Here is a 56,544-nt window from a genome sequence, read left to right on the forward strand (position 1 = left end):
CTCGAGAAGCTGGTCTTTTTGTGCCAATTCCATCTGTCGCGTGTGAGCTGCAAGGTTCGCGCGCTAAAACTGATGGGCATTGGCAATGAGAACGATCAAGTGTCTTAAGGGCAATTGGTGGATGCCTTGGCATGCACAGGCGATGAAGGACGTGATACGCTGCGATAAGCTACGGGGAGGTGCGAATACCCTTTGATCCGTAGATTTCCGAATGGGGAAACCCACCTAAGGTACTTGGAAAATCAGAGTAGCAGAGCGATCTGCTGCTGTGGTTTCCAAGTATCGATAATAGGTAACTTACCCTGAATACATAGGGGTAAAGTGGCGAACGCGGGGAACTGAAACATCTAAGTACCCGTAGGAAAGGACATCAACCGAGACTCCGCAAGTAGTGGCGAGCGAACGCGGACCAGGCCAGTGGCTTTTGTGAGATAAGTGGAACCTTCTGGAAAGTAGGGCCATAGTGGGTGATAGCCCCGTACACGTAATGCGAACAAAAGTCCTTGAGTAAGGCGGGACACGTGAAATCCTGTCTGAACATGGGGAGACCACTCTCCAAGCCTAAGTACTCGTGCATGACCGATAGCGAACTAGTACCGTGAGGGAAAGGTGAAAAGCACCCCGACAAGGGGAGTGAAAGAGTACCTGAAACCGATTGCCTACAAACAGATGGAGCCCGCAAGGGTGACATCGTACCTTTTGTATAATGGGTCAGCGACTTAGTGTGTCGAGCAAGCTTAAGCCGGTAGGTGTAGGCGCAGCGAAAGCGAGTCTGAACAGGGCGTTCAGTTCGACGCATTAGACCCGAAACCGAGTGATCTAGCCATGAGCAGGTTGAAGGTAGGGTAACACCTACTGGAGGACCGAACCCATAACTGTTGCAATAGTTCGGGATGACTTGTGGCTAGGGGTGAAAGGCCAATCAAACTCGGAAATAGCTGGTTCTCCGCGAAATCTATTTAGGTAGAGCGTCGACCGAATACCCTGGGGGGTAAAGCACTGCATGGGCTAGGGGTCCTCACCGGATTACCAAACCTAAGCAAACTCTGAATACCCAGGAGTACTAGTCGGCAGACACACGGCGGGTGCTAACGTCCGTCGTGAAAAGGGAAACAACCCTGACCTACAGCTAAGGTCCCCAAGTTATGGCTAAGTGGGAAAGGATGTGAGGATCCCAAAACAACCAGGATGTTGGCTTAGAAGCAGCCATCATTTAAAGAAAGCGTAACAGCTCACTGGTCTAAATAAGGGTCTTTGCGCCGAAAATGTAACGGGGCTAAAGCCATACACCGAAGCTTAGGGTTCGCAGTAATGCGAGCGGTAGCGGAGCGTTCTGTAAGCCAGTGAAGCCGTACCCGTGAGGGACGGTGGAGGTATCAGAAGTGCGAATGCTGACATGAGTAACGTAAGGGGAGTGAGAGACTCCCCCGCCGAAAGACCAAGGGTTCCTGCTTAAAGTTAATCTGAGCAGGGTTAGCCGGCCCCTAAGACGAGGCGGAAACGCGTAGTCGATGGGAACCACGTTAATATTCGTGGGCCTGTGGGTAGTGACGGATTGCACAAGTTGTCCAACCTTATCGGATTGGAAGGGCAGCGGAGCGGTTCCAGGAAATAGCTCCCACTTATAGACCGTACCCGAAACCGACACTGGTGGTCAGGTAGAGTATACCAAGGCGCTTGAGAGAACTATGCTGAAGGAACTCGGCAAATTGCACGCGTAACTTCGGAAGAAGCGTGACCCTTCTATGCGCAAGCATGGGAGGGTGGCACAGACCAGGGGGTAGCGACTGTTTATCAAAAACACAGGGCTCTGCGAAGCCGCAAGGCGACGTATAGGGTCTGACGCCTGCCCGGTGCTGGAAGGTTAAGAGGAGGGGTGCAAGCTCTGAATCGAAGCCCCAGTAAACGGCGGCCGTAACTATAACGGTCCTAAGGTAGCGAAATTCCTTGTCGGGTAAGTTCCGACCTGCACGAATGGCGTAACGACTTCCCCGCTGTCTCCAGCATAGACTCAGTGAAATTGAATTCCCCGTGAAGATGCGGGGTTCCTGCGGTTAGACGGAAAGACCCCGTGCACCTTTACTATAGCTTTACATTGGCATTCGTAGTGACATGTGTAGGATAGGTGGTAGGCTTTGAAGCCGAGGCGCCAGCCTTGGTGGAGCCACCCTTGAAATACCACCCTTATTACTATGGATGTCTAACCGCGGCCCGTTATCCGGGTCCGGGACAATGTATGGTGGGTAGTTTGACTGGGGCGGTCGCCTCCTAAAGAGTAACGGAGGCGCGCGATGGTGGGCTCAGAACGGTCGGAAATCGTTCGCTGAGTGCAATGGCATAAGCCTGCCTGACTGCGAGACTGACAAGTCGAGCAGAGACGAAAGTCGGTCATAGTGATCCGGTGGTCCCGTGTGGAAGGGCCATCGCTCAACGGATAAAAGGTACGCCGGGGATAACAGGCTGATGACCCCCAAGAGTCCATATCGACGGGGTTGTTTGGCACCTCGATGTCGACTCATCGCATCCTGGGGCTGGAGCAGGTCCCAAGGGTATGGCTGTTCGCCATTTAAAGCGGTACGTGAGTTGGGTTCAGAACGTCGTGAGACAGTTCGGTCCCTATCTGCCGTGGGTGTAGGAATATTGAAAGGATCTGTCCCTAGTACGAGAGGACCGGGATGGACGTATCTCTGGTGGACCTGTTGTGGCGCCAGCCGCATAGCAGGGTAGCTATATACGGACGGGATAACCGCTGAAGGCATCTAAGCGGGAAACCCACCTTGAAACGAGTATTCCCTGAGAACCGTGGAAGACGACCACGTTGATAGGCCGGGTGTGGAAGAGCGGCAACGCTTGAAGCTTACCGGTACTAATAGTTCGATCGGCTTGATCGTTCTCATTCCTTATGCTCATCAAAAGCGCTCACGCTTGAGCGGCCCTAACGGGCCCAAGCTCCGCGAGGGCGCCGGATGAACCGGCGACGCGCAGTCGCGCTTGCGGGCAATAGCCCGTAACAAAACTGCAAGCGCCAATGGCACAAATACAGCTTCTCGATTACGTGCGTTTTGCCGACCTGGTGGTTATGGCGGAGCGGCTGCACCCGATCCCATTCCGAACTCGGCCGTGAAACGCTCCAGCGCCAATGGTACTTCGTCTCAAGACGCGGGAGAGTAGGTCGCTGCCAGGTCTGCTAAACGCACGTAAAAATTCTCTTTTGATGTTTAAAGCCCCGCCAAACGGGACTTCGGGGCCGCGAAAGCGGCCTTTTCATTTGGCGAGGTGGAATTTTGGTAAGCGAAAGCTTATCTTTATATGGTTGACGCGGGATGGAGCAGCCCGGTAGCTCGTCAGGCTCATAACCTGAAGGTCGTAGGTTCAAATCCTACTCCCGCAACCAAATCAAAACGGCCCGTCGCAAGACGGGCCGTTTGTGTTTTGGGGATGCCGCAAAGGGGCAGATCGGATTTCTATGCCCGCGGGACGAAAGCAATCCAATTTATGCTGATCACGCTTTCAGCGGCGCCGGGGCTGGGGTTGCCGCCCTTAACCAAGCAAAAAACGAGGGCTAAAGGCCTTCCACGATGCGTTGAAGCGCGAGCTGACCCGGATCGGCAAGGCCGATGCTCCTGTCGGCGAACATGCGCGCGCGACCGAGTTTGTTCGGCTGGGTCTTGAAGGTCTCAACGGTCTCGCGTGCCGCTTCGACCGCCTTGTCGATCATCGTGTCGTAAGCCGCGCCGTCGGTCGCCCTGGCAATCGCATCGAGGCTGTCGAGCACGGTCTTGTCGCCGAGCGCGCCCTTGCCACGTGCCATCATGGCGTCGCGTGCAGCAGCGACCAGGGCCGGTATTTCTCCGGGCTCTATCTTTGTCCTGTCTTTGGTCGCCTTGGCCGCGGCCATGAAGCCGGTTGCCACCAGCGTGCCGTAGGATGACGAGGAAACGCGCTGGAACGCCTTGGCGACCTCAAGCAGCGCCAGGCCAAAATCTTCTGGCAACGCGGCATTCGCGGCTTCGGCAAAACCTTCCGAAACGGTGATGCCGAGGTCGCCATCGCCAAGCGCGCCATCGGCTGCACAGAGTTCGGCCGATGCGGCAGCAGCTGCTGTTGAAACGCGTTGCAGAGCCGAGCTCAGCATCTTGGTGTCTATCATCGCGAATTCCTCCCTAAGCGGCTCGTAGCTGGCTGGTGCCAGGGCAATTCGGGCAAGCGGCAGCGGTTTTGCGTATAAACAAAGGTCGGGGCGTTTCCAAAAGCGAAAATGCTCTACACGCGCCAGAAGGCGCAGTCAGCCGGCGCCCTGAGCAGGCGTTCGAGCTCCTCGTCCAGCTTGATGATGGTGATCGTGGCGCCCGTCATCTCCATCGAAGTGGCGTAGCGGCCGACCAGCGGCATAACGATCTCGACACCGAGTGCATCAAGACGCTTCCTGGCGTGGCGATAGAGGATATAGAGCTCTTCCGCAGGCGTCGCACCGAGCGAGTTCACGAGGATCGAAATTCGATCTCCAGGAGCAAGCGGCTGGTCGTCAACCAGGCGTTCGATCATCTCGTCGGCAATGGTATCAGCGGGCCTGATCGCGGCACGCCAGATGCCAGGTTCGCCATGGATACCCATTCCCATTTCCATTTCGCCGTCGCCGATCTCGAAGGTCGGCTTGCCAACCTGCGGAATGGTGCAGGGTGTCAACGCCATGCCGATCGAACGACAGGCATCGGCGGCCTTCTGCGCGACACGGGTGACCTCATCGAGGTCCGCGCCGGTCTCTGCGTATGCGCCAGCCACCTTGAATGCATAGATCATGCCGGCGACGCCCCGACGCTTGGCCGCCTCGTCCTTCGGCGCGGAGACAACATCGTCGGCCAGAACCACGGTGGTCGAGCGGATGTCGTGCTCCAGCTCCACCGTTTCGCCGGCCATATCGAAATTCATCACGTCGCCGCCATAGTTGCCATAGAGGCGGAGTACCCCGGCACCACCATCGGCCAACCGGATGGCTTCGGCCATCTGCTCGGCCGAAGGGCTGGCGAAGACGTTGCCGATCGCACACGCATCGAGCAGGCCCTTGCCGACATAGCCGGTAAAGACCGGCAGATGACCGGAGCCGCCGCCGGTGACGATGCCAACCTTGCCTGTTGTCGTTCCGCCCGCGCGGGCGATCACCCGGCGGGCGGGCTGCGCATAATATTCCGGATGGGCCGCCACCAGACCTTCCAGCATTTCATCGACGTAGTCGGCGGGATTGTTGAGGATTTTCTTCATCGCTGTTTCCTTCGGGATCATGCGCTGAGGGACCGCGAGATGCGCTCGCGATGGCGGGACAGGCGTTCGATGACGATCGGCAGGCCGGTGCCGACAATGATCAGGCCGCCGATGACCACCTTCTGCCAGTAGGATGGGACGCCGGCCATCAGCAGCGTGGTGTTGATCATGGTGATGACGAAGACGCCGAGCAGGGTGCCGGTCACCGTGCCGTAACCACCGGTGATGCGGGCGCCGCCGAGCACCACGGCAGCGATCACGTTGAGTTCCATGCCGACGAGATCGAAGGGATTGGCCATGCGCGACAGCGTCACATGGGTCATGCCGGCCAGGCCCGCTATCGCGCCGGCAAGGACATAGATCATCACCTTGACGTTCCTGACCCTGATGCCGATGCGTTCTGCCGCTTCCTCGGAGCCGCCGATCGCATAGATCTTGCGTCCGAACAAAGTGAGGTTGATGAGCACGGCGACGACCGCCGCGACCCCAACCAGCACCAGGAACGAATAGGGCAGCGAGACCATCTGTCCGGCTGCATTCTCCATTCGAACCAGGACCTTTCGCGAGAAAGCGATGATCTCGCGCGGCACGGTTGTGATGTAGGTGGTGCCGAGGAAGGTGAGCAGCACGCCACGGTAGAGGCTGAGCGTGCCGAGGGTCACGATCAGCGTCGGCAGGCCGAGGATGCCGATGAGCAATCCGTTGAACAGGCCAAGCATGGCGCCGATCAACGCACTGAGGGCGAAGAAAGCGAAGATCGGCAGATCGACGTCCACACCGAGCACGATCTTCATCGTGGCATACATGGCGAAGGCACCTATCGCCGTGCACGAGACATCGATGCCGCCGGATGCCAGCACCATCATCACGCCGAGCGCGAAAATGCCGGTCACCAGCGAGTTGCGCAGCAGGTCGATCAAGGTTGCGACCGAAAAGAAGGCGGGATTGATGATGCCGAGCACCAGCGCGAAAACCAGTACCGTGATGAGCACTACGCCCTGCGGCGTTGCCAGAATCCGGGAAAGAGGCTTGCTCATGCCCGGCCCTCCTTGATGACTTCGTTGTAGAGCCGGTCCTCATCTACGTCGTTGGCGTCGAAACGACCGGTGATTTTCCCGCGCACCATGACAAGGATCGTGTCGGACAGCGCGATCGCCTCGCTGATGTCGTCGGTCACGACCATCACGGCCGTGCCGGATCGGCTGAGCGCGACCAGCAACTCGTGGATCTCGCGTTTCGAGCCGACATCGACGCCGACCGTCGGACCGTTGAGGATCATCAGCTTCGGACTGCGCTCCATCCAGCGTGCCAGCACCACGCGCTGCTGGTTGCCACCGGACAGCGTGGCGACGGAAGGCATCACGTCCGGGGTCTTGATGCGGAGTGCCTTGACCGCGTCACGGGCACGCTGAACCATAGCGCGTGCATCGATAAATCCCGCGCGCAGGTTCTTCTCCAGGCTCGAGACGACGATGTTGTCGCGAATGGTCTGGTTGAGGAACAGGCCTTCGGTCAGGCGATCCTCGGGAACATAAGCAATGCCGTGATCGATGGCGTCGCTTTCGCTGGCGAAAACAACCGGTCGCCCCTCGATCTCGATGCGTCCTTCATCCGCCGCCAGGGTGCCGAACAGCGTGAGCGCCAGCTCGGTACGACCCGAACCGAGCAGGCCGACGACGGAGACGATCTCGCCGGGCCTGAGGTCGATGTCGACATCGGCATACTCACCGCGCCGCCCAAGTTTCCGGATGGAAAGGAACGGTGACGCCGGCTCGGCCTGGGTTCGCGGCAAGCGCTGACTGTCGATCGAACGCCCGGTCATGGCCTCGACGAGGCTTGCGGCATCGAAGTCCTGGATTGGCCCTTCGACCACCACACGACCGTCACGCAGCACGGTGATGGTGTCGCAGATCGCGAAGACTTCCTCGATCTTGTGGCTGACGAACAGGAAGGCGACGCCTTCATCGCGCAGGGCGCCGACGATCTCCAGCAGGCGCGCAACCTCGCTGCGGGTAAGCGCCGTCGTCGGTTCGTCCATCACGATGATGCGTGCGTTGTTGGCAAGCGCGCGGGCGATCGCCACCAGCTGCTTGGAGGCGACCGGCAGCCGCTCGACCGGTGTGTCCGGGTCGATCTCGACGCGCATGCGCTTCAGCGTTTCGGCCGCAAGCGCGCGCCGCGCGCCGCGGCGATGCAATGTATCGCCAGCCGTCACGGCGGCGAGAAATCCGATGTTTTCCCAGACCGTAAGGTTCGGGAACAGGGAGAAATCCTGATAGATCACCGAAAGGCCGACTGAGATCGCGGCCTTGGCGTCATTGCCCTGCAGCCTGCCTGCAATGGTCACCGTGCCCGCATCGGCGCTGACGACGCCCGACAGGATCTTGATCAGTGTCGATTTGCCGGAGCCGTTCTCCCCGGCGAGGCAGCGAACCTCGCCCTCCGCGAGGGAAAGGCTTACATCCGCCAGGACGCGTACCGGACCATACGCCTTGCGTATGGCCCGCATCTCAAGCATGGCCGGTTTGTCTTTTGCTTCTGGTGTCATGGGGCCTCCGCCACGACCGCCGGGCGCAAGGCCCGGCGGCAACTGGCGTCACAGGGAGCCGAGGGTCAGAACTTGTATTCGCCCATATTGTCCTTGGTCACGTCGACCCAGGCCTGGCCATAGATCACCTTGCCGTTGAGACGCACCTTGTTGTAGCCCTCGACGCCGAGATCCATGCCATCGGTGACCTCCTTGCCCTCGATCGCCATCGCAGCGACCTTGTTCATGGCGATGCCTGCCTTGGCCGGATCCCAGAAGGAGATCATGTTGATCTCGCCGCTCTCCAGATATGGCCCGGCGACCGAGACGAGGCTGGTGCCGACGATCGAGACCTTGCCGGTCAGTCCTGCTTCCTCCACCGCGAGGGCGGCGCCGACGACGTCTTCACCGGCCGACCCCTGGATACCCTTCAGGTTCGGATAGGTGCGCAGCAATTCCTTGGTCTTCTGGTAGGCAACCTGCTGCTGCTCGGTGCTTTCGATCTTGTCGGCGACCAGCTTCATCTTGGGGTACTTGGCCTTCTGGTAGGCGATCGCGGCATCCACCCATTCGTTGTGGGTCTTGGCGCTCAGATTGCCGACGAAAACCGCGTACTCGCCTTCACCGCCCATCGCCTTGGCAAGCGCTTCCATGAGATGTTCGCCATAAGCGGCATTGTCGAAGGCTTCGACGTCGTAGGTGACGTTCTTGAGGCTTGATGCCTCGTGGCCAACGACCTTGATGCCTTGACCCAGCGCCTTGGCCAGAACCGGTTCGAGCGCCTCGGGAGAATTCGGCACCACGGTGATGGCGTCGACCTTCTTGGCAATCAGATCCTCGATCATCTGCACCTGAAGTGCGGCATCGGCTGAGGCCGGGCCGACCTGCGAGGCATTTTGCCCCGTGTCCGCGGCATACTGCTTGACGCCTTCTTCCATGCGGTTGAACCAGGCGATGCCGGAGAGCTTCACCACCGTGACGATCGTATGTTTGGCATCCTGGGCATTGGAAGCCACCATGGCTCCTCCGAGCAACACGGCGCCCAACGCCGCTCCCGTTGCCATTTTCCTGAAGTTGAAAGTCATAAGTCCTCCACCACTCTTCTTGTTTGCTCTTTGCAGCCCGCTGTTCGGGACTGTTTTCTACCTGCCGAGCCCCGCCGTCAGATCCTTCGTCCTGGCGTAGAGCTCCCTGTAGGTTCGATAGCCGGATGCGTAGACAGACCGGTTTCGCGCGTCCGGCTCGATTTCGCGCTCAACCGGATTCCAGTTCTGGATATCGCCGCGCCGGGCATCACCCACGGCGACGGCAGCGAGGAAGGCGTTGCCAAGGGCCGCACCGATGGTCTTGACGCATACGGCCTGCTTCCACCCGGTGACGTCGGAGATCGCCTGTGACCAGACACGGTTCTTGGTGCCGCCGCCGACCGCCGCTATGCGCTGCAGTGGCGCGCCGGCATTCCGGTACGTCTCGACAATGTCGTTGACACCGTAGGCGATACCCTCCAGCAGGCCGCGGTAGATGTCGGCACGCCGGTGGGTGAGATTCAGGCCAAACACCATGCCCCTGGCGTGCGGATCGTGGATCGGCGTGCGCTCACCCGAGAAATAGGGAAGGACCAGAACGCCGTTTGCCCCGACCGGGGATGTCTCGGCTTCTTCCGCGAGCTGCCGCAGGGCGGATTGGGGATCAAGCTCGCGGGCGAATTGCTCCTGGAACCAGCGCGTCAGCGTGCCACTGGTCGAGGTGCCGGACATGCACGCATGCTGTCCCTCGAACAGCCATGGCGCGTACCACAGCCTCGGATCCTCGACCCGGCTGTCGGTGACGAGGATGATGAACATGGTCGAACCGTACATCATCATCATCTCGCCAGCGCCGAGAACGCCGACGCTGACAGCTTCGGATGCTGCATCGATGGTTCCAGCGGTAACCGGTGTCCCGACCGCGAGACCCGTCGCTTCTGCGGCAGCCTGGCTTACCGTCCCGGCGATATCGGTCGTCCAGAGCAGGTCCGGGAGGCGCTCCGGCGCGATGATGCGCTCGGCATAACGATCACTCCATTGATGCGTGCGCACGTCATAAAGTGGACTGGAGCTGCCGGCTGAATAGTGATCGATCACGTAGCGACCGGTCAGGCGATGGATGAGAAAGGACGATGAGTTGAGGACCTTGTGGGTGCGCGCATAAAGATCGGGCCGGTTCTTCTTCAGCCACAGGATCTTCGGCCCGACCGACTGAGAGGTGAGTGAATTGCCTCCCGACCGGATCAGCTCTTCAAGACCGATCTCGTTCGTGAGTTCCTCGATCTCGACTGTCGCGCGCGTATCGACACCGTAGAGCACGGCGTTCATCAGCGGTTCGCCGTCGGCATCCACCGGCAGCATGCATGGGCCGATGCCGCTGGTTCCGACCGAGCGGATATCGGCGGGCGCAACGCCGCTCGTTGCGATCAACTCCTTGCTGATCGAGCAGAATTCGAGCCACCAGTCGCGCATCGCGTCGTGCTCGGCCCAACCCGGACGCGGCACGAGCATCTTGTGCGGCCGCGTCGCGGTCGCGGCGATGACACCGTGACCGTCGACGAGGACGCCCTTGGACTCGTAAGTCCCGATATCGATACCAAGATAGTACGGCATCAGGTGTAGAGATCGCGATCGAGGCTGAACTTGGAATCGATCCGGCGGATACCGGCGACAAGCAGCCTGGTCAGCCCTTCGAGATCGCGCAGGTCGCACATTTCGAGCGCCGTATGGGTGTAGCGGCAAGGGAAGCAGAGATCGATGCAGGCGACCCCTTCGCCGACCAGTTGCACATAGGACGAGTCAGTCAGGGCGCCGGTGTGCGCCGTGCGCTGCAGGTTGATGTCCTCGGCTGTCGCCGTTTCGTCGAAAAGACGCGGCAGTGCCGGATGCGGGATCGTTCCGTTCAGCGTGCCGCGGCCGTGGAAGGAATAGAGAGCCATGGCAGGCCCCGCGCCAAGTTCGACCTCGCCGCGATGCGCCATGTCGGGGGTGTCGGAGTTGAGTGCGAGATCGAGCTGGATTGCAATGTCGGGCTTGATCGCCTGGGCCGCGACCATCGCGCCGCGCAGGTTGAATTCCTCCAGGACGGCGAAGACGAAATGGACGGTCGGCCTGACGTCGCTTTTGGCAAGCTGCCGTGCGACCTCCACGACGACGGCACAGCCGGCACGGTCGTCGACGGAGGTTCCGATCAGCCGGTTTTCGTTGAGGTGGATGACGCGCGGATCATAAACCACGGGCGTGCCGATCTCGATACCCAGAGCGCGCACCGCTTCGGCATCCTGCGCGCCGACATCGATGAAGAGGTCGGCATAAGGTGTGACCTTGTACTTCTCCTCGGCCGGCGTGGCATGATGGCTCTTGTTGGCGATGACGCCATGTACGTCCTTGCCCTCGCCAACGCAGAAGAGAACCGCCTGCGCCGGCAAGGCCTTTTCCGGAATGCCACCGAGCCGCTCGATGCGGACCAGGCCGTTGGCTTCAATCTTGCGCACGATGAAGCCGAGCTGGTCGATGTGAGCGAACAGCATCACCGAGGGTGCTGCTTCATCGCCTTCCAGCGTGGCAATCAGATTACCGAGTTTGTCCGTGCGCAGTTTCAGCGGCAGGTCGGCAAGCTCGCGGGCGATCAGGCGGCGCACGCGATCCTCATGGCCCGACAGGCCAGGAGTGAGCATCAGGGATTCGAGCAGGGAGCGGAGACGCGCCTTCATGAGGGCTTGGCCTTTCGTTGGAACAGCGTGGCAAAACCGACCGATCCGGCAACCGCGCGCAGTGACATGACGGCCACCAGAAGGCCGCCGAAGAACAGGTCGCGCGAGAACGCGCTGAAGGAGAGGCTGTTCAGCCCGCTCGAAATGAACTGCAGGCTGATCACCGCCAGCACGACGCCAGCGACGGTGCCGAAACCGCCCGCAGGGCTGACGCCGGCGAGGATGTTGATGAGGATCACCAGCAGGAGGTAGGACGAGCCGTAGTCGGCATTGGCCGAGTTCACGCGCGCCAGCACGACAAGTCCGGCAAGCGCTGCAATGAAACCGGTGATGGCATAGATGCGGATCAGCAGTCCGCGTTCACGGATGCCGGCGAACTTGGCGGCAACCGGATTGGCACCGAAGAGCCGCAGCCTGAGGCCAACCGGAGTTCGTTTCAGCAATACGGAGAGCGCCAGGGCGACGAGGGCGAAGAGCAGCAGGGGCAAGGGCAGGAGTCCGCCAATCGACCAGTTGCCGAAAGCCGTGTACCAATCGGGCAAACCGGTGATCGCCGGCCCGCGGGTGATTGCAATGCCGAAGCCGGCAAAAAGCTGCATCGTGCCAAGGGTCGCAAGGATCGGTGGCAGCCGCAGGTAGGCGATCAGAAAGCCGTTGAAGGCGCCGCATGCCGTTCCCACGGCGAGTGCCGCAGGGACGGCGAGCCAGGCCAGTTCAGGCGCGGCTTTCATGATGACGGCAGCTGTGATGGCGGCAAGGTTCGCGGTGGCCACCACAGAGAGGTCGATGCCGCCTGATACCATCGTCGGCAGCACCGCCAGCGCCAGCAGTCCGAACTCTGGAAACTGGAAGCCCATCGAGTTCAGATTGGTTGCGGTCAGGAAGCTCGGGGAGGTCACGGCCAGCACGACGAAGATCAGCACTGTCAGAACAGCGAGGCTCTTCAGGTAACTGTTCGTCGTGTCTTGTCTGGCGTTCATGTTTCCTCCCACTCGCGCGCCGATCTCAGTGGCTGATCTCAGTGACCCCGCGCGGTCTTCACGATGCGCATGAACTCCTTGGCCCGCTCTGGATCGACAGCCTTCCAGGTGTCGCCGTCGATCTTCAGCGAAGAACCGACGATGCAGCCGTCCGCGATCCTGAGGATGTCGGCGACGGTGTTGTGGCGCACCCCGGTATTGGCGAGCACGGGCGTGGTCGACAGGACCGCCTTTACCGATTCCAGTGCGTTCATTTCCGCCGCCTCGCCAGTGATGGCTCCGGAGACGAGAACGGCGTCGGGGATGGAAGAGAAGACCGCCGAGCGCGCGCGATCGGCGAGCGCGCGGCGGTCAAGGGAGTCGGCGAATTCAGCCGACACGTTATAGAGCATCACCAGATCGGCGCGGTTCAGCCTGTTGCGGTAGCGCATCGCGGCGCCGGCGTTCGGCTCCCACGGGCCCATGTCGGATGCGTAGGTGCCGGTGAAGATTTCACGGACGAAGGACGCACCGGTGGCTGCCGCAAGCGCGACCGTGCTGGTCGGATCCCACAGCACGTTGACGCCGAACGGCTTTTCGATTTCGGAGCGCAACTGGCCGATGACATAGGCCATGGTCGCGGTCGAGGCGACGTCGACCTTGAGCTCGTAAGGGCGGTCATTCTCATTGCCGAACATGACGGCATCGACATCAGCAGCCTGGAGTGCCTTGAGGTCGCGACGCGCCGCTTCCACGATGCCGTCGATACCCGCCTCGGCGTCGTAGAGCGGTGTGCCAGGCAGCGGGTTCAGGTGCACCATGGCGATGATCGGTTTCTTGCCGCCGAACAGCGCGTTGAATTTGCTCATTTCTGGTATTGCCTTTCTAAGTTGCGGGTGACGAGACGTCACACCGTCTGGATGGCGCCAAACCGGCCGCGATAGGGAGCAAGCAGCGGTTCGGCGTCGGTATCGGTGATGAACAGGTCGACGGCCTCCAGCGGACACACCGCCGTGAAGCTCCTCGTATTGAGCTTGCTGTGGTCGGCGACCAGGACCGTGCGCGTCGCCTGGGCGATCGCAATGCGCTTCGTCTGCGCCTCGTCCTGAGTGGAATTGGTGATGCCGGTCTCGTCGATGGCGTCTGCTGCGAGGAAGAACGTGTCGGCACGGATGTCTTTCAGGGCGTCGGCGACCCAGGCACCGACAATGCTGAAGTAGCCGTTGCGGACACGGCCGCCGACCAGATGCACTTCGGTGTCGCCACTCGCTGCCGCTTCCGCCACTTTCAGGTCCATGGTCACGATCGTCAGCGGACGTCCCGCCAAAGCCCGTGCAACGGCCAGCGCGGTGGTGCCGGAATCAAGGATGACCACTTTCTTGTTCTCGACCGTGGCAGCGGCCGCAACGCCGATGCGTTGCTTGAGATTTTGATGGACGCGGAGCTTCTCGAGGAAAAGCGGTTCGGTGATGCTTTCGCCGACGCCACGCGCCACGACGCCGCCATGCGTGCGGGCAACGAGGCCTGCCTGCTCCAGCACCGACAAGTCGCGACGAATGGTGGCGAGCGAAATGCCAAGGCGGGATGCCAGCTCGGTGGTGCCCACGCGCTTCAATTCAACGATGAGGTCCAGCATCTGCTGATGCCGCTCGTGCGGAAACCGCGTTCGAGAGCTTTCCATGTTGTCCTCCTGTTGTGATTGATAGTGATCGTTTTGAATGAGTCAAGCATTGACGATCAAAATTGTCGTTGCGCGATTTTTCGTTCGCGCACGTTGGCGCGTCGTGAAGCGCTCACTCTTGCGAAGGAGAGGGCTGACGGACTTCATCGTCGAGAGGCGTCGACATGGCTGGGAGAGTCTTCCGATCGCGGGCGCGTATCAGGAGGCGGGATAGTCGAAAATCGCCTACGCTCCAGATCCTCGAATGCGGTTCGAAATCGAACGCGAGACGGCCCTCTCTGCACGGCAAGGCGCAGAAAGGGCCGTCTTCGAACTCAGGATGAATAACTCTGTGTCGAGCGGATTGGATCCGTTAGGCAATCAGTCGTGCGTCTCGCCATCATACTGGGTGGCTTGCATGGAAGGACGCTGCAGAAAATCTCTGAACCATTTCGACAGCCGCGGCCTTCCCGTTTCGAAGTCGGGCAGGTTGCGGAAGGCCAGCCAGTCCAGCGCAGTGGCCACAGCGATGTGGCCGACATGCAGCGGCTCATCCAACTCAGTCGCCTGCTCGAGATAATCGTAGGATTCGATGAGCTTCGTCTTCATCCCTTCGGCAAGGGCGGGATAACGGAGGTGTTCCGGACGGCGCGAGGTGTCCCAGCGCAAACCGATGCCGGCTTCGCACATGCCTTGCGCGACCGCCTGCATGCGCAGGGCCGCCCGGCGCCGAGCACCGGCAGGCGGTATCAATACAGCGTGCCTGTTGAGCGTTTCGAGATAGTCGCAGATCACGATGGAATCGAAGATCGCCTCGCCGTCAGCAAGAACGAGAACCGGCACCTTGCCCAGGGGATTGACCGCGAAGACCTGGTCGTTGCGATTGGTTGGGCTGGTTTCATGGTGAATGACACATAGCTGCGCAGCAAGTCCCGCTTCATGCGCGAAGACCAGAACCTTGCGCGCATATGGGGAGTGGGTCTGATAAAGAAGGTCCATTGTCGATCCAGTCTGACGGTTACGCACATGGCACAGATGCACGTTTCACCGTTCGCCAACGGAGACATTGCCTGATCGTGTCGGTCTGTGCTGATGGAACAGTATTGCGTCAGAGGGGATAATAGCGCTGCATTTCTCGTCAAATGACGAGCGAAAATTGCGCGCGGGCCGATGCCGGCATGCATCTTCGCTCGTTGCAGCCAAATAGCCGGTGGCGCGCCTATTCGGCGATCAATTGCGGCGTCATGTGCAGATAGCGTGCTGCCTTGCGCTTGGCGGCGATATCCTTCCAGACAAACTCGACCTGATCGATGGTGAGGCCAACAGCCTGGGCAACTTCCGGGGCAGGCACTGCATGGTCCAACGCGTAAAGGCAAAGATCCATCTTGTCGTAAGGCAGCACGAAGTAGAACTCTTCCTGCGTCTGCGGCAGCGAATAGGTGTCCGTCGTCGGTGGCCGCGCACGAATCTCGGCAGGAACGCCGAGATATTCGGCGAGCTTGTAGACCTGTGTCTTGTAGAGATGCGCGATCGGCTTGATGTCGGCGGCTCCATCACCATTCTTGACGAAGAAGCCCTGGTCGTACTCCAGCCGGTTCGGCGTGCCGAGCACGGCATAATTCAACCGGTCGGCATGATAATATTCCAGCTGCTTGCGGGTGCGCTGCTTCATGTTGGTGGCGGCGACGATGCCAAGATAGGTCTCCACCGGCAGTCGCAGCTTCTTCTCCACTCCGTCCGGCGAACGAACGACCAGCGATGAGAGATTGTAGCCGCCGGTGGTGAGGCCGTTGTCGAAAACGATTTTGGATGCCCAGCCCACGCCGTAGTCCGGTTCGACCTGGCGGATGAAGGCATCGCGGCGCTCATAGCATCCCATGGCGGCCAACATCGGCGCCATGTCCTCGACGGTGCGCTCAATGCCAAACGTATCGGCGACCAATGTCCCGAGTCGCCGGCTTTCGGGATCGGAATCGGCTTCGGGCATCAGCAGTGCAAAGACGTGACCGGGGCCAAGCGCACGCACCGCCAGCCCGGCGCAGACGCTGGAATCGATGCCGCCGGAGAGGCCAAGGACGAGACCGCGTCGTCGCAGATCCTTGCGCAGGCTTTCACGGATCATCCCGGCAATGCGGTCGGTCTCCGCCGCTGGATCGAAATCGAGCGCCGAGGCCGAAAAGCGGATGGTCATACGTCAGGCCCTTTTCTGGTGAGGTGCATTTCAGCCGCCAGCCGGCGGCTGAGCTTGCCGCTGTCGGTTTTGGGCAAAGCGGCGACGAATTCAATCACCTTGGGAACCATGTAGTCCTCCAGGTGGCGCGCGCAGTGGCGCATCACTTCGCGTTCGGTCAACTTCGGATCGGCCAACACCACAAAGGCCTTGATGGACTGTCCGAGCACCGGGTCGGGGACACCAGCCACCAGCGCTTCGGCGACGCCGGGCAACGCATGCAGGACGGTCTCGACTTCTTTCGGCGCCACCTTTTCGCCGCGCGATTTGATGATGTCGTCGCGGCGGGCCACGAAGGTGAGGAAGCCGTCGGCATCGGCGGTGAAAAGGTCGCCGGTATGGAGCTCCAGTGCCCCGGTTTCCGGATGTGTGCGTAGCACCTTGGCGGTTGCCTCCGGCGCTTCCCAATATCCCTTCATCACATTTGGCCCCCTGACCACCAGTTCGCCGACGGTATCGGGCTCTGCCGGTTTGCCGGCTTCGTCCATGACGTAGGCCCGCATTCCCGGGATGGCGATGCCTGCGGAGCCGGGTCGTTTTTCCAACTGTTCGGGCGGCAGATAGGTGGCGCGAATGCATTCGGTCTGGCCGTACATCGAATAGAGACGGGCACCAGGCAGGAAGTTTCCTAGTCGACGAATATGATCGACCGGCAATGGTGCGGCAGCGCTGGTGAGATAGCGCAGGCTGGCGAACAGGGCCGGGTCGAGATCTTTCATCTGCAGCATCATGGCGACCATCGAAGGCACCAAGGGAAAGCCGGTGGCGCGCTCGTCGCGCAAGCGCTCGAAGACGGCATAGGGAAAAGCAAAGGATTTTTCGAGAACGAGCGTCGCGCCGCTGAGCACAGCGGTCAAAAGCTGCGTCAGCCCATAGCCGAAGGACAGCGGCAGGACGCTAAGGATGATGTCGTCGGTGGTGTTTTCGAGATAGGAGACGATGGAGGATGCAGCCGCGTCGAGATTGGCATGCGCCATCATCACCCCCTTGGGGTCGCCCGTGGAGCCGGACGTATAGAGGATCGCTGCAAGATCTTCCTCTTGCCGGCCGTTGCCGTTCGTTGACATCGGCTCGGCGAGCAGGGCACTCGTGAAAAGGGACGCGTTTGGCAGCGTGGCGTGCGATTCCGTCAACAGAACATGGAGCGGTGCTGGAAATTGCTGCGCGGCTTCTGCAACGACCGGGGCCAGCCTGCCTTGCGTTATGATGGCGGCCGGACGGCAGTGGTTGAGAAGGAAAGCGATGCGCCCGGCCTTTGCCGAGGGATTGACCGGCACCAGTACAGCGCCCGATATCCAGACTGCGAAGATGGAAAGGGCAGCCTCGATGCCATTGTCCATGAAGACCAGAACGCGATCGCCCCGATGTACACCGGCGCCGGCCAGCGCTGCGGCGAGACGCTCCGCCGATTGATTGAATTCAGCATAGCTTATCCGCCGGTCGCCACAGACCAGCGCCGTTCGGCGGCCTGTATCGGCTGCACGTGCGCGAAGGTGGGCTTCTAGGCGCATCTCTCGCAGCCCGCCTTAAGCGGCCCGCTTGCTGTCGACATAAGCGAGAATGCGGGCGATCGAGTCGAGATTGGCAGGAACGATCTCGCGATCCTCCACCTTGAAGCCGAACTCCTTCTCAATATAGCCGACCAGCTCGAGGATTCCTGTCGAATCGACAAGATCGTTGTCGATCAGTGACATATCGTCGGGCAACGGCTGGTTGTCGTCGCCAAACAGGAAGTTCTCGATGATGAAGGCGCGGATCGCCGTCTTGGTGTCGTCTGCCATGATCTCTGTCCCCGGTGTTTCCCATCATTCGGTCTTCGTGGAGAACGTGTCCAGCCAGAGCTGGGTCGAAACGATGCCGACAAAGGCGGTATCGTCCCGGAAGCTGGCCGTCTCCTGATGCAAGACCTTGTTTTTCAGTTTTTCGACCGCCGCGGCATTGAAGAAGCCACCCTTGGCAACAGCCTCTGCGGAGAGCGCCTCTGCGAGGTAGCCAGGCGGCGTTGCGGCAAAGGCCTGGCTGTCCGGTGCGCGATACGGCTGTTTGGGCCGCTCGATGATTGCCTCGGGGACCAGACCCTTCGCGGCCTGCTTGAGGATGTGCTTTTCCCGCAGCCCGTGCAGCTTCATGTCCGGCGACAGGCCCGCTGCGAAGTCGATGACACGCGGATCAAGGAACGGGAACCGGCCCTCGACGCTGTTTGCCATCATGACCCGGTCGCCCTGGGCGGAGAGGATGTAGCCCGGCAGCAGGAACGACGTTTCCAGATATTGAGCCTGGTGCAATGGATGCCAGCGCGAAAAGTCCGGCGGCAGCATGGAAGCCAGTTCCGTCGTCGCATCATAATCGCCGAGTTCCCGCTTGAGTTCGGGCGAGAAGAACAGCTTGGCGGCACTTGTCGAACGGAAGCGCGGCCGATGTGAGTAGAGAAGATCGTCGATACGATCGTCCCCGGCACCGAAGAAGCGGGCCAGATATTCCGGCGATTGCCGCTGCAGGCCAGGCAGATAGGGATAGAGTCGCTGGAAAAGCAGCGGCCGCCATTTTGAGTTGGGCTGACGGCCGCAGAAGCGGCGCAGTCTCGCTTCGCGGAAGATGTCGTATCCGGCAAACAACTCGTCCGCACCTTCGCCGGTGAGCACCGCCTTGATGCCATTGTCGTGCACCAGTGCCGAAAGCTTGGCGAGTGGCGCCGGCGCGGTGCGCAGGATCGGCCGTTCGACATGACGGATGACCGATGGGAACAATTGCGAGATATCGCCGGCGGCGCAGCGGACCGTGGTGTGTTTCACGCCGAGAGTCGTGGCCATCAAGGCCTGCCATTTGCTCTCGTCATGCTCTTCACTGTCGAAGCCGAGCGAAAAGGTGCTGAGCCGCTCCGGCTGTGCCCGGGCGGCGAGTGTCGACACGAAAGAGGAATCCAGGCCACCGGACAGATAGGAGCCAACAGGAACATCGGCGCGAAGGCGAATACGGGTGGCGTCGTCGAGCAATGCCCGCAGCTCTTCGACAGCGTCGGCTCGCGACCGGACATGTCCGGCATCGGGATAGCTCTGCCGCCACCAGGCGTGCCGGTCGATGCGCCCCTCGTCTACGATCATCAGGTGACCGGGCGGCAATTCCGAAATGCCCTTGAATGCCGTTCGGGGTGCAAGCGGCGCCCACAAAGTGAAGATCTGGTCGAGCGCGAGCGGATCGAGGCTGGCCTCGATGCCCGGCACGGTGAGCAATGCCTTGATCTCGGAAGCAAAGAACAGCGTGTCGCCACGCTGGACATGGAACAACGGGCGTACGCCCATGCGATCGCGGGCCAGCACCATGCGTCTTTGCCGCGTGTCCCACAGCGCAAAGGCAAAGTCCCCATTGAGGTCGTGAAGGCAGTCCAGGCCCTTCTCGGCGTAGAGATGCAGGATGACCTCGGTGTCCGACTGCGTGCGGAACTGTCGGCCTCTGGCGATCAGTTCGTTGCGCAACTCGACGTAGTTGAAGATCTCGCCATTGTAGGAAATCACCAGATTGTCGGACGCGTCCGACATCGGCTGATGGCCATCGCCGAGACCGACGATCGACAGCCGTCGATGCGCCAGCCCGGCTTCGCCATCGACGTGGATACCACTGTCATCCGGACCCCGATGAGAGAGCTTGCTCGTCATGCGAGCCAGCAGCGCCTTCGCATCAGCCGGCGCTACACCCTTTCCGAAATACCCCGCCACCCCGCACATCAGGCCACCGTCATGTGAAGCGGTCGCCGATCAGGCGTGTCCAACCTTCTCCGGCAAGGCCGTTGACGAAGGCCTGTCCGCTGGTGAAGGCCTCGATCAGCTTCGGGTCGCGAGAATGAACGATGGTGGATGCGGCATGCACGAATGCGATTTTACGTCCCATCATGGCGCCGAGAAGCGCAGGCTGCGTACGCCCGCGCAACGCCGGCATATTGCGAGAGTCGGCATGACGCATCATCCGGTCGATCACCAGTCCTTCGCGACCGGGCAGTGACAGGACCTGGACGACGCGACCGAGACGCCCCCTGTCGCCGTAATAGAGAAACAGGCCGATTGGTGCGCCGTTCGAGCGGGCGCGAACAACCCGCAACACCCTTTCACCATGGATAACCTTCTGTCGAGCCTCCGCCAGCATATAGCGCAAGCGTTCAGCATCCCACTGCGGCCGTAGCGCGAATTGGCGCAGGAACGTCGGGATGATCTCGGCGGCTTCGTCCTCGCTGATATCGGTGTCGGTGAATGCATCGGCCCGGCTGGCCTCCGGCACGTAACCATACCAGTCCGACTTGGCGCGCTGCGCCAGGGCATCGAAAGGTCGAAGCAGGGGAGTGACAAGCCGTGCCCCGGGCACGCGCTTCGCGACACTGTCAGCGACAAAGGACACCGGGCGCAGGATGCGCAGCCATTCGAGGCTGTAATCCGGCAGGATATGCCCGTTCACCTTCTGCCACAGAGCCGTCGACAGGTCGTTCGAGGTTTCGGTGAAGGAGAGATCCTGTGGGCCTGAGAGCACATCCCGCAACAGCCGGGCACCGGCGAAAGGGTCGTCTTCGCGGGCATCCACCATGAAGGTGCCGCAGACGGCTGCGCGCAGCGTCCTGCCGGCATGTTCCATCGCAAGCGGGAAGATGCCGAAGAAACCGCTCACGGTGCCATCGTCCCGCACATGGACCTTGGAGGCCAGTTCGGGATCGTAGTTCGGACCTTCGAGGAAAAGCGTCTTCAGATAGTCGGCGAGAGCACGCGGATCCACGCCGTTGCTGCGCAGGAGCCGCTGGAAAAGCGCAGCGACAGCCGGCAGATCCTCAGCCGTTACCGGTCTGATCTCAGGCATGCTTGTCGCCTCGGCCAATCCTGAACACGTCTACGCTTCCAATCTCGAACACAACTTTACGTATGGGCAGCGTCGTATCAGCAACTTCTAACCAAATGATTGGCAACGCCGTGGTTTGGAAGAAGATGTGAAGCTTGGCGAACAGATGCTTAAGACGTGCCAAGAAGAGCCGGCTTCGGAAGCCCTTCAGCATCCGAGCTCACTTGTACGGGGACAAAAAGTCGATGCGGGTTTCAGATCACCGGCTGCGACGGAGCGTCTGGGAGGGGGTTTCACCATATCTTGAGCGATAGGCAGCTGCCGCGCGGCCGAGATGCCCCAGGCCTGCCTGGCCAGCCAGTTCGGTCACGGATTGGCCGCTCTGCGGGCCGGTCAGCAGCGTATGGAAGTGGTCGAGGCGCAGGGTCTCGACCATCTGCACCAGTGTCGTTCCATTATGGCGGCGGACAGTCTCCTGCAGCGTGCGCAGGCTGACATCGACCGCAAGAGCGATGTCGCCCACGCTGAAGTCACGTTCGATGTTGGCACGGATCCAATCCTGCGCCCGACAGACGGCGGACGGCGCCGCCGCCGGGGCAGGTGCATCGAGCAATGCACGTTGTGAATGAGCAAGCGAGGAAAGCAGCAGGGAAGAGAGGCTTTCGCCGAGTCTTGCCAGATAGGTGCCGAACGCGGCGTTGCCGTTCTCGACGCTCTCCAGCATCAAGCCGACATGATCGAGCGCCAGCCGTCCTGCAAGGCTCGACAGGTCGACGGCTGTCTCGAATTCGACCTTGTCGATGGCGCGATCTGTCAGCTCTGCACACTGCCGCTGAATGACCTCCCGCTCGATCAACACGATCAGCTTCGCGCAACCGTCCGACCAGCGCATACGGGTCGGCAGCGTCGGCGACAGCAATGAGGCCATATGGCCCGGATTGGCCAACGCCGTGGTGGTGCCGCAGCGCACTTCGGCCGATCCGGCGAGCGGTATCTGCAAAAGAAAGAAGGAGGACAGCTCGCCGGGGTCGATCTCGACTTCCGATCCGTACCCCACAAAATTCAGAGAATAGCCACGCTGGCGCGAGGCGCGGTGTACCGCGTGAAAGCCGGACGCGTTGGCCTGGCGCGGCGACAGGAAGTGCGGGCAGAAGATACGGCCGATTTCCTGGCGAGCCTCCTCCGGTGAAAACGTGTCCACCAAAGCGTGCCGGGCCAGCGGCGATTTCAGATTGACTGCGTCCATGCCGGCAGCCTTCCCATTGGCACCATGCGGCCGCGCATTCTGGATAGTCTTTGCGCGTATTGGATTGCGGCCGCGGCGCTTCCACCTCACCATCAATCTAGTTGAAGTCTAAAAGAAACGCGAGTCCGCCAAGCGGCGGGCAACGCGTCGGGGGACGGGAATACCGGGAGGAGATCATGACGTCCGCGCCTTTCATCGCCGGCATGCGCAAGGTTGCAGGCGCTGTTTGCGTGATCACCACGACAGGCAGCGATGGGGAGCAGCGCGGCCTCACGGCGACTGCGGTCTGTTCGCTGTCGACCGAGCCGCCATCGCTGATCGCCTGCGTCAACCGCAAGACCTGGGTGGCGCAGTTCGTGCCGGATTCAGGCGTGTTCGCGGTCAACGTGCTGTCGCATCTGCAGGAGGACGTGGCGCGTACCTTTGCCGGGCAGACCGACCTCGCAGCGGGCGACAGATTTGGTGTCGGTGATTGGCATCCCGGGGTGACAGGTGTGCCGGTCGTGCGCGGTGCGCTGGCCTCGTTCGAATGCCGACTGGCACAGGTCGTAGAGCACACCACCCATGTGATCCTGATTGGTCACGTGGTCGAGACGCTGCTCGGGGACGGACAATCGCTGGTCTACGTCGAGGGCGGTTTTTCGGCGGTGGGACATGTCCGGTCAGCAGCCTGAACCGGTGGGAAGAAACGGGAGGAATTCAATGAAAGGCTTGAACGGAAAAACGGCGATCATTTCAGGCGGTGCCACGCTGATCGGCGAAGGCTGCGCTGCAGTTCTTGCCGGCTACGGCGTCAACGTCATCATAGCCGACATCAATGAAGCGGATGGCGAGGCGGTGGCCAGCCGGATCGGCGCGGGGGCCAGTTTCATCCGTACCGACATCACCAGCGACGAAGATATCAAGGCGCTGGTTGAAGCGACAGTGAAGCGTCATGGCCGCCTCGACTTCCTGGTCAATGTCGCCGCAACCTATCTCGACAATGGCGCGGAAACCACGCGTGCCGAATGGCTGAAGGCGTTCGACGTCAATGTCATCGGCTCGGTGATGCTGATGCAGGAGGCGCGTCCGCATCTCGCCAGGACCAAGGGCGCGATCGTCAATTTCGGCTCGATCTCGGCACGTGTCGCCCAGGTCGGGCGCTGGGCCTATCCGGTGTCCAAGGCGGCAATCCTGCAATTGACCCGCAACCAGGCGCTCGATCTCGCCGCCGATGGAATCCGCGTCAACGCGGTGTCGCCTGGCTGGACCTGGAGCAACATCATGCGCCAGCTGTCCAACGACAATCGGCCGAAGACCGACGGCGTCGCGGCGCCTTTCCATTTGCTGAGGCGCACCGGCGACCCCGCCGAAGTGGCGGAGGCGGTGGCATTCCTGCTTTCCGATGCGGCGAGCTTCATCACCGGCACCGATATCCGCGTCGATGGTGGCTACACGGCGATGGGTCCGGAACGCATCGATCCGGCCATCCCGCTCCTGATGGAATAAGTCCGGCAAGCGCCGCAACGACAACAAGGAAGGGAACGCAATGAGCAAGCGTATCACGATATTGGGGGGAGGGCAGGCCGGCCTGCAGCTGGCTTGCGGTCTGCTTCAACATGGCGGCTATGAGGTGAAGGTCGTCCAGAACCGCACGGCGGAAGACATGCGCACAGGCAAGGTGCTGTCCAGCCAGTGCATGTTCGATACAGCGCTGCAGAACGAACGCGATGTCGGCCTCAATTTCTGGGAAAAAGAGTGTCCGACCGTCGATTCCATCAATTTCGTCGTGCCGTCGCCCGATCAGCCAGGGGCCAAGGCGATCGACTGGAACGGCAAGCTCGACAAGTCGGCGCAAAGCGTCGACCAGCGCGTGAAAATCCCGGTCTGGATGAGCGAGTTCGAGCGGCGCGGCGGCACGCTGGAGATCAAGGAAGCCGGGATCGGCGATCTCGAGACCTATGCCGCATCGTCGGACCTCACCATCGTCGCAGCCGGCAAGGGCGACATCGCCAGGCTGTTTGAACGCGATGCGGAGAAATCCCCCTTCGACAAGCCGCAGCGCGCATTGGCGCTGACCTATGTCCACGGCATGACGCCGCGCCCGCAGCATTCGGCGGTCTGCTTCAACCTTATACCAGGCGTCGGCGAATACTTCGTCTTCCCGGCATTGACCAATTCCGGTGCCTGCGAGATCATGGTGCTGGAAGGCATCCCGGGTGGGCCGATGGATTGCTGGAAGGACGTGACCTCGCCGCAGGAACATCTGGCGCGATCGAAATGGATCCTCGACACGTTCCTGCCCTGGGAAGCGGATCGCTGCCGCAATGTCGAGCTGACCGATGCCAATGGCATCCTTTCAGGCGCATTCCCGCCAACCGTGCGCAAGCCGGTCGGCCGGCTGCCTTCCGGGCGGCTGGTGCTGGGCCTGGCGGATGCCGTCTGCCTCAACGACCCGATTACCGGGCAGGGATCGAACAACGCCTCGAAGGCGGCGAGGGTCTATATGGACGCCATCCTGGCGCATGGCGACCGGCCGTTCGACGCCGCCTTCATGCAGTCGGCCTTCGACCGTTACTGGCAATATGCGCAGTATGTCGTCGGTTGGACGAATGCGCTGCTGACGCCACCGCCACCGCATGTGCTCAACATCATGGGGTCGGCTCAGGCCTATCCGGCGCTCGCCAACAGGATAGCCAACGCCTTCAACAATCCACCAGACCTGTTCCCGTGGTTCGCGGTGCCGGAAGAAGCGGACCGCTACCTGCAGCAACTGGCGGCGTGATCAGAACGAGGCACGGCCAGGTTGCCGGTCATGCCTCGCGGAACTATGCGAAGAAGACGCTGATCGTTCCGTAGGGCCCGAAATCGGCGGCGATGGTGTCGCCGTGCCGCGCTTCCACCGGGCGGACGAAAGAGCCGGACAGCACGACTTCCCCGGCCGCGATGCCCATGCCGTAGGTGTGCAGCCGGTTGACCAGCCAGACGATGCCCATGGCCGGGTGGTTCAGAACACCGGCACCCAGGCCGGTCTCCTCCACCTCGGCATTGCGCGAAACGATGGCGCCGATCCAGCGCATGTCGGCATCGAGCGGCCGGATCGGTCGCCCGCCGAGCACGATGCCGGCATTGGCGGCATTGTCGGAGATGGTGTCGAAGAAGGTGCGGGCCTTGCCGGCTTCCTTGTTCGTGCGTTCGATGCGCGTGTCGAGGATCTCGAGCGCCGGGGTGATGTAGTCAGTGGCGTTCAGAACATCGAATATGGTGACATTCGGGCCGCGCAGCGGCGCCTTCATCACAAAAGCGATCTCGGCCTCGATGCGCGGCTGAATGAAACGATCGGCGGGAACCGTCCCGCCATCGGCGAAGAACATGTCGTCGAACAGGATGCCGGAATCCGGGATATTGATGTTGAGCGCCGACTGCATGGCCTTGGACGTCAGGCCGATCTTCCAGCCCTTGATAACCGCGCCGGCCTCGGTCTTTTTCTTCACCAAGGCCGCCTGTACCTTGTAGGCGTCGTCCATGGTGGCGTTCGGGAAGTCCAGGCTGAGCAGACGAATCTGGCGCCGCGCGCGTTCGGCCTCGAACAGTCGCGTGGCGGCATCATCGATTTCGGCTGGCGTCATGGTCGTCGCGCTCACTCGTCAGCAACTCCGTTGCGCAGGATGCCGATGCCATCGGCCTCGACTTCGATCACATCGCCGGGCTTCAGCCAGATCGGTGGGTCGAAGCGGGCGCCGGCACCGGTCGGGGTGCCGGTGACGATGACATCGCCCGGCACCAGCGTGGTGAAGGTCGAGACATAGGCGATGATCTTGCGGAAGGAAAAGATCATGCGGCTGGTACGATCGCTCTGGCGGACCTCGCCGTTGACGCGTGTTTCGAGCTTGATGTCGGCGATCTGCGCTTCTTCCGTGAAAGGCACCAGCCAGGGGCCGATCGAACCGGTGCGGTCGAAGTTCTTGCCCTGGGTTACGTTGAATTTGGCGTGGCGGACCCAGTCGCGGATCGTGCCCTCGTTGCACAGCGACAGTGCGGCGATGTGGTCGAGCGCGCTGGCTTCCGGAATGCGGCGGCCGCCCTTGCCGATGACGATGACGATCTCGCCCTCGTAATCAAGCTGCGGCGATTCCGGCGGGCGTACCAGATTTTCGCCATGGCCGACGAAGGAACGCGGGAAGCGGATGAACAGCGAAGGGTTGGAAGGTGCGGCCTGGCCGTCCTTGTACTCTTCGTTGCGGTCGGGAAAGTTGACGCCGACGCAGATAAGTTTCTCCGGCATCGGTATCGGGATCTCATAGGTGATGTCGGACAGGGCGAAGTCAGCCGGCAGGCCGGCAGCTTCCTCCGCCAGGCTATGCAAGGCGCCGGCTTCGATGACCTCCCGCAGCGTTGGCCATTGGCCGCCATGGCGGCTGGAAAGGTCGACGGCACCGTTGTCGGTGATGGCGCCGTAGCGTGTCTTGCCGCCGGCGGCGAATGTGGCGATGCGTGCGCTCATGCCCGGTTCCTTGCGATTGTCGTGTCAGCCGTCAGGGCGCGATGATGGGCGAGGCGGCCAGATCGGGGTCGCGCGGCTCGACGCCGGCGAAAACGCTGCCTTCCTCGAACCAGGAACGTGGCGCCGGCGCCCCCCACAGGGTCTGTCGCTGCGGATCCTTCAGGTCCCATTTGATCGGCTCGAGATCGGGATCAACCGTCTGGTAGTCTGAGCAATAGATCTCGATACGGTGGTTGTCGGGGTCTCGGACGTAGAGGAAGAAAGCGTTCGAGATGCCGTGCCGTCCGGGACCGCGTTCGATGTTGCCGATGTAACCGGTGGTGGCCATCAGGTCGAGCAGATCGATGATGTTGAGCGGCGTCGGCACCCAGAAGGCGACATGATGCAGGCGCGGGCCACGGCCGTTGGTGAAGGCGATGTCGTGCACACCGCCCTTGCGGTGCGTCCAGGCTGCCCAGAGCTTCCCGGTCTCCGCGTCTTCGGTGTATTCGGTCACGCGGAAGCCGAGCTCGTTGTAGAAGGCCACCGATTCATCGACATTCGGCGAGTAGCAGTTGAAGTGGTCGATGCGCAGCGGTTTCACGCCCTTGTAGAGGGCGTATTTCTGATGGATCGGCGGCAGGCGATCCATCTTCGAATAGAATTCGAGCGGGATGCCGTGTGGGTCGCGCGTGCGGAAGGTGCGGGACTGATAGGGCCGCTCGACCCATTCCACAGGCAGGCCCTTGGCCTTGAAGAAATGCTCGGCCTTGTCGAGGTCTTCCTCGCTGTAGAGCTTGAAGCCGAGGTCGCGGGCTTCCGCCTTGTCGGCCTTGCGCAAAACGATGCAGTGATGGCCGCGCTCTTCCAGCGCACGCAGGTAGATGGCGTCCTTGCTCTCGTCGGTCACCTGCAGGCCGAGCGTATCGACATAAAACGCGCGCGATTTTGCCAGGTCCGTGACGGCAAGTTCGACATGGCTCAGCCGCACGATGTTGAAAGCGGGATGAAGATTGGGTTGCGGCAAAGGCATGAGATTCCTCCTCGTATGTGTCGCAGCGCGGCTTCGCCGCGCGGCACTGCGTCAGCCGCCAAGCTTCTGGATGGCGTGCGGCCTGGTCGCGAAAGCGATGTTCTTGGTTTCCATGTAGAAGTCGAACGACCAGTCACCGCCGTCCCGACCGATACCTGAATTCTTCACGCCGCCGAAAGGCGTCGGCAGATGACGCACGTTCTCGGAATTGACCCAGATCATGCCGGCCTCGAGCGCTTCGGTGAAGCGGAAAGCGCGCGTCACATCGGACGTCCACAGATAGCCGGTGAGGCCGTATTCGGTGTCATTGGCGATCGCCAGCGCCTCGGCTTCGTCCTTGAACGGAATGGCGGTGAGCACGGGGCCGAAGACTTCTTCACGGGCGATGCGCATCGAATTGTTGGCACCGGTGAAGAGGGTCGGAGTGACATAGCAGCCGCCACCCGGGCCTTCGAACTTGGTGCCGCCGGCGGCAATGGTGACGCCTTCCGACTTGGCGATCTCGATATAGGAAAGCACTTTCTGCTCGTGCACGGGATGGATCAGCGGGCCGACCACAGTCTCGGGGTCGAGCGGATGGCCGATCTGGATGCGCTTGGCCTTCTCGGCGACCAGCGCCGTGAACTTGTCGTGGATGGAGGCCTCGACCAGCAGACGCGAAGAGGACGTGCAGCGTTCGCCGTTCAGCGAATAGATCATGAAGACTGCGGCATCGGCTGCACGTTCCAGGTCGGCGTCGGCGAAGACGATGACCGGGTTCTTGCCTCCGAGTTCGAAATGCACGCGCTTCAGCGTGTCGGCGCCCTGTTTCATGATCATGGAGCCGGTGCGGCTCTCGCCGACGAAACCGATGGCCTTGATATCGGGGTGTTCGGTCAGCGACTTGCCGGCATCCTCGCCGAGGCCGTTGACGAGGTTCCACACACCCTTGGGCAGGCCGGCTTCCTCGGCGATCTCAACCAGTAGCCGCGCGCTCAGTGGCGAGAATTCCGCCGGCTTGTGGACGATCGTGCAGCCGGCGGCCAGCGCCGGCGCGATCTTCCAGGTCGACAGCATGAAAGGAGTATTCCAGGGCGTGATGATGCCGACAGGGCCGATCGGCACGCGTGTCGTCATGTTGACCTGGCCGGCGTCCTGCAGGGTGCGGCCATCGCGGGCCTGTGGGGCGCGGTCGGCGTAGAAGCGGAAGTTCTCGGCGCCGCGCAATGCGGCCTTGGCCATGAATTTCAGCGACTGGCCGGTGTCCATGCATTCGACGAAAGCGATTTCTTCGGCACGCGCGACGATGGCGTCGGCTATCTTGTGCAGCAGCTTCTTGCGGGCATCGCCTGACATGGCGGCCCATTCGCGGAATGCGGCCTTGGCAGCCTTGGCGGCACGGTCGATGTCGGCGGCCTTGCCGTGCGCCACTCTGGCCAGCGGCTTCAGGTCGACCGGGGAGATGGTCTCGAAGGTCGAGCCGTCGGCAGCCGGGACAGCCTCGCCGGCGATGTGATTGAGCACGCCATCGCGCTTGAAGCGTTCAAGATACGCGCTTGCCTTGCGCAGATTGTCGTCCAGGGCGCTCATGCTTTCGTCCTCGTTACTTGCCGCGCAGCCGCGGGTGGATCGCATTCTTCTTCCAGCTCAATTCGGCGTCGATCTCTCGGATCTCCAGCGACAGCGCAAAATGAGGGGTGGCAAACAACAGGGCCAGCCGTTGCGAAACGGCGGCAAAGATGGCTTCGCCGGTACGCTTCTTTTCCTCCGCCGTGCGGCCCTTGCCGATGCGGAAATTCATATCGATGAAGCCGTTCTGGGGCAGCCTGTCGGCGATCGCATAGGCTTCCGCCCGAAACGCGCGTACCCGGATGGCACCGATCTCGAACAGGCCCGTCTCCAGGATGGTGTCCGCAATCAGCGTGCACAGGCCCTGGATATCGACTGTTTCATCAAGGTTCGCGGAATATTCGATCGCCATGTGGGGCACGGCGTTCCTCCACCATTAAGTCGACTGTTTGTAATTAACATGTGAATTACATCTTGACTGATGAAAGTCAAGCGCTGTTGAATGGGTTGTGCCATCCGCTCGCGGCGGGATTGCCGGTACCGTCAAAATCGCGGATATAGCGCTTAAAAGCCGACTACGCGTTCTGCGTGCGCCGGTTCGCGAAACAGACGGAACCAGAGCGGAGACACCACCTTGCTGCCGCCTTCCACACGACGCTCCCTGCCGATGACGCTCCTGCGTGCCCGCGAAGTGATCATGGCGCATTTCCGGCCGATGCTGGCCCGGCACGACATCACCGAACAGCAATGGCGCGTTTTGCGCGTGCTGGCCGAGACGGGGCCGCTCGAGGCGACCGAACTTGCCGGCCGCGCTTCGATCCTGCCGCCAAGCCTGACGCGTATCATCAAGGCACTGGAAGAGCGCCGGCTCATCACGCGCAACCGGGTCAAGGACGATGGCCGGCGTGCGCTGCTCGCCATCACGCCAAGCGGTGTGGCGCTGATCGAGGATCTGGCACCCGAACGCATCGCCATCTACGAGGCGATCGAGGGGCGATACGGCGCCGAGCAGTACGAACAGTTGCTCGACATGCTGGAAAGCCTGATCCAGTCGGAGAGCAGCGAAGGCTGAGCTTTTTCTCCTCAAGGACAGACGGATCGCCGCCTCCTGGTTCTCAACCACCGAAGCTGCCGAGCGCCATCGGTTGCGAGTAGTTGCGGTCGACGTAAAGCAAAGCAGCTTCGCCGCTGCCATGGCGGATGTCGATGACCCGGCCGAACATCACATTGTGCGTGCCGACCTTGTTGACGTCACCGATCTCGCAGTCGAACGAGACGATGGCGTCGAGCAGCGCCGGCATGCCGGAAGGCATGGTCTGCCAGTTCGCGGCCTGATAGCGCTCGGTCATGTCACGGATCGCGCCAGCGAATTTCGAGGCGAGATGCATATGCGCCTGCGTCAGCACGTTGACGCAGAAACGCCGGTTGTCGAGGAACATTCCCGTCTGCGCCGAGCGCTCGTTCATGCAGACGAGCAAGGTCGGCGGGTCGTCGGAAACGCTGCACATGGCGGTTGCGGTGAAGCCGCCGCGACCGGCTGGTCCGTTCGTGGTAACGATGTTGACCGGCGCGCAGACGCGCGCCATGGCGTCACGAAACTCAAGCCTGGAGACCTGCGCCTGCATGATCGGCCCCCATCACTTGCCGGCGCTTAGTGGTGGCAGCCAGGTGTCGCCGGTCCAACCGTTCTCGTCATAGTCGGCCATGCAGGTGTCGACGAGCTCCTCCATCTGCTTCAACCGGCCGCCACGCTCGGCACCCTTCAGCACCTGCAGGCGTACCTCTTCCTGGGCGCCGGCATAGTTGAGCTCGTAAAGCGCATGGCGGCCGCCGAACTCGGTGCCGGTGGCATCCCAGAGCAATTTCATGATCTTGATGCGCTCGATATGGCCCATGTCATCCGAGCCCCGCACATATTGCGCCAGATAGCGGTCGATGTCGGGGTTGCCGAAATCCTTCGCGGAGGAGGGCAGGTAGATCAGGCCGGAGGCTACGACCTTGCGCACCGTCTCGATGACGCGTGGGTAGGCTTCGGACATGAAGGTGCGATACGCCAGTGCGCCTTCCATGTTCGGCAGCACCGCGCCGCCAGCCCACGGGATAGGATTGTAGGCCATCGCGTTGGAGAAACTCCAGAACATATGACGTAGCGCGATCACCTCGCCGAGCGCCGCCTGGTTGCCGCGGAAGGCGTCGCCGCCGGTGGCGCGCAACGCCTTGGCGAGCAGGCCAGCGAGGAAGTCGAGCTTCACGGCAAAACGCGTGCAGCCCTGGAAGCAGTAGCCATGCATGAAGCCGGAAGCGGGATGGAACGACAGGATTTTTTGCGCATCGCGCAGCACCAGCACGTCCTCCCAGGGGACGAAGACATTGTCGAGCACCAGGATGGCATCATTTTCGTCGAAGCGTGACGACAGCGGGTAGTCGAAAGGCTGGCCGACCGTGTTGGCCGTCTGCTCATAGGATACGCGGCAGAACATCTTCACGCCCGGCGCATTCATCGGCACGATGAACATCACCGACAGCGAAGGGTCTTCCGTCACGGTGGCGGAACTCTGCGCCAGGAAATTGTAGTGGGTGAGCGCCGACGAAGTCGCCACCACCTTGGCGCCGGAGACCCAGATGCCGGCATCGTTCTCCTTGGTGATATGGACGAAGACGTCCTTCACCTGTTCCGCCGGCTTGTGCCGGTCGATCGGCGGGTTGACGATCGCGTGGTTCATGAACAGGACGGATTCCTGCGCGCGTTTGTGCCAGGCTCGCGCATTGTCCTTGAACGGTCCGTACCAATCGGCATTGGCGCCCAGCGTGTTCATCAGCGCCGCCTTGTAGTCGGCGGTGCGCCCCATCCAGCCATAGGTCATGCGTGCCCAATGGGCGATGGCGCCTTGCTGCGCGACGAGATCGGCCGGCGAATGGGCGACGCGGAAATATTTGTGGGTGTAGCCGCCGGAGCCGGTGTCGGTCGGCGAGGTGAGAACGGCCTGCTGCCTGGGGTCGTGGAGGGCGTCATAGAGACGGGCGAGCGAACGTGCGGAATTGCGCATCGCTGGATGGGTGGTGACGTCCGCTATCCGCTCGCCGTTGATGTAGACCTCGCGGCCGTCGCGCAGGCTTTCGAGATATTCGGCTCCCGTGAACGGGCGCGTCTTGTCGGCCCGGAAATCTTCCGCTCGCATCATATTCCTCCCTTGGTGCCTTAAGAATAGCGCCGGGCAGCGCTATGGGTTATGGACAAAAGCCGAAAACCGCTTGGACTTTTTCAGGGCCATGAGCCAGATATCCATCCCGGAATTCTTCGTCTACGGTGAGCCGGCTCGCGCACTCGATGTCGGTTTCTTCCACGTTGAAACCGTTCTGGCGCGGGAAGGCATTCATCGCGGTCGCGTGCACGCACACAAGCACCCGCAGATGGGCCAGATCACCTTCTGGACGAGCGGACGCGGCAATTATCGGATTGAACAATTTTCCGAAGATTTTTCAGCGCCAGCGGTGAGTTTTGTGCCGAGCGGCGTGGTGCACGGCTTCATCATCGAACCAGGTACCGACGCGATCGTGGTCTCGGTCGCCGACGATGCCCTCGCTGCGATTGCGACGAACACATTGTTGCCGCTCGATCGGCCGGTTTTCATTGCGGGGCGCAGCGACGGCATTCTGTGGAGCAGGCTGGAAGCAAGCGTTCGGTCTATTCAGACGGAGTATGCCGATGCGTTGCCGGGCATGGACAAAATCCTGCCGCCGCTGATCGCAGTGGCGCTGTCCGGCATTGCGCGGCTGGGCAGCGGGCCGCACTCGATCGAGTTGCCTGCGGCGGGAGCATTGGCAGCGAGGTTGAGGCACCTCATCGATCGGAGCTTTCGTGAAGACTGGCCGGTGGAGCGTTATGTCGAAACACTGGGCACGACCAGACACCTGCTCGACAAGGCCGCTCAGCAGGTGCTGGGTTCCGGGGTGCGGCAAGCTGTCAATGAAAGGCGTCTGGTTGAAGCCAAGCGGCTGCTCGCCTTCACCATTCGATCGGTCGAAGACATCGCCTTCGAAACGGGTTTCAACGATCCCGCCTATTTCTCGCGGTTCTTCCGCAAGGCGACGGCACTATCGCCCGCGGCCTGGCGGAGGGAACGCCTGGGCTCCTCCGCCGATTGAAGCCCTTGCTCAGACGTTTGCCGCCGTCAGGCCGGCATCGAGACCTTCCGCGATCCTGGCGACGTCGGCGGCGGTGATGATGAGCGGCGGCGACAGGATGATCATGTTGCCCGATACGCGCAGCATGACGCCGGCGTCGTAGGCGGCATCGGCCACCCTGGCCATGGTCTTCTTGTCGGCCGCTTTCTTGGCGCCGCGATCGGACACAAGTTCGAGCGCTGCCATCAGCCCCTTGCTGCGTACATCGCCGACCAGCGCATGCTTGGCCTTCAGTGCCTCCAGCGCCTTGCCGAGTTCAACACCCCGCGCGGCGGCATTCTCGTTGACACCGAGACGTTTGGTTTCGGCGAGTGCGGCAAGGCCTGCGGCGCAGCCGACCGGATGACCGGAATAGGTATAACCATGGCCGATCGCGCCGAAACTGGTCTTGTCGGCCTCGAAGACATCCGCCACTTTCTGCCCGATCAGCGTGGCGCCGAGCGGGAAGTAGCCGCAGGTGATCGCCTTGGCGATGGTCATGAAATCGGGCTTCACATTCCAGAGCCGCGAGCCCGACCATGCGCCGGTGCGGCCGAAGGCCGTCACCACTTCGTCGGCGATGAGCAGGATGTCGTGCCGGTCGCAGATCTCGCGCACCAGTGGCATGAAGGTCTCCGGCGGCACGATGACGCCGCCGGCACCCAGAACCGGCTCCATGATGAAGGCCGCGATGGTGTCGGCACCCTGGAAGGCGATCTCTTCCTCGATGGCGCGTGCGCAGAGCCTGGCGAGGTTGACCGGGTCGGTTTCGTCGAACGGGTTGCGATAGGTCCAGGGCGCCGGTGTGTGGAAGCAGCCCGGCAACAGCGGCTCGTAGTTGCGGCGGAAATTGGCATTGCCGTTGACCGAGGCGCCGCCGAAATGCGTGCCATGGTAGCCCTTCTTCAGCGCCAGGAACTTGGTGCGGTCGGCCTGGCCGCGGATCTTCCAGTACTGGCGGGCGAGGCGCAGCGCGGTCTCGACGGAATCCGAACCGCCCGAGGTGAAGAAGGTGCGCACCATGCCTTCCGGGGCGAACCACTGTGAAAGCTCATAGGCGAGTTCGATCGACGGGCCGGTCGAGGTGCCGCGGAAGCCCGAATAATAAGGGAGGGTGTCGAGCTGGGCTGCGATCGCCTGCTTGATCGGATCACAACTGTAGCCGAGATTGACATTCCAGAGGCCGCCGACGGCGTCCAGCACGGTGCGGCCTTCGATGTCGGTGACATGGGCGCCCTCGCCTTTCATGATCACCCGCGGCGGCGATGCACGCATCTCTGCAGGATGCGCCATCGGATGCCAGATCGGCTTGGCATTGTTCTCTGCGAAAAAGTTGGTGTCGCGCATCTGAAGTCTCCAATTCCTAAAGGGTGAGGCCGAAATGGCCGAGCGCTTCGGCATAAGATCGGGCCGGGCTGGCCACTTCGAAATGAACGGGCAGCATGCCGGCGGCGATCGCTCCATCGATGTTGCGTTGCTGGTCGTCTACGAACACGCAGGCATTGATGGGCAGACCAAGCGCATCGGCAACGGACTGGTAGGCGCGAAGATCCGGTTTCAGGATCTTCGTATAGGTGGCATCGACGATTGTCTCGAACAGGGAAAGCAGCGGCAGCCGGCCGCGGAAGTCAGCGCCATAGAACAGGTCGAGTTCATTGGAGAGCACCGCAAGCCGCACACCGGCGGCATGTGCCTTGCGAATGGCGCGGTCGGCTTCCGGCCGTACCACTGCTTCCGGATCGGCACCGCGGGCGCGGCGTACGAAGGTCTCCATCGCATCCCAGTCCTCGCCAATGAGTTGGCCGACTTCGCGGGTGCGGGTCTTCCAGTAGTCACGTTCGCTGATCTCGTCTGCCTGCATCGAGCGCCAGAGCGGATCGGAAGCCAGGTCGAACGGTCCTTGCCATGTCAGCGTGCCCGGCTTCAGGCCGAGCGCTTTTTCAGTGAGTTCGTGCGTCTCGAACAGCGTCCTGGTGACGACGCCACCGAAATCGAGCACCAGGGCCTTGGGTGTGCTCACGATGTCTGCTCCCGACGGATGCCGGGTGCAATGACCCCGCTTGCCGCCCAGCGATCGAAGATCGCCAACGCCGTGGTGGTGAATTCGGCGCTGTTGATATGCCCCTTGATCTCGTGCAGTTCGACAGGAGCCTTGATGACGGTGCGCATCTCGTCGGCGAAGGCCGCGAGTGCGTCGGGTTCATGGAGCGGCTCGCCTTCCTGGTCCCATTGTTCGATGCCGCCGGCCGGCAGGATGAAGGCGACAGGTCCGGTGGCCAAGGCGAGCTTCTCCGAAATCGCCCGTGCGACGTGTCGACGTCCGTCCTTGCCGGTGGTCACGGAGGCGAGCAGGCGATTGTGTGCATGATACGGCCGGTCGGAGAGGCCTGGCGGAACCGGCTTCCAGGTGGGGAAATCGACCATGTCGACGGCTCCCGGCGCCACGATCTGCGGGATGCCGGCGCGGCCGGCATTTTCCAGCCGGTCGACGCCCGAAGAAACGACGCTGCCGTTCAGATGGTTGGCCACTTCCTGCAGGCTGAAATCGAGAACGGCGACGAAACGCTTGTCGGCGGCAAGCGATTCAAGCGCGCGGCCACCCATGCCGGTGGTGTGGAAGATGACGACTTCGTAGCCGCGTTCCTCCAATTCGGGCCGCAACGTCTTCATGTAGGAAAGGCAGCTCGTGCCGAGCGACGAGATCGCGACCGTCGGCAGGTTCGGACGTGGTTTCGCGGTGGTGAGAGCTGCGCCGACAACAGCGCCGGAGGCCTGGGAGAGGACGGCCTTGCAGGTGTCGTTGAGGCCATAGAGACCACCGGCCCACAAGATCATCATCAGGTCCGGCGCGATCCGCTCCGGCGGGATCAGGTGAGAATAGGCGATGGTCGAGACGATGAACTTCGGCACACCGATCGGCAGTGCAAGCGCGATGTCGAGCGCAAGATCGGTGCCCATCGTGCCGCCGATGGCAATGAAGGCGTCGATCCTGCCTGCAGCTTCGAGGTCCCGCACGAGGACGGAGGCACCGCGTGCCATCAGTTCCATGGCGCTGTTTTCATCGCCCGACTGCGCAATCGCATCGATGGTGGTGCTTATCGCGGAGGCCACCGCATGCTTGTCGTATTCAGGGCGGTAGGGCGGATCGCCGAGCACGCTGACGTCGAGCATGACGGGATCGCCACCGGCGCTGCGGATGCGTTCGGCCATATAGAGCAATTCGTCGGCCTTGGTGTCGCCGGTGCCGCACAGAAGTATTTTCGGGATATGCGTTTTGGTCATTCGTTCCGCTCTGGTCATGTCTTGTTCTAGTCGTTGGCTGCCTTGGCGCGGCGGCCGGTCAGGCGCTCGCTGATCTGGGAGGCGGATTCGACAACGGCTGCACCCAAGGCCTCCGTGTCGGCAGGCTCGATGCGGGCGCGGGGTGCCGCAATCGCAAGCGCACCGACAGCGGTACCGCGCGCACCAAGGATGGGTGCCGCGACGGAAAAAACGCCGTCTTCATAGCCCTGTGCGCCGATGGAATAGCCGCGGGCACGGGCGGCCGAGACCAGCTCCCTGACTGCCGCTGGATTGGTCACAGTATGCGGCGTGTAGGAGACCAGCTTGCCGCCCAAGGCCGCATCCATGACGCGACGGTCGGCAAAGGCCATGAAGGCGATGCCTGAAGCCGTTGCATGCAGCGGCAGAGTTTCTCCGACCGGCACGGCGACACGGTTGGCCTTGCTCGATTCCACCACATGGACCGAGATCAGTCCTCGACTTGAATGTTCGGAGAAATGCACGGTCTCGCCGGTTCGGGCAGCCAATGCCTCAGCGATGGGAACGGCGGTTCTCAAAAAGGGGAACTGCGCTTCGCGCATCAGGGCGAGACGCGCCACGCCAATGCCCAGCCGGTACAGACGGCTGCCGCCGTCCTGCTCGACCAGCCCCTGGTCCATCAATGCCAGAAGGAGACGCCGGGTCGTCGCCTTGTCGAAATCGACTGAACGGGCGAGATCCGCCAGCGCTCTTTCCGGCTCGCCCTGTCCCAGCACCTCCAGCAGGGACACGGCCTTGGCCACCGTGCTCATTGCGTTTGTCTCTCCTCCAGATACTTAACGCGCGAATTAACTTGACAGGTGCCGAGCATCTTTGCAAGTCTATATTCGAAATGTCGTTTTAAATAATGAAACGAAAACAGGCCTTTCGGCCATTCGGCATTTCATTGGGCTTTTTTGGCCCCGCTTCGCGGGGACGGGCTTGTGGGCCCCGCCAGGCGGGGAAAGGAGGAGGACTTCATGACAACCGTAGTGGAATCCGGTGAAGCCAATCGGCTGAGAAAGAACAGCCTTGGCGTTGGTGCCGTAACGTTTCTGGTGGTTTCAGCCGCCGCGCCGCTGACCGCGGTGGCAGGTGGCGTGCCGCTTTCCATGCTGATGGGCAATGGCGCCGGCATTCCCGGCACTTTCCTGATCGTGACCGCCGTTCTGCTGATCTTCGCGGTCGGCTATGTCGCCATGGCTCGCCATGTCACCAATGCCGGTGCCTTCTACGCCTATACGGCCAAGGGCCTCGGCGGTGCGCTGGGTGGGGCTGCGGCGCTGATCGCCATCCTGTCCTACAATGCCATGCAGATCGGCGTCTTCGGCATGTTCGGGGCTGCCACCGCTGGACTGTTTGCCGGCTGGGGCATCAATCTGCCCTGGTGGCTTTGGTGCTTCATCGGCGTCGCTCTGGTCGGCGTGCTTGGCTATCGTCGCGTCGACCTGTCGGCCAAGATCCTCACCGTTCTGGTTCTGCTCGAATATCTGATCGTGCTGGTGGTCGACCTGGCCATCCTGTTCAAGGGCGGCGATTCCGGTCTCAGCATGGCGCCGTTCACGCCGACGCAGATCCTGAGCGGCGCACCCGCCATCGGCCTGCTTTTCTGCTTCGCTGCTTTCATCGGTGTCGAAGCGACCACGATCTATTCCGAGGAGGCGCGCGAGCCGCACCGCACCGTGCCGCGCGCCACCTACATCTCCATCCTCATCATCGGCGTGTTCTACATGTTCACGTCCTGGCTGATGGCGAATGGCGCGGGTGTCGACAAGCTGGTGCCGTCGCTGCAGGCGCTTCAGGATCCGACCACCTTCCTGTTCACGCTTTCGGACCGCTATGTCGGCTCGGGGGTGACGCAACTGATGAGCATCCTGTTCGTGTCCAGCCTGTTCGCCGGCGTGGTCGCTTTCCACAATGGCGTCGCCCGCTACTTCTATGTCGCCGGCCGTGAAAAGCTCCTGCCGCAATCGCTTGGCGTCACGCATCCGGTGTTCAAGAGCCCGCATGTCGGCTCGCTGATCCAGACGGCAATCGCCTTCCTGGTGATCGCGCTGTTCGCCGTCACCGGCCAGGATCCGGTGCTGGCCTTGTTCTCCTGGCTCACCAATGTCGGCACGCTGGGCATCATCACGCTGATGGCGCTGACGTCCTTCTCCGTGCTTGCCTTCTTCAGCCGCAACCCGTCGCTCGAAGGCAATGTGCTGAAGGCCAAGGTGGCGCCGGTCATTGCCGGCCTGGTGCTTGCCTATATCATCATCCAGATCGTGGCGAACTTCGGCAGCCTGTCGGGTGCATCGGGCACGCTGTCATGGTTCCTGCCGTCGCTGGTGCTGATCGCGGCGGTGCTTGGTCTGGTGCTGGCTCTAGCCCTCAAGAGCAAGGATCCGGTTGCCTTCGCCCAACTCGGCGACGAGGTGAAAGGATAGAGGCCGCGCCATGACCTATGCGGACAGCATAACCGTCGAGGCGCTCGAAGCCGATCCTTATCCGATCTATGCGGAGCTCAGGCGCAGCGCACCGGTGGCCTATGTTCCGGCTGTCGACCTGTGGTTCGTCACGCGCTGGAAGGATGTCGAGACGGTTGGCAAGACGCCGGATATCTTCTCGAATGTGGTTGGCACCTCTCCGGTGGAGCGTTCCTTCGGCAAGCCAACCATCCTCACCACCGATGGGGAGGTTCACAGGGAGCTTCGCACCGGTGTTGATCCCAAATATCGTCCCCGTACGGTCGCCGGCTATGCCGGCGATCTGGTGCGCGGCATTGCCGACCCCCTCCTGGATGAACTGGCCAAGCGGGGTTCGGCAGAGCTGATGGCCGAATACTTCGAGCCGGTCTCGACCCTGGCGCTTGCTCATTCGATGGGGCTCCATGACGTCGATGTGCCGACGCTGAGGCGCTGGTTCTACGGGCTGGCGCAGGGCGCCATCAATTTCGAGAACGATCCGAAGCGCGACGAGATCGCCGATGCCGTCAGCGCCGAGGTGAGCGAAATTGTGAAGCCAACGCTGGAGCGATTGGCTCGCGAACCCGACGACTCGGCATTTTCGCATATGTTGCATGACGGCATGCCGCCCGGACAGACGCGGTCGATCGACTTTCTGATGCCGACCATCAAGGTCATTCTTTTGGGTGGCATGCAGGAGCCGGGTCATGGCGCTGGTTCGGTCCTTGCCGGCCTGCTGACGCATCCCGAGCAAATGCGGGCCGTACTGGCCGATCCCGACGGACTGGTGCCGAAGGCGGTGGACGAAGGTCTGCGCTGGATCGCGCCGATCGGCACGCAGACCAAGCAGGCCACGCGTGCGATCGAGCTTGGCGGCGCGACGATCCCGGCTGGTGCGCCTGTTGCCGCGCTGGTCTCGTCGGCAAACCGTGACGAGAGCCGGTTTCCCGATCCCGACCGGTTCGATATCCGTCGCAACCAAGGCAGCCATGCCGCCTTCGGCTTCGGTCATCACTTCTGTTCGGGCCGCTTCTTCGCGCGTGAACAGATGTGCCTGGCGGTGGCCTTGCTGCTGGCCCGGTTCCCCAATATGCGACTGGCAGACGGCGACACCCCCGTATTCCGGGGATGGGAATTCCGCGCGCCAACCGCGCTTCATGTGACATTCGGAGACAAGACCTGATGGACCAGGCCACGATCGACGCGCTGCGGCAGAAACCTGTCGCAGCGCAAAAGCTTTTCATCGGCGGGGTATTCGCCGACAGCCGGGACGGAGAAACGCTTCCCGTCATCTCACCGATCGACGGTACCACGCTGACCTCGATCGCCGATGCCGGAGCAGCCGATGTCGATCGTGCTGTGGCCGCCGCACGCGCTGCTTTCGAAAAGGGTAGCTGGTCCCGTGCGGCGCCGGCCGCGCGCAAGAAAGTGCTGCTGAAACTCGCCGATCTGATCGAGAAACACGCGCTTGAACTGGCCGTGCTTGGTGTGCGCGACAACGGCACCGAGATCGGCATGGCCTACAAGGCCGAGCCTTTGTCGGCGGCGGGCACGTTCCGCTATTACGCCGAGGCCATCGACAAGGTCTATGGCGAGATCGCGCCGACGGCGCCGGACGTGCTCGGCCTCATCCATCGCGAGCCGCTCGGTGTCGTCGCTGCCATCGTGCCGTGGAATTTCCCGATGATGATCGGTGCCTGGAAGGTGGCGCCGGCACTTGCCGCCGGCAACAGCGTGGTGCTGAAGCCGGCAGAAGTGGCATCTCTCACGCTGCTGCGCCTTGGCGAACTGGCGGCGGAAGCCGGCCTGCCGGAGGGTGTTCTCAACATTGTCACGGGACGTGGCAGTGTGACGGGCGAGGCACTTGGCCTGCACATGGATGTCGATGCCATCGTCTTTACCGGCTCGGGCGGGGTCGGGCGTCGGCTGCTCGATTATTCGGCGCGCTCCAACCTCAAGCGGGTGCAACTGGAACTTGGCGGCAAGTCGCCCAACGTCGTCTTTGCCGATGCGCCCGATCTCGATATCGCGGCCAAGGTTTCCGCAAACGGTATCTTCCGCAATGCCGGCCAGGTCTGCGTCGCCGGCTCGCGATTGCTCGTCCAGTCGTCGATCTATGACGCCTTCGTGGAAAAGCTGGTGGCGGCAACAGTGAAGATGAAGGTCGGCGACCCGCTCGACATCAAGTCGGACATCGGCGCGGTGAGCAGCATGGAACAGCTCAAGAAAGATCTCGGCCACGTGGCGACGGCGCTTGACGAGGGCGCGCAGCTGGTCTCAGGCGGCCGCCGTATTCGCGAGGAAAGCGGAGGCTACTACATGGAGCCAACCATCTTCGGCGGTGTCGCTCCCGGCATGACCGTGGCGCGCGAAGAGGTGTTCGGCCCGGTGCTGGCTGTGCAGCGCTTCGAGGACGAGGCGGAAGCCGTCCGGCTGGCCAACGGCACTGTCTATGGGCTCGCTTCGGCGGTGTGGACAGCGAACCTTGCCCGCGCGCACCGCATGGTGCGGGCGATCCGCGCCGGCGTGGTGCACGTCAACACCTATGGCGGCGCGGACATGACCGTGCCGCTCGGCGGTTTCGGTCAATCCGGCTTCGGCCGCGACAAGTCGCTGCACGCCTTCGACAAATATTCGGACCTGAAGACGGCCTGGATTTCGCTGGCATAGGGGCTGATGGCGCAAGTGCGGTCCTTCAGGATCGCGCTTGCGTGTGTTCATGTTTTGTTCTATTTTGAGTGTTTCGACCCTGCGAATTGGGCGAAACATGTCCCAAGGTGCTTTCGATTTCGGCCAGTCAGAAGGTCCGCCTCGGCCCAAGAAACCCGAGCGACTGATCCTGATGACGTTACTCGAAATGCCGATCGCCAGTCAGGCGATGGAGATCGCGTCCGAGATACAGACGGCAAACGGGTTCCAGGCGAAGTTGCGTCCGCTGACGCACCTGCACATCTCGCTCCAGCACATCAAGGACGACAGACGTTTGCGCGAAAAGTATGTGTTTGCGGCCAAATGCGCTGCGAATTCCTTTAGCACTGATGCGTTTGACGTCTGTTTCGATCGTATCGTCACCTTTCCCGGTGGTCGACCGGACAGACGAGCAACAGTGCTTCTGGGCGGAAGCACGTCGTTGAAGGATTTTCAGCGTCGGCTTGGTGTTGCGCTTATCTCCAACGGATTGCGCGGCGCGCTGAACTTCAATCCGCATATCACGCTTTTCTACAGTTCTCGCTCAGTTGCCCCGCAGCAGATCGGTCCCTTGCGTTTCACCGTTCGAACGTTCTCGCTCGTTCACAGCGAGCGAGGGCTGACAAAATACAACATTCTCGAATCATGGCTGATGCAGGCGAAGTGGCACTAAAAGGCATAGCCTTTGGTTCGATGGCTTCCTAAGTTGGTCCGCGCTATGTGATGCGACCTGAACGTTGCATCGCCATCGCGGAGGAGAGGATGGATTTTTCGACGGTCGACCGCACCTATGCCAAGGCGCGTACGGGATTTCGCCTGGAAATACCCGAGCATTTCAATTTCGCGTTCGACGTCATCGACGATTGGGCCAAGCGGGACGACCGCACGGCGGTGATCGCCGTCTCGCGCGACGGCGAGACCGTCGAGCGCATTGCCTATTCGCAGCTTGCGGAAAGTTCGAACCGCTTCGCCAATGCCTTGCGCAAGCTGGGTGTCAGAGCGGGCGACTTTGCCTGCCTCGTCATCGGCCGCGTACCGGCCTGGTACACAGTGCTGTTCGGCTGCATGAAGGCGGGCGTCGTCTCGATGCCGGGCACCAACCTGCTGACCGCGCACGACATCGCCTATCGCGTCAACCACTCGAAGGCCACGACGGTCATCGTCACCTCCGAGCATTGCGCCAAGGTCGACGCCATCCGCGCCGAATGCCCGACGCTGAAGACCTTCATCGTCGTCGATGGCGAACGCGACGGCTGGCTGTCGTTCGACAGGCTGCTGGCTGAGGCTTCGCCGCAGCTGGACAGCAGGGATTTCCCGCCGAACCGCGCCACCGACATGATGATGGCCTATTTCACCTCCGGCACGACCTCGCTGCCGAAGATGGTGCCGCGCGACCACGGCTATGCGCTCGCCCATGTGGCGACCGGCCTGTTCTGGATGGATCTCAGGCCCGGCGACGTGCACTGGTCGCTGACAGACACTGGCTGGGCCAAGGCGGCCTGGGGCATCCTGTTTCCGCAGTTGATGCTCGGCACGCCGGCGGTACTCTACAATGGCGACGGCGCCTTCGATGCCGACATGCATCTGAAGCTGATCGGCAAGCTCAATGTTTCGACCTTCTGCGCGCCTCCGACCGTCTACCGTCTGTTCGCGCAACAGGATCTGAAGCGCTACGATCTTTCCAGTCTGCGCCGTTCGCTGGGGGCGGGCGAGCCGCTCAATCCCGAGGTGATGCGCATCTGGAAGGAGGCGACCGGCACGACGATTGCCGATGGCTATGGCCAGACCGAGACCATCAACATCGTCGCCAATTTCCCGGGTGAGGAAGTGCGGTTCGGCTCAATGGGCAAGCCCGTGCCGGGCTACGATGTCGACGTCGTCGATGACGACGGCAAGCGCCTGCCAGACGAAGAAGTCGGCCATATCGCGGTCAGGGTCACCGACCCACATCCAGGCGGCCTGTTCCACGGCTACTATACCGGCAAGGCGCTGGACACCGGCTCGTTCCGCAATGGCTGGTATTATACCGGCGATACCGCGCGGCGCGACAAGGATGGCTATCTCTGGTTCGTCGGCCGTTCCGATGACCTGATTTCATCCGCCGGCTACCGCATCAGCCCGTTCGAAGTGGAAAGCGCGCTGATCGAGCACAAGGCGGTCGCCGAAAGCGCCGTCATTGGCAAGCCCGATCCGACACGCGGCCAGATCGTCAAGGCCTATGTGATCCTGGCAAAAGGGTTCACGGCGTCGGATGACCTCGCACGCGATATCCAGGAGTTCTGCCGCAACCTGACCGCGCCCTACAAATATCCGCGCGAGATCGAATTCGTCGACGCGCTGCCCAAGACCATCTCCGGCAAGATCCGCCGGGTGGAGCTCAGGCAGGCCAGCAAGGAATAGGCCGTTATTTCGAAGGTCGCGAATTCGGTCGAGCTGGAGGTGCGTCCTTCGAGGCTCGCCCGCCCCGGCTGTGCAATCTATCCAAGGTCGTGCGGGCTCACGCCTCAGGATGAGGACCGCTGAGCGGCCCGGAACCATCGCTGGAGTGCGCCGGCACCGACGGCCCTCATCCTGAGGCGCGAGCCCGCAACAAGCTTGAGGTAGGGGTGCGGGTTTATACGGGCGAGCCTCGAAGGACGCACCAGGGCCATCAAGCCGATTACGCGTCGCGGTCGGTGAGCGCGATGTGGCAGCAACCGCTGCCATGGCCGGGTGACCAGGTGACGTTGTCGAAGCGCACGCCAGTGGCCTCGAACAGGCCGCGGTCGAAAGCGCCAGCGATGCGACAGAGCGTGGTGAGCTGCTCCTCGCCGACACCGGCCTCGACCCAGGCGTCCTTGAGCGGGCAACGCTTCACCTTGAACGAGATGTGGTCCGGGGCGCGCTCGACATCGGTCGGATACATGCGCCCGTCATCCGGGCTGACGGACAGGAAGGCCTCGCCGATGGCGCGTGCGTCATTGGGGCCGAACTTCCCGAACGCCACAGTCGCTACCTCCTGGCCGCGTTTTTCGATGGCGCGCACCATGATCGCTTCGGCCTGCTCCGCGCCAAGTTCTGTTGTGAGTTCGTCCAGCATGAGCCGGTAGAGATCGGCGCGGTTGCGGAAGGCGGAATCGAGTTCGCGCGCAAGTTTTTCCGCGCGGGCCTGAGGATCGGTCATGATCAGTCCTGTGTTCTTATCAGTCTGGGCACAGCGGCAACCAGTGCCTTGCCGATGGTCGATTGCGGATTGTCGATGACGGCACGGGCATCGCCTTGCTCGGCGATACGGCCGCCCTCAAGAAGGACGACGCGATGCGCGAAGGCGCGCACCACGCCAAGGTCGTGGGAGACGAACAGATAGGCTATGCGTCCGGTGCGCTGCAGGTCGAGTAGCAGTTCGAGGATCTGGCCGCGCACCGAAACGTCGAGCGCCGAAACGGCTTCATCGAGCACGATAAGGGATGGGTTTGTGGCGATGGCGCGGGCGATCGCCACGCGCTGGCGCTGGCCGCCGGAAATCTCGTGAAGATGGCGACCGGCAAGATCCGGCGACAGGCCGACACGTTCGAGGAGGGCTGCAATGCGCTCCGGTCGTTGACTGCGGCCGGCAAGCCCATGGATGCGCAGCGGATCATCCAGAACACGGGCGATCGTGGCGCGCGGATTGAGTGCGGCAAGCGGATCCTGAAACACCATCTGCAGCCGGGCACGCTGGGCGCGCAGCGCCGCGCCGCGCAAGGCAAGAAAGTCTCTGCCTTCGAAATCCACCTGGCCGGCATCGGGTTCGATCAGCCGCAGGATCAATCGGGCGATGGTGGATTTGCCGGAGCCCGAAGGGCCCGCCAACGCCAGCGTTTCGCCGGGCGAAATGGACAAGGAGATGTCGTCGGCGGCAGTGACGGTTGTTCCACTGCGGTGGAACCGTTTGCTGAGTCCGGAGACGGCAAGCAGCGGCTCAGACATGGCCACGTTCCGTGGGGACGATCATTGGCGCGGCGTCGAGGCCTATATGGGCGTCCAGCAGCTTCCTGGTGTAGGCATGCCGAGGGTTCTGGATCACAGCGTCGGCGACGCCCAATTCGACCATCTCGCCGTTGCGGAAGACAGCGATGCGGTCGGCCAGTTCCGCGGCAAGCGCGATGTCATGGCTGACAAACAGCAACGCCATTCCGTCCTCGACCACCAGTTGCCGGATGAGCGCGACGATATCGGCCTGCACAATGGTATCCAAGGCGCTGGTAGCTTCGTCGGCGATCAGCAATCTGGGCCCGGCGGCGATGGCAGCGGCAATTGCCACGCGCTGTCTTTGTCCGCCGGACAACTGGTGCGGATAGGCATGCAGCGCGGTGTCGGGGTCTGGCAATCTGACGCGTCGCAACAGATCGAGTGCGCGACCTTGCGCCTGCGCCCGACTGAGGTCGAGATGGGTGCGGGCAACCTCTGCGATCTGCCGGCCGACAGCCATCACCGGGTCCAGGCTCGCCGAGGCGTCCTGGAAGACGAAGCCGATGTCGTGGCCACCACGTGGCGGCTGCGGCTGCCCCGACCACAGGATCGTGCCTTTCACCGCCGCGGTCGGCGGCAACAGCCCGGCGATGGCAAGCGCCAGCGTGCTCTTGCCGGAACCGCTTTCGCCGATGATCGCCAGCCGCTCGCCGGTGGCGATCTCGAGATCGATGTTGCCGAGCGAAAGTGAAGTCGCGTTGCGCTCATAGGAGACGGACAGGTTGCGGATCGAGACGAGAGGGCTGGTCACGACAACCTCTTCCTGACTGCAGTACCTTCGACCACACCTTCGCCGGCGAGATAGACGCCAAGCACGGTCAGCACCAGCGCGATGCCGGGGAAGATCGAGAGGAACGGTGCCGAACGCAGGACGGTACGGCCCTCCGCGATCATGCCGCCCCAGGTGACGCGGTTGGGATCGCCGAGCCCGAGGAAGGAAAGCGCGGCCTCGATCAGGATCGCCGATGCGACGATGACGGAGGAGAGCGCGAGCACCGGCGGCAAGGCATTCGGCAGCACTTCGCGCAAAGCGATTTCCAGCGGATGCATGCCGATGACCCGTGCGCCGGCAACGAAGTCGCGTTCGCGGATGGAAAGCACTTCGGCGCGTGCGACGCGAGCCGGTCCGGTCCACGCGGAAAGGGCGATGGCGATAACCACCACAGTAAGGGATGGGCCGACGACGCTGACGAAAGCCAATGCCAACAGGAAGGATGGTACGGTCTGGAAAGCGTCGGTGATGCGCATCAGCGCCTCGTCGACCATGCCGCCGGCAAAGCCTGCCAATGTGCCGACTACCGCGCCAACGGCGATTGCCGCCGCCGCCGCGGCAAGCCCGACGGCCAGCGATGTGCGGGCGCCATGGAAAAGCTCGGCCAGTACGTCGCGGCCGAGACGATCGGTGCCGAGCGGCAGCGACCAGTCCTGGAACGGCGGCAGCAGCGGTGCTCCCTTGATGGCGAGAGGATCGCCCGGGAAAAGCATGGAAGCTGCCAGCGCCATGACCGCGAGTGCGGCCAGGATGCCGAGTCCAACCAGTGCTTCGGGGACGTCTAGAAACCGCCTCATGCGCCGGCCTCGCTGGCACCGACGCGCGGGTCGAGAAAGGCGTAGGCGATATCGACCAGGAGATTGATGAAGACGACCAGGATGGCGCTGACCAGGATGATGCCGAGCAGCAGCGGCGTGTCGCGCAGCGCTACGGCTTCCTGCGCCAGCCTGCCGAGGCCCGGCACGGAAAAGATGCTTTCGATGACGACGCTGCCGCCCAGCATCTGGGCGGACTGCAGGCCGAGCATGGTGACCAGGGGCAACAGTGCATTGCGCGCGACATGGGCCAGCACGATGCGCTGGCGGCTCAACCCCCTGGCGCGGGCGGCGCGTATGAAATCCAGCCGCCAGACCTCGACCATGCCGGCGCGCATCATCCTGAGGTAGAGCGCCAGATAGATCACGCCGAGCGAGGTCACCGGCAGGACGAGGTGATGGGCGATGTCGGCTGCACGCGCGAAGCCGGTCTTGCCGGAGGCGATCGTCTCGAAACCGGAGATCGGGAACCAGCGCAGATCGACGGCAAAGACGATGACGAGAACCAGCGCCAGCCAGAAGCCGGGAACCGCATAGAGCGCCAACGATACCGTCGACAGGAAACGGTCGCGCAAGCTGCCGGGGCGCGCACCGGCATAGATGCCGAGCGCCGAGCCAAGGCAGAAAGACAGCGCGGTCGAGGCACCCATCAGGATGAGCGTCACCGGCAGGCGTTCCAGGATGACGTCACGGATCGGCCGTGAGAAGGCAACCGACTGGCCGAGATCGAGATGCAGCAGTGCCCACAGGTAGTTGGCCAGCCGTGTCGCCGCGGACTGATCGAGCCCCCAGCTCTGCCGCATCGCCTCGACGAGGCCAGCATCGCCGCCGGTCGATACGAGATAGGCGTCGACCGCATCGCCGGGAGCCGCCTCGAGCAGGAGGAAGGTGCCGACAACGACGATCAGAAGCACGAAGATGGAGCCGACAAGCCGCCGGCGCAGGAGGAGGAAGGCACGCGACATGAGCACAAAACTTCGAGGCCGGAGACGCCAGTCTATCCGCTGGCGGCTGACGACCTCAAGCACCGATCCAGATTACTTCGCCAGCCAGGTGTCCGCCCAGTTCGACACTGCCCAGCGCGGGTTGTCGGCGATGTTGCCCACCTTGTCGCTGGCAACCGAAATGAAAGTCCAGTCGGCAACGTTGATGAAGGGCAGGTCTTCGACCACCTTCTTCTGGAACTCCTTGTAGAGATCGGTACGCGCCTTTGCATCCAGCGTCTCGGCAGCTTTGGCGATGATGGCGTCGATGTCGGCGCTCTTGTAGCCGCCCTGGTTGGAGAAAGGTACGCCGTCGGGAATACCGCTCTGCGCCAGGATGGTGGTGGAGATCGCCGGGTCGCCGCGGAAAACTGGCGGGCCGACCGCGAGGTCGAAGGCATGATCGGTATAGACTGCTTTGATGTGTGCCGCCGAGTCGTTGTTGACCAGCTCGGCGTCGATGCCGATGGCCGCCAGCGCCTGGCGCAGATAGTCGCCGAATTGCTTGGTTTCGTTGAAATAGGGAGCCGGCAGCAGCTTGAGCTTGAAGCGCTTGCCGTCGGCACCGGCCTTGTAGCCGGCCTCGTCGAGCAGGGCGTTGGCCTTGGCGACGTCGAAGGCATAGGTCGGCACGTCGGAGGTATAGAACTGCTTGTCGTTCTTCGGCACCGGTCCGGAGGCGGTTTCTGCATAGCCGAGGAAGATCGTCTTGACGACAAAATCCTTGTCGATCGCATGCGCGATCGCCTGCCGCACCTTCACGTCGGCCAGCTCCTTGCGGCGGTGGTTGATTTCCACGACGAGCTGATAGGTGAGGCCCTCATAGCCCTTTGTGACGACCTTGAGGCCCGGCACCTTGGAGATGCGGTCGAGGTCAGCCAGCGGCACGGCCGAGAAGGCGGCGAGCTGAATCTCTTCTGCTTCCAGCGCATTGGCGGCCGCGGAACGATCCGGCAGCACCTGGTAGACAATCTCGTCGAGATTGGGCTCGCTCTTGCCCCAGTAGGCCGTGTTCTTTTCCAGCCGGTAATACTGGCCGGCCTTGTGTTCGGCGAACTTGAACGGACCCGTGCCGATCGGCGCGGTGTTGGCCTGATTTTCCTCGATCTTGCCGCTCTCATAGATGTGCTTGGGCACGACGCTGGTCAGCGCCGGCAGCGCGTTGCGGATCAGCTGGAATGGCGTCGGCTTGGCGAATTTGAAGACGGCGGTGTGCTCGTCCGGCGTTTCAACCGCTTCGAGGTCCTTGAAGACGACGCGACCGAGGTTCTGCAACGGCTTCCAGATCTGCAATGCCGAAAAGGCGACATCGGCCGAGGTGAACGGCTTGCCGTCATGCCATGTCACGCCTTCGCGTAGCTTGAAGGTGACGGATTTGCCGTCCTCCGACCCTTCCCAACTGACGGCGAGGCGGGGGCTGAGGCCATCCTTGCCTTCATAGTCGGCTTCGGCAAGCGGCTCGACAATTTTGGAAGAGATGAAGAAGACGCCGTTGGAAGCGACGATCGCCGGGTTCAGGTTGCGCGGTTCGGAATCGGCCGCGACCGTCAGGCGTCCGCCTTTTTGCGGTTCCTGTGCCCAGCCAATGGTGGGGAGGGCGGTCGAGGCGAGTAACAATGCGGCGCCAGAAAGCACCGAGCGTCTGGTGAGGCTGAAATCCGACATGACTGACCCCCAAAATGACCCAAAAGCCGGGTCCAACAATTCCGGGCAGGCCTTGGCGCCTGCTTCCACGACGCGGATTATGACCTTTGTCCGCCGTTTCGCCAGAGAAGGAATTCGCGCAAAAGGCCCTGGCGTTGAAATTTCCATCCGCTGGACCAGCGGCCGTACCGGCCAAAGGCGTTGCGGTTTGGCTGTGTGCGTGAGACAGCAGGGGAGTCCGAACATCAACGCCGGGTGAGATGCCAATGTCTTCAGCGCGAGATCGTCTTGAAGCTGTCCTATCGCGTCTTGCGCAGCGCGCCGCCGACGAGAAGGTGTTCACCAGGCTCTATCCTGAAGCGGCTCGAGCGGCCGCCGACGCCGCGGACGCGCGGCGGAAGGCCGGTGTCGTTCTGGGGCCGCTCGACGGCGAGATCGTTTCGATCAAGGATCTGCTCGATGTCGGCGGCGAGCCGACGCTGGCCGGTTCGCTGCTGCGCCGCACCGCTGCGCCGGCGCAGAAAGACGCGCCGGTGGTGCAGCGCCTGCGCCAGGCCGGGGCCGTCATCGTTGGCAAGACCAACATGACCGAGTTCGCCTTCACTGCGCTCGGCCTCAACCCGCATTACGGCACGCCGGGCAATAGCGCCGACGCCAGGCGCGTGCCGGGAGGGTCTTCTTCGGGTGCCGGCGTGTCCGTGGCCGAAGGCACCAGTGCCATTTCGATCGGTTCGGACACGGGCGGATCGATCCGCATCCCGGCGGCGCTGAACGGCGTTGTCGGCTTCAAGCCGACGGCGCGCCGTGTACCCTTGGACGGCGCCTTCCCACTGTCCTTCGCATTGGATTCGCTCGGGCCTCTGGCGCGTACCGTTGCTGAATGTGCTGCGACCGATGCCGTCATGGCCGGCGAAGAGCCTCTGCCGCTACTGCCAGCAAGGCTAGATGGCCTGCGCGTCGGTATTCCACGCGGCTACCTGTTCAGCGATACCGAAGCGCCTATTGCGCGCGCCTTCGAGGATGCGATCCGCAGACTGGAGCGGTCGGGCGCTCGCCTTTTCGACCTTGCCATAGATGACCTGGTCGACGCGATGAATGAGGCCACGCAATATGGTTCGATCGCGGGCATGGAAGGTGCAGCCATCCATGCCGACTGGTTGGAAGCCGGTACAGACGTACCGGTCGATCTACATGTCAGCGTGCCGTTGGCCCGTTATGCCAAGGCGCCCGTGCCGATCTACATCCGCACCATGCGCAGTCGCGCCGAGCACATTGTCGAGATGGACCGCAGGTTGGTCGATTTCGATGTCCTGGCGCTGCCGACAGTGCCGATCATGGCCCCGTTTACTGAAGCGGTGATGGCCGATCCGAAATTCGAGGATCGCATGGAAGGCTTGCTGCTGCGCAATACCGAGGTGTTCAACTATTTCGATCAGTGCGCGATCTCGTTGCCGATGCCGGGCACCGTTTTGCCATCCGGCCTGATGCTTGTCGGCCGCCACGGAGATGACCGCCGCTTGCTGGCGATTGCCGCTGCGGTCGAGGCCTTGCTCAAGACCTGAGCCGTCCCAGGTGGAAGGCAGTCGACAGAGCAGGATCTGCTCTATCGACCTTTCGTTATTTGCTGCCGCGCCGGCGTAGCCCGTCGAAATAGACGATGACGATAATCAGCACGCCGGTGATGACCCGCTGCCAGAAGGCGTTGACGTTGAGCAGGTTGGCACCGTTGTTGATGGTGGCCAGGATGAAGGCACCGAGCAAGGGTCCGTGCACCGAACCGACGGCGCCGAACAGCGACGTGCCGCCGATGACCGAGGAGGCGATCGCCTGCAGTTCCCAGCCTTCGGCCTGGGTCGGATTGCCGATGCCGATGCGGGAGGCGAGCAGGACGCCGACAAAGGCGGCGCACAGGCCTGACAACGTATAGGCCATGTAGATCGTGCGCTGGACGTTGACGCCGGAGAGGCGCGCTGCCTCGGCATTGGAGCCGACCGAGAACAGATAACGGCCCCAGCGTGTGTGGTGCAGGAAGACGTAGGCGGGCACGCCGACAAGGATGACCATCCAGAACAGGTTGGGAACGCCGACGAAGGAGCCGCGCGAGAATTCCTGGAAGGCGTCGTTGTTGATGGAAATCGAGTTGCCGTTGGTCATCAAAAGGCCGATGCCGCGCAGCGAGGTCAATGTGGCCAGTGTAATGATGAAGGGCGGCAGCCCCATCTTGACGATGCCGAAGCCGTGAAAGAGGCCGATGGCGACGCCGATCAGCAGAGTGATCAGGATAGCGACAAAAACCGGCAGGCCGGAATTGATCAGCATCGCCGTCGTCACGGTCGCAAAGCCGACAACCGCGCCGACGGAAAGGTCGATGCCGCCGGTGATGATGACGAATGTCTGGCCGACCGCCAGAATGGCGATCATCGAGCCCTGGCGCAGCAGGTTGGAGATGTTGTTGGCTGTGGCGAAGCTGGAGGTCGAGAAGGAGAGCAGGACCCACAACAGCACCAGCAGCGCCAGCAGCGTCAGCCCGAACAGCGCATTGTAATTGCGCTTCGGTTTTTCCGCGGGGATCGCCTCGGTGCTCATGGTTGTCCTCCCGTTTTCTCCTGCTTCTCGGCCAGTGCCTGGGTCAGGATGTCTTCGTGGCTGGCGGTATGGAAGCCATGCGTGGCGACCAGCTTGCCGCGCCGGAAAACATGCAGCGTATCGGCCAGTTCATAGACTTCCGGCAGATAGGACGAGATCAGGATGATGCCGGCGCCTTGCGACAAGAGCGTCGAGAACAGGCGATAGATTTCGGCCTTGGTGCCGACGTCGACGCCCACCGTCGGCTCGTCGAAGATGAACAGCTTGGCGCCATGGTTCAGCCACTTGCCGATGACGATCTTCTGCTGGTTGCCGCCGGAGAGGCTGGAGGCCAGCGCTTGTCGTCCGGCGGTCTTGATGCGCAGGCCGGCGATCTGCTGCTCGGCATGTTTTGTCTCTTCGCTGCCAGAGATCAGAGCGCTTCTGCTGATGCGCTTGTAGATCGGCAGGTTGAGGTTCAGACCCACCGGCAGGTTGAGGCAAAGGCCCTGATCGCGCCGGCTTTCAGGGGCCAGCGCCATGCCGAGCTTGATCGCGTCATGCTCGGAACGGATATGCACTTCCTTGCCATCCCACAACACCGTGCCGGAGGATCTGGCGTGGCGACCATAGAGGGTGGTGACGAATTCACTGCGGCCGGCACCTATCAGGCCGTAGAGGCCAACGATCTCGCCTTCGTGCACGGTCATCGAGACATTCTCGAAACCCTTGCCGGAAAGCCGCCTGGCTTCCAGGATCGTCTTGCCGATCGGGAACGTGTCCTTGTGGTAGATCTGTTCGATCGAGCGATTGATCATCAGTCGCACCAGTTCGGCTTCGTCGGTCTCCTTGATTTTGCGCGTGCCGACATAGGTGCCGTCGCGCAAAACCGAGACACGGTCGGCCAGTTCGAACACCTCTTCCATGCGATGGCTGATGTAGATGATGGTTACGCCCTCGGCCTTGAGGCGGCGGATCAGCGCGAACAGCTGGTCGGCTTCCTTGCGGGTGAGGTAGGCGGTCGGCTCGTCGAAGATCAGGAATTTGGTGCCGCGAACGGTGGCGCGGGCTGCCGCGATCAGCTGCTGCTGGCCGATGGTAAGGTCGCCCAGCATAGCATGGGCGGGCAGGTTGAAGCCGAGATCGTTGATGATCTTCTGCGCGTCACGCACCATGGCGCGCTGCTGCAGGAGACCGTAGCGGACGTTTTCTTCGCCGAGGAACATGTTGGCGGCTACGGTAAGGTGTCGGCACAACACCACTTCCTGGTGGACGGCATTGATGCCGAGCGCCATCGCTTCATGCGGGGTGGCAAGCGCGACCGAATTGCCTTCCCAGATCACGTCGCCGGAGGTGCGCGGCATCACCCCGGTCAACAGCTTGATGAGCGTGGATTTGCCGGCGCCGTTCTCACCGACGATCGCGTGGATTTCGCCCGCCCTGAACGCAAGATTCACGGGCTTCAGCGCGTGGGTGCCCGGGTATTTCTTCTCCAGGCCGCGCAGCTCCAGGATCACCTTGCCGGGTTCCAGTTCCGGGGCGGGGTGCTGATGCAATGCCGCTGATGTCATGACAATCCTCCCGATTGGCACGCTTTAGGACAGCTTGTGCAGCCTAGCGCATGAGCTCCGAGCCGGACAGGCGTCTCTGCGGCCGGACTTCCCGAAAAACTCTCGCAAGAGCGGTACCGTTTCGTTGCCGGGGTACGGCAGGCCTCGATCCCGGCGAATTCTCCAGGGCCGAGACGGCCCCGGAGACACTCCCTCAGCTGTGCTCAGTTGAGTTTCGGATTGAGGAGCGCGTCGATCTTCGGCTCCTTCATGTTCGCCTTGGTGACGAGGTTGGCGCCGGTGTCGACGAAAGTCTCGACCTTCTCACCCTTCGAGGCGGCCAGCGCGGTCTTGATGCCGTCGTAACCCATGCGATACGGATCCTGTACGACGAGGCCGGAAATGACCCCGTCATTGAGGAACTTGATGAGTTTCTCGTCACTGTCGAAACCGATCAGCCCGACCTTGCCGGAAAGGTTGTTTTCGGCAATCGCCTGGCCGACGCCCTGCGCCATGATCAGGTTGGAGGCGAAGATGCCTTTCAGGTCCGGATTGGCGGTGATCAGGTCGGTTGCGATGTTGAGACCAGTTGTCGCCTGACCATCGGCATACTTGTCGGCGACCACCGTCAGGCCCGGATATTTGGCCTTGACCTGTTCGAGGAAGCCCTCGCGCCGCTGTTCAAGCGAGCCGGCGCCTGGAAGCGCGGTGATGATCGCTACCTTGCCTTCGACCTTGCCGCCATTGGCGGCGCCGATCGCGGCGGCCAGACCATCGGCCGCAACCTGGCCGCCGACCTTGTTGTCGGTGGTCAGGAAGGACGTGAAGGCCTTGGAATCGGCCGAAGAGTCGATGCCGATGATCTTCACTTTCTTGGCGGCTTCGTCGATCGGTTTACCGAGAGCCTTGGCTTCGGTCGGCGCGATCACGACAGCGGCCGGATTGCCGGCCACCGCGTTTTCCAGAATCGAGATCTGGCCATTCACGTCGGTCTCTGCCTGCGCGCCGAGTTCCGGCACGTTGACGCCGAGGTCCTTGCCGGCCTTGCGGGCGCCGGCGAGAACGATCTGCCAGTAGAAGGAGGTGGTGTCCTTCACGATGATCGGAATGGTGGTGTCGGCAGCAACGGCCGGCCCCGTCTGAAATGCACCGGCCAGCATCGAGGCTGCGGCGAGCGCCACGAAAGTGCGGCGGCTGAGCATGCTTTTCACGAATTTCATAGGCTTCCTCCCAAAGTCGCCCGGTCGATTACGCGAAGTCCCTTCTGGATAGGCGAAGTCCAATCAGGACTTTATTGATAAAAAACAGCATTTCGATTTTTAGTGGATCGCGGCAGGGCTTGCAAGTGTGACACTCCCCTGCGGTCCTCACGACCCTATTACCCCTTTTCTGACATGAAGCATCAATTCCAAAATAAGGTCAATGCGGAATAATCATTCCATATTGCGTCATCACGTATCTTCCGTGGTCAATCCTGCTCCGAGCGGACCACGCCTTTCTTGAGCAGGATGTTGGCATAGGCGGCGCGCTCGCCGGAAGCGACGATGTAGGCGGCCTTGGCCGCGCGTTCATAGAAGGCGAACCGTTCCAGAGGAGCGATCACAAAGGGGCCGGCCAGTCGATCGACGATCGACTGGTAGGAGCGGCAGATTTCGGGGAGGCGGTCCGGGTTTTCGACGACCGCCATGCGGAAGGCCGCGGCAGGCGCATAGGTATCGAGCGGCATATGGGTGAGGATCGCTTCGAGCAATGCCTCGCCGCCCAGCCCATCGGCGCGCACGACCTTGGGCCCCTGCGTACTTGCCGGAAAATTACCGTCTGCGATGACGATCTCGTCGCCATGGCCCATGCTGCGCAGTGCATGCAGAAGGTCGGGGCCGAGAAGAGGATGAATGCCGCGCAGCATCAGGCGATGTCCTTCTGAGAGCGTTTCCGGTTTTTTCGGAAACGCGGAAACACTCTAACTCTTGGTTCTTATGCAATTCCGGATCGAAAACCGTTCCGCACTTTTCCCGGAATTGCTCCAGGTTTGTCTGCAATTGTCTGGTCGCGACGCGCGAGCGGGTTCATTCGCGCACGGCTCCGGTCAATCGCGGCTGCACGGTCGTATAGGGGCGGTACTTCTCGAAGTCCTGTGCGGGAACCTCG

49 protein-coding genes, 1 tRNA gene, 2 rRNA genes and 1 pseudogene (1 of these 53 running past the window's edge) are annotated in these 56,544 nt (G+C 62.1%); 14 read left to right on the forward strand and 39 right to left on the reverse strand.

From position 1 onward, the window contains the following. Nucleotides 1-93 precede the first annotated feature (93 nt). The 3 genes from ACFJIU_RS00020 to ACFJIU_RS00030 all read left to right on the forward strand — a co-directional run bounded on the left by ACFJIU_RS00020 (nt 94) and on the right by ACFJIU_RS00030 (nt 3,394). Nucleotides 94-2,891: ribosomal RNA gene (locus tag ACFJIU_RS00020) — 23S ribosomal RNA — on the forward strand. Nucleotides 2,892-3,069: 178 nt separating this feature from the next. After that, nucleotides 3,070-3,184: ribosomal RNA gene (gene rrf, locus ACFJIU_RS00025) — 5S ribosomal RNA — on the forward strand. Nucleotides 3,185-3,317: 133 nt separating this feature from the next. After that, nucleotides 3,318-3,394 (forward strand) — tRNA-Met (locus ACFJIU_RS00030). A 168-nt stretch (nt 3,395-3,562) separates the two neighbouring features. Here ACFJIU_RS00030 and ACFJIU_RS00035 read toward each other — a convergent pair. From ACFJIU_RS00035 to ACFJIU_RS00115, 17 genes are all read right to left on the reverse strand, one after another. Further along, the gene (locus ACFJIU_RS00035; protein WP_379066394.1) at nt 3,563-4,150 is read right to left on the reverse strand and encodes a dihydroxyacetone kinase subunit L; all 588 of its coding nucleotides are present in this window, start codon (nt 4,148-4,150) and stop codon (nt 3,563-3,565) included. 113 nt (nt 4,151-4,263) lie between these two features. Further along, nucleotides 4,264-5,259, reverse strand: a complete 996-nt coding sequence (locus ACFJIU_RS00040; protein WP_379066396.1) for a dihydroxyacetone kinase subunit DhaK — start codon at nt 5,257-5,259, stop codon at nt 4,264-4,266. Nucleotides 5,260-5,276: 17 nt separating this feature from the next. Then, complete coding sequence (locus ACFJIU_RS00045) at nt 5,277-6,296, reverse strand: ABC transporter permease (protein ID WP_379066398.1); 1,020 nt, start codon at nt 6,294-6,296, stop codon at nt 5,277-5,279. Continuing rightward, a complete protein-coding gene (locus ACFJIU_RS00050) occupies nt 6,293-7,807 on the reverse strand; it encodes a sugar ABC transporter ATP-binding protein (protein ID WP_379066400.1) in 1,515 nt (504 codons plus the stop codon). Before ACFJIU_RS00050 ends, ACFJIU_RS00045 begins: the two co-directional genes overlap by 4 nt. Nucleotides 7,808-7,872: 65 nt before the next feature. After that, nucleotides 7,873-8,871 carry an autoinducer 2 ABC transporter substrate-binding protein gene (locus tag ACFJIU_RS00055; protein ID WP_379066402.1) on the reverse strand — a complete coding sequence of 333 codons (999 nt, stop codon included), beginning with the start codon at nt 8,869-8,871 and terminating at the stop codon, nt 7,873-7,875. Between the two features lie 57 nt (nt 8,872-8,928). Then, entirely contained in the window at nt 8,929-10,425 is a 1,497-nt protein-coding gene (locus ACFJIU_RS00060; RefSeq protein WP_379066404.1) for an FGGY-family carbohydrate kinase, read from the reverse strand. Beyond that, on the reverse strand, nt 10,425-11,525 hold the full coding sequence (locus ACFJIU_RS00065; protein ID WP_379066406.1) for a M42 family metallopeptidase: 1,101 nt from the start codon (nt 11,523-11,525) through the stop codon (nt 10,425-10,427). Before ACFJIU_RS00065 ends, ACFJIU_RS00060 begins: the two co-directional genes overlap by 1 nt. Next, on the reverse strand, nt 11,522-12,505 hold the full coding sequence (locus ACFJIU_RS00070; RefSeq protein WP_379066408.1) for an ABC transporter permease: 984 nt from the start codon (nt 12,503-12,505) through the stop codon (nt 11,522-11,524). Before ACFJIU_RS00070 ends, ACFJIU_RS00065 begins: the two co-directional genes overlap by 4 nt. A 38-nt stretch (nt 12,506-12,543) precedes the next feature. After that, the gene (locus ACFJIU_RS00075; RefSeq protein WP_379066410.1) at nt 12,544-13,353 is read right to left on the reverse strand and encodes a BtpA/SgcQ family protein; all 810 of its coding nucleotides are present in this window, start codon (nt 13,351-13,353) and stop codon (nt 12,544-12,546) included. 38 nt (nt 13,354-13,391) lie between these two features. After that, on the reverse strand, nt 13,392-14,165 hold the full coding sequence (locus tag ACFJIU_RS00080; protein ID WP_379066413.1) for a DeoR/GlpR family DNA-binding transcription regulator: 774 nt from the start codon (nt 14,163-14,165) through the stop codon (nt 13,392-13,394). Between the two features lie 360 nt (nt 14,166-14,525). Beyond that, the gene (locus ACFJIU_RS00085) at nt 14,526-15,143 is read right to left on the reverse strand and encodes a glutathione S-transferase family protein (protein ID WP_379066416.1); all 618 of its coding nucleotides are present in this window, start codon (nt 15,141-15,143) and stop codon (nt 14,526-14,528) included. Nucleotides 15,144-15,363: 220 nt separating this feature from the next. After that, the gene (nadE, locus tag ACFJIU_RS00090; RefSeq protein ID WP_379066419.1) at nt 15,364-16,335 is read right to left on the reverse strand and encodes an NAD(+) synthase; all 972 of its coding nucleotides are present in this window, start codon (nt 16,333-16,335) and stop codon (nt 15,364-15,366) included. Further along, nucleotides 16,332-17,885: a class I adenylate-forming enzyme family protein gene (locus ACFJIU_RS00095; RefSeq protein WP_379066422.1), complete on the reverse strand. Its 1,554-nt coding sequence runs from the start codon at nt 17,883-17,885 to the stop codon at nt 16,332-16,334. The genes nadE and ACFJIU_RS00095 overlap by 4 nt, the downstream gene beginning before the upstream one ends. A 15-nt stretch (nt 17,886-17,900) precedes the next feature. Continuing rightward, the gene (locus ACFJIU_RS00100; protein ID WP_379066424.1) at nt 17,901-18,155 is read right to left on the reverse strand and encodes an acyl carrier protein; all 255 of its coding nucleotides are present in this window, start codon (nt 18,153-18,155) and stop codon (nt 17,901-17,903) included. A 24-nt stretch (nt 18,156-18,179) separates the two neighbouring features. Further along, the gene (gene asnB, locus ACFJIU_RS00105; RefSeq protein WP_379066426.1) at nt 18,180-20,096 is read right to left on the reverse strand and encodes an asparagine synthase (glutamine-hydrolyzing); all 1,917 of its coding nucleotides are present in this window, start codon (nt 20,094-20,096) and stop codon (nt 18,180-18,182) included. 10 nt (nt 20,097-20,106) lie between these two features. Then, complete coding sequence (locus ACFJIU_RS00110) at nt 20,107-21,210, reverse strand: hypothetical protein (RefSeq protein WP_379066428.1); 1,104 nt, start codon at nt 21,208-21,210, stop codon at nt 20,107-20,109. A gap of 238 nt (nt 21,211-21,448) precedes the next feature. After that, entirely contained in the window at nt 21,449-22,435 is a 987-nt protein-coding gene (locus ACFJIU_RS00115; protein WP_379066430.1) for an AraC family transcriptional regulator, read from the reverse strand. A gap of 176 nt (nt 22,436-22,611) precedes the next feature. On the opposite strand from ACFJIU_RS00115, the gene ACFJIU_RS00120 reads away from it, so the two are divergent. From ACFJIU_RS00120 to ACFJIU_RS00130, 3 genes are read left to right on the forward strand one after another with little or no spacing between them, the layout of a single operon-like run. Next, complete coding sequence (locus ACFJIU_RS00120) at nt 22,612-23,109, forward strand: flavin reductase family protein (protein ID WP_379066433.1); 498 nt, start codon at nt 22,612-22,614, stop codon at nt 23,107-23,109. A gap of 28 nt (nt 23,110-23,137) precedes the next feature. Continuing rightward, entirely contained in the window at nt 23,138-23,923 is a 786-nt protein-coding gene (locus ACFJIU_RS00125) for an SDR family oxidoreductase (RefSeq protein ID WP_379066435.1), read from the forward strand. Between the two features lie 40 nt (nt 23,924-23,963). Then, nucleotides 23,964-25,199: a styrene monooxygenase/indole monooxygenase family protein gene (locus ACFJIU_RS00130; protein WP_379066437.1), complete on the forward strand. Its 1,236-nt coding sequence runs from the start codon at nt 23,964-23,966 to the stop codon at nt 25,197-25,199. A gap of 43 nt (nt 25,200-25,242) precedes the next feature. Here the strand turns inward: ACFJIU_RS00130 and hpaH are convergent, their stop codons facing one another. Genes hpaH through ACFJIU_RS00155 form a run of 5 tightly spaced genes read right to left on the reverse strand, consistent with a single transcriptional unit; the run spans nt 25,243 to nt 29,899 of the window. After that, on the reverse strand, nt 25,243-26,043 hold the full coding sequence (hpaH, locus tag ACFJIU_RS00135) for a 2-oxo-hept-4-ene-1,7-dioate hydratase (RefSeq protein WP_379072855.1): 801 nt from the start codon (nt 26,041-26,043) through the stop codon (nt 25,243-25,245). A gap of 11 nt (nt 26,044-26,054) precedes the next feature. After that, a complete protein-coding gene (locus ACFJIU_RS00140) occupies nt 26,055-26,918 on the reverse strand; it encodes a fumarylacetoacetate hydrolase family protein (RefSeq protein ID WP_379066439.1) in 864 nt (287 codons plus the stop codon). A 31-nt stretch (nt 26,919-26,949) separates the two neighbouring features. Then, complete coding sequence (gene hpaD / locus ACFJIU_RS00145; RefSeq protein WP_379066441.1) at nt 26,950-27,930, reverse strand: 3,4-dihydroxyphenylacetate 2,3-dioxygenase; 981 nt, start codon at nt 27,928-27,930, stop codon at nt 26,950-26,952. Between the two features lie 51 nt (nt 27,931-27,981). Then, nucleotides 27,982-29,499, reverse strand: a complete 1,518-nt coding sequence (gene hpaE, locus ACFJIU_RS00150; protein ID WP_379066443.1) for a 5-carboxymethyl-2-hydroxymuconate semialdehyde dehydrogenase — start codon at nt 29,497-29,499, stop codon at nt 27,982-27,984. Nucleotides 29,500-29,512: 13 nt separating this feature from the next. Next, nucleotides 29,513-29,899: a 5-carboxymethyl-2-hydroxymuconate Delta-isomerase gene (locus ACFJIU_RS00155; protein WP_379066445.1), complete on the reverse strand. Its 387-nt coding sequence runs from the start codon at nt 29,897-29,899 to the stop codon at nt 29,513-29,515. Nucleotides 29,900-30,145: 246 nt separating this feature from the next. On the opposite strand from ACFJIU_RS00155, the gene hpaR reads away from it, so the two are divergent. Beyond that, nucleotides 30,146-30,550 (forward strand): homoprotocatechuate degradation operon regulator HpaR, encoded by a 405-nt coding sequence (gene hpaR / locus ACFJIU_RS00160; protein WP_162839659.1) that lies wholly within the window; start codon nt 30,146-30,148, stop codon nt 30,548-30,550. Between the two features lie 43 nt (nt 30,551-30,593). On the opposite strand, the gene ACFJIU_RS00165 is transcribed toward hpaR, so the two are convergent. Next, complete coding sequence (locus ACFJIU_RS00165; protein WP_379066447.1) at nt 30,594-31,103, reverse strand: flavin reductase; 510 nt, start codon at nt 31,101-31,103, stop codon at nt 30,594-30,596. Nucleotides 31,104-31,115: 12 nt separating this feature from the next. Then, on the reverse strand, nt 31,116-32,657 hold the full coding sequence (locus ACFJIU_RS00170) for a 4-hydroxyphenylacetate 3-hydroxylase N-terminal domain-containing protein (protein ID WP_379072858.1): 1,542 nt from the start codon (nt 32,655-32,657) through the stop codon (nt 31,116-31,118). Between the two features lie 91 nt (nt 32,658-32,748). Here ACFJIU_RS00170 and ACFJIU_RS00175 point away from each other — a divergent pair, with 91 nt between their 5' ends. Beyond that, entirely contained in the window at nt 32,749-33,624 is an 876-nt protein-coding gene (locus tag ACFJIU_RS00175; protein WP_379066449.1) for a helix-turn-helix domain-containing protein, read from the forward strand. Between the two features lie 9 nt (nt 33,625-33,633). Here the strand turns inward: ACFJIU_RS00175 and ACFJIU_RS00180 are convergent, their stop codons facing one another. From ACFJIU_RS00180 to ACFJIU_RS00195, 4 genes are read right to left on the reverse strand one after another with little or no spacing between them, the layout of a single operon-like run. After that, nucleotides 33,634-34,989 carry an aminotransferase class III-fold pyridoxal phosphate-dependent enzyme gene (locus tag ACFJIU_RS00180; protein ID WP_379066451.1) on the reverse strand — a complete coding sequence of 452 codons (1,356 nt, stop codon included), beginning with the start codon at nt 34,987-34,989 and terminating at the stop codon, nt 33,634-33,636. Nucleotides 34,990-35,005: 16 nt separating this feature from the next. Next, complete coding sequence (locus ACFJIU_RS00185; protein ID WP_379066453.1) at nt 35,006-35,662, reverse strand: HAD family hydrolase; 657 nt, start codon at nt 35,660-35,662, stop codon at nt 35,006-35,008. Continuing rightward, entirely contained in the window at nt 35,659-36,924 is a 1,266-nt protein-coding gene (locus ACFJIU_RS00190; RefSeq protein WP_379066455.1) for a Tm-1-like ATP-binding domain-containing protein, read from the reverse strand. The genes ACFJIU_RS00185 and ACFJIU_RS00190 overlap by 4 nt, the downstream gene beginning before the upstream one ends. 26 nt (nt 36,925-36,950) lie before the next feature. Continuing rightward, nucleotides 36,951-37,715, reverse strand: coding sequence for an IclR family transcriptional regulator (locus ACFJIU_RS00195; protein WP_379066457.1), 765 nt, complete (start codon nt 37,713-37,715; stop codon nt 36,951-36,953). Nucleotides 37,716-37,922: 207 nt separating this feature from the next. Between ACFJIU_RS00195 and ACFJIU_RS00200 the strand changes: the two genes are divergently transcribed. The 5 genes from ACFJIU_RS00200 to ACFJIU_RS00220 all read left to right on the forward strand — a co-directional run bounded on the left by ACFJIU_RS00200 (nt 37,923) and on the right by ACFJIU_RS00220 (nt 44,477). Continuing rightward, the gene (locus ACFJIU_RS00200; RefSeq protein ID WP_379066459.1) at nt 37,923-39,371 is read left to right on the forward strand and encodes an APC family permease; all 1,449 of its coding nucleotides are present in this window, start codon (nt 37,923-37,925) and stop codon (nt 39,369-39,371) included. Nucleotides 39,372-39,381: 10 nt separating this feature from the next. Further along, the gene (locus tag ACFJIU_RS00205) at nt 39,382-40,572 is read left to right on the forward strand and encodes a cytochrome P450 (RefSeq protein WP_379066461.1); all 1,191 of its coding nucleotides are present in this window, start codon (nt 39,382-39,384) and stop codon (nt 40,570-40,572) included. Continuing rightward, nucleotides 40,572-42,059 carry an aldehyde dehydrogenase gene (locus ACFJIU_RS00210; RefSeq protein ID WP_379066463.1) on the forward strand — a complete coding sequence of 496 codons (1,488 nt, stop codon included), beginning with the start codon at nt 40,572-40,574 and terminating at the stop codon, nt 42,057-42,059. The genes ACFJIU_RS00205 and ACFJIU_RS00210 overlap by 1 nt, the downstream gene beginning before the upstream one ends. A 43-nt stretch (nt 42,060-42,102) precedes the next feature. Continuing rightward, nucleotides 42,103-42,750, forward strand: a complete 648-nt coding sequence (locus ACFJIU_RS00215) for a 2'-5' RNA ligase family protein (protein WP_379072861.1) — start codon at nt 42,103-42,105, stop codon at nt 42,748-42,750. Nucleotides 42,751-42,839: 89 nt separating this feature from the next. Then, nucleotides 42,840-44,477 carry an acyl-CoA synthetase gene (locus tag ACFJIU_RS00220; RefSeq protein ID WP_379066465.1) on the forward strand — a complete coding sequence of 546 codons (1,638 nt, stop codon included), beginning with the start codon at nt 42,840-42,842 and terminating at the stop codon, nt 44,475-44,477. Between the two features lie 259 nt (nt 44,478-44,736). Here ACFJIU_RS00220 and ACFJIU_RS00225 read toward each other — a convergent pair whose 3' ends face one another. The 6 genes from ACFJIU_RS00225 to ACFJIU_RS00250 all read right to left on the reverse strand — a co-directional run bounded on the left by ACFJIU_RS00225 (nt 44,737) and on the right by ACFJIU_RS00250 (nt 50,302). Then, on the reverse strand, nt 44,737-45,240 hold the full coding sequence (locus ACFJIU_RS00225; protein ID WP_379066467.1) for an L-2-amino-thiazoline-4-carboxylic acid hydrolase: 504 nt from the start codon (nt 45,238-45,240) through the stop codon (nt 44,737-44,739). Nucleotides 45,241-45,242: 2 nt separating this feature from the next. Further along, the gene (locus tag ACFJIU_RS00230) at nt 45,243-46,025 is read right to left on the reverse strand and encodes an ATP-binding cassette domain-containing protein (RefSeq protein ID WP_379066469.1); all 783 of its coding nucleotides are present in this window, start codon (nt 46,023-46,025) and stop codon (nt 45,243-45,245) included. Continuing rightward, the gene (locus tag ACFJIU_RS00235; RefSeq protein WP_379066471.1) at nt 46,018-46,818 is read right to left on the reverse strand and encodes an ABC transporter ATP-binding protein; all 801 of its coding nucleotides are present in this window, start codon (nt 46,816-46,818) and stop codon (nt 46,018-46,020) included. Before ACFJIU_RS00235 ends, ACFJIU_RS00230 begins: the two co-directional genes overlap by 8 nt. Further along, nucleotides 46,815-47,636, reverse strand: a complete 822-nt coding sequence (locus ACFJIU_RS00240) for an ABC transporter permease (protein ID WP_379066473.1) — start codon at nt 47,634-47,636, stop codon at nt 46,815-46,817. The genes ACFJIU_RS00235 and ACFJIU_RS00240 overlap by 4 nt, the downstream gene beginning before the upstream one ends. After that, nucleotides 47,633-48,619: an ABC transporter permease gene (locus tag ACFJIU_RS00245; RefSeq protein WP_379066475.1), complete on the reverse strand. Its 987-nt coding sequence runs from the start codon at nt 48,617-48,619 to the stop codon at nt 47,633-47,635. The genes ACFJIU_RS00240 and ACFJIU_RS00245 overlap by 4 nt, the downstream gene beginning before the upstream one ends. A 72-nt stretch (nt 48,620-48,691) precedes the next feature. Next, entirely contained in the window at nt 48,692-50,302 is a 1,611-nt protein-coding gene (locus tag ACFJIU_RS00250) for an ABC transporter substrate-binding protein (protein ID WP_379066477.1), read from the reverse strand. A 245-nt stretch (nt 50,303-50,547) separates the two neighbouring features. On the opposite strand from ACFJIU_RS00250, the gene ACFJIU_RS00255 reads away from it, so the two are divergent. Further along, nucleotides 50,548-51,843 (forward strand): amidase, encoded by a 1,296-nt coding sequence (locus ACFJIU_RS00255; RefSeq protein ID WP_379066479.1) that lies wholly within the window; start codon nt 50,548-50,550, stop codon nt 51,841-51,843. A gap of 55 nt (nt 51,844-51,898) precedes the next feature. Here ACFJIU_RS00255 and ACFJIU_RS00260 read toward each other — a convergent pair whose 3' ends face one another. From ACFJIU_RS00260 to ACFJIU_RS00280, 5 genes and pseudogenes are all read right to left on the reverse strand, one after another. Next, the gene (locus ACFJIU_RS00260; protein WP_379066481.1) at nt 51,899-52,867 is read right to left on the reverse strand and encodes an ABC transporter permease; all 969 of its coding nucleotides are present in this window, start codon (nt 52,865-52,867) and stop codon (nt 51,899-51,901) included. Beyond that, nucleotides 52,864-54,417 (reverse strand): sugar ABC transporter ATP-binding protein, encoded by a 1,554-nt coding sequence (locus ACFJIU_RS00265; protein ID WP_379066482.1) that lies wholly within the window; start codon nt 54,415-54,417, stop codon nt 52,864-52,866. The genes ACFJIU_RS00260 and ACFJIU_RS00265 overlap by 4 nt, the downstream gene beginning before the upstream one ends. Nucleotides 54,418-54,620: 203 nt before the next feature. Beyond that, entirely contained in the window at nt 54,621-55,616 is a 996-nt protein-coding gene (locus tag ACFJIU_RS00270; RefSeq protein ID WP_379066484.1) for an ABC transporter substrate-binding protein, read from the reverse strand. Between the two features lie 248 nt (nt 55,617-55,864). Next, entirely contained in the window at nt 55,865-56,302 is a 438-nt protein-coding gene (locus tag ACFJIU_RS00275) for an RbsD/FucU family protein (RefSeq protein ID WP_379066486.1), read from the reverse strand. A gap of 160 nt (nt 56,303-56,462) precedes the next feature. Beyond that, nucleotides 56,463-56,544, reverse strand: a pseudogene (locus tag ACFJIU_RS00280) (aldo/keto reductase) (it continues 936 nt past the right edge of the window).

The sequence above is a fragment of the Mesorhizobium sp. UC74_2 genome (genome assembly GCF_042701485.1).
GTDB lineage: Bacteria > Pseudomonadota > Alphaproteobacteria > Rhizobiales > Rhizobiaceae > Mesorhizobium.

What these genes read in the sequence shown, in the direction of transcription:
- ACFJIU_RS00260 (WP_379066481.1), bottom strand. Translation starts at nt 52,867, where the DNA reads ATGAGCACCGAGGCGATCCCCGCGGAAAAACCGAAGCGCAATTACAAT.
- nadE (WP_379066419.1), bottom strand. Translation starts at nt 16,335, where the DNA reads ATGACCATCCGCTTTTCGGCCTCGGCGCTCGATTTCGATCCAGCGGCG.
- ACFJIU_RS00045 (WP_379066398.1), bottom strand. Translation starts at nt 6,296, where the DNA reads ATGAGCAAGCCTCTTTCCCGGATTCTGGCAACGCCGCAGGGCGTAGTG.
- ACFJIU_RS00270 (WP_379066484.1), bottom strand. Translation starts at nt 55,616, where the DNA reads ATGAAATTCGTGAAAAGCATGCTCAGCCGCCGCACTTTCGTGGCGCTC.
- ACFJIU_RS00170 (WP_379072858.1), bottom strand. Translation starts at nt 32,657, where the DNA reads ATGCGAGCGGAAGATTTCCGGGCCGACAAGACGCGCCCGTTCACGGGA.
- hpaH (WP_379072855.1), bottom strand. Translation starts at nt 26,043, where the DNA reads ATGACGCCAGCCGAAATCGATGATGCCGCCACGCGACTGTTCGAGGCC.
- ACFJIU_RS00065 (WP_379066406.1), bottom strand. Translation starts at nt 11,525, where the DNA reads ATGAAGGCGCGTCTCCGCTCCCTGCTCGAATCCCTGATGCTCACTCCT.
- ACFJIU_RS00070 (WP_379066408.1), bottom strand. Translation starts at nt 12,505, where the DNA reads ATGAACGCCAGACAAGACACGACGAACAGTTACCTGAAGAGCCTCGCT.
- ACFJIU_RS00100 (WP_379066424.1), bottom strand. Translation starts at nt 18,155, where the DNA reads ATGGCAGACGACACCAAGACGGCGATCCGCGCCTTCATCATCGAGAAC.
- ACFJIU_RS00230 (WP_379066469.1), bottom strand. Translation starts at nt 46,025, where the DNA reads ATGTCTGAGCCGCTGCTTGCCGTCTCCGGACTCAGCAAACGGTTCCAC.
- ACFJIU_RS00265 (WP_379066482.1), bottom strand. Translation starts at nt 54,417, where the DNA reads ATGACATCAGCGGCATTGCATCAGCACCCCGCCCCGGAACTGGAACCC.
- ACFJIU_RS00165 (WP_379066447.1), bottom strand. Translation starts at nt 31,103, where the DNA reads ATGCAGGCGCAGGTCTCCAGGCTTGAGTTTCGTGACGCCATGGCGCGC.
- ACFJIU_RS00180 (WP_379066451.1), bottom strand. Translation starts at nt 34,989, where the DNA reads ATGCGCGACACCAACTTTTTCGCAGAGAACAATGCCAAGCCGATCTGG.
- ACFJIU_RS00130 (WP_379066437.1), top strand. Translation starts at nt 23,964, where the DNA reads ATGAGCAAGCGTATCACGATATTGGGGGGAGGGCAGGCCGGCCTGCAG.
- ACFJIU_RS00250 (WP_379066477.1), bottom strand. Translation starts at nt 50,302, where the DNA reads ATGTCGGATTTCAGCCTCACCAGACGCTCGGTGCTTTCTGGCGCCGCA.
- ACFJIU_RS00205 (WP_379066461.1), top strand. Translation starts at nt 39,382, where the DNA reads ATGACCTATGCGGACAGCATAACCGTCGAGGCGCTCGAAGCCGATCCT.
- ACFJIU_RS00175 (WP_379066449.1), top strand. Translation starts at nt 32,749, where the DNA reads ATGAGCCAGATATCCATCCCGGAATTCTTCGTCTACGGTGAGCCGGCT.
- ACFJIU_RS00195 (WP_379066457.1), bottom strand. Translation starts at nt 37,715, where the DNA reads ATGAGCACGGTGGCCAAGGCCGTGTCCCTGCTGGAGGTGCTGGGACAG.
- ACFJIU_RS00245 (WP_379066475.1), bottom strand. Translation starts at nt 48,619, where the DNA reads ATGTCGCGTGCCTTCCTCCTCCTGCGCCGGCGGCTTGTCGGCTCCATC.
- ACFJIU_RS00200 (WP_379066459.1), top strand. Translation starts at nt 37,923, where the DNA reads ATGACAACCGTAGTGGAATCCGGTGAAGCCAATCGGCTGAGAAAGAAC.
- ACFJIU_RS00110 (WP_379066428.1), bottom strand. Translation starts at nt 21,210, where the DNA reads ATGCCTGAGATCAGACCGGTAACGGCTGAGGATCTGCCGGCTGTCGCT.
- hpaE (WP_379066443.1), bottom strand. Translation starts at nt 29,499, where the DNA reads ATGAGCGCCCTGGACGACAATCTGCGCAAGGCAAGCGCGTATCTTGAA.
- ACFJIU_RS00275 (WP_379066486.1), bottom strand. Translation starts at nt 56,302, where the DNA reads ATGCTGCGCGGCATTCATCCTCTTCTCGGCCCCGACCTTCTGCATGCA.
- ACFJIU_RS00210 (WP_379066463.1), top strand. Translation starts at nt 40,572, where the DNA reads ATGGACCAGGCCACGATCGACGCGCTGCGGCAGAAACCTGTCGCAGCG.
- ACFJIU_RS00115 (WP_379066430.1), bottom strand. Translation starts at nt 22,435, where the DNA reads ATGGACGCAGTCAATCTGAAATCGCCGCTGGCCCGGCACGCTTTGGTG.
- ACFJIU_RS00125 (WP_379066435.1), top strand. Translation starts at nt 23,138, where the DNA reads ATGAAAGGCTTGAACGGAAAAACGGCGATCATTTCAGGCGGTGCCACG.
- ACFJIU_RS00060 (WP_379066404.1), bottom strand. Translation starts at nt 10,425, where the DNA reads ATGCCGTACTATCTTGGTATCGATATCGGGACTTACGAGTCCAAGGGC.
- ACFJIU_RS00225 (WP_379066467.1), bottom strand. Translation starts at nt 45,240, where the DNA reads ATGACCGATCCTCAGGCCCGCGCGGAAAAACTTGCGCGCGAACTCGAT.
- ACFJIU_RS00075 (WP_379066410.1), bottom strand. Translation starts at nt 13,353, where the DNA reads ATGAGCAAATTCAACGCGCTGTTCGGCGGCAAGAAACCGATCATCGCC.
- ACFJIU_RS00040 (WP_379066396.1), bottom strand. Translation starts at nt 5,259, where the DNA reads ATGAAGAAAATCCTCAACAATCCCGCCGACTACGTCGATGAAATGCTG.
- ACFJIU_RS00035 (WP_379066394.1), bottom strand. Translation starts at nt 4,150, where the DNA reads ATGATAGACACCAAGATGCTGAGCTCGGCTCTGCAACGCGTTTCAACA.
- ACFJIU_RS00140 (WP_379066439.1), bottom strand. Translation starts at nt 26,918, where the DNA reads ATGAGCGCACGCATCGCCACATTCGCCGCCGGCGGCAAGACACGCTAC.
- ACFJIU_RS00255 (WP_379066479.1), top strand. Translation starts at nt 50,548, where the DNA reads ATGTCTTCAGCGCGAGATCGTCTTGAAGCTGTCCTATCGCGTCTTGCG.
- ACFJIU_RS00080 (WP_379066413.1), bottom strand. Translation starts at nt 14,165, where the DNA reads ATGGAAAGCTCTCGAACGCGGTTTCCGCACGAGCGGCATCAGCAGATG.
- hpaD (WP_379066441.1), bottom strand. Translation starts at nt 27,930, where the DNA reads ATGCCTTTGCCGCAACCCAATCTTCATCCCGCTTTCAACATCGTGCGG.
- hpaR (WP_162839659.1), top strand. Translation starts at nt 30,146, where the DNA reads ATGACGCTCCTGCGTGCCCGCGAAGTGATCATGGCGCATTTCCGGCCG.
- ACFJIU_RS00190 (WP_379066455.1), bottom strand. Translation starts at nt 36,924, where the DNA reads ATGACCAAAACGCATATCCCGAAAATACTTCTGTGCGGCACCGGCGAC.
- ACFJIU_RS00240 (WP_379066473.1), bottom strand. Translation starts at nt 47,636, where the DNA reads ATGAGGCGGTTTCTAGACGTCCCCGAAGCACTGGTTGGACTCGGCATC.
- ACFJIU_RS00120 (WP_379066433.1), top strand. Translation starts at nt 22,612, where the DNA reads ATGACGTCCGCGCCTTTCATCGCCGGCATGCGCAAGGTTGCAGGCGCT.
- ACFJIU_RS00050 (WP_379066400.1), bottom strand. Translation starts at nt 7,807, where the DNA reads ATGACACCAGAAGCAAAAGACAAACCGGCCATGCTTGAGATGCGGGCC.
- ACFJIU_RS00085 (WP_379066416.1), bottom strand. Translation starts at nt 15,143, where the DNA reads ATGGACCTTCTTTATCAGACCCACTCCCCATATGCGCGCAAGGTTCTG.
- ACFJIU_RS00055 (WP_379066402.1), bottom strand. Translation starts at nt 8,871, where the DNA reads ATGACTTTCAACTTCAGGAAAATGGCAACGGGAGCGGCGTTGGGCGCC.
- asnB (WP_379066426.1), bottom strand. Translation starts at nt 20,096, where the DNA reads ATGTGCGGGGTGGCGGGGTATTTCGGAAAGGGTGTAGCGCCGGCTGAT.
- ACFJIU_RS00095 (WP_379066422.1), bottom strand. Translation starts at nt 17,885, where the DNA reads ATGCGCCTAGAAGCCCACCTTCGCGCACGTGCAGCCGATACAGGCCGC.
- ACFJIU_RS00220 (WP_379066465.1), top strand. Translation starts at nt 42,840, where the DNA reads ATGGATTTTTCGACGGTCGACCGCACCTATGCCAAGGCGCGTACGGGA.